Origin of the sequence: Gimesia algae, assembly GCF_007746795.1 — a bacterium.
GTDB classification, from domain to species: Bacteria; Planctomycetota; Planctomycetia; order Planctomycetales; family Planctomycetaceae; genus Gimesia; species Gimesia algae.
The window spans coordinates 5628815-5686485 of the sequence record NZ_CP036343.1; the positions used below are offsets into that span (position 1 = coordinate 5628815).

The 57671-nt window shown below is 50.6% G+C and carries 49 protein-coding genes and 1 tRNA gene (2 of these 50 running past the window's edge); 20 read left to right on the forward strand and 30 right to left on the reverse strand.

What is annotated here, in order from left to right; genetic code table 11:
• Positions 1 to 1373, forward strand: partial view of a dipeptidase gene (locus tag Pan161_RS21040; protein WP_145230552.1) — the 3' portion only. 1 nt of this gene lie to the left of the window's left edge; 1373 of the gene's 1374 nt are visible here — the last part of the coding sequence; the start codon is cut by the window's left edge — 2 of its three bases fall inside, at positions 1 to 2; it ends in the stop codon at positions 1371 to 1373.
• A gap of 119 nt (positions 1374 to 1492) precedes the next feature.
• Here the strand turns inward: Pan161_RS21040 and Pan161_RS21045 are convergent, their stop codons facing one another.
• Positions 1493 to 2161 (reverse strand): nitroreductase family protein, encoded by a 669-nt coding sequence (locus Pan161_RS21045; RefSeq protein WP_145230553.1) that lies wholly within the window; start codon positions 2159 to 2161, stop codon positions 1493 to 1495.
• Between the two features lie 245 nt (positions 2162 to 2406).
• On the opposite strand from Pan161_RS21045, the gene Pan161_RS30665 reads away from it, so the two are divergent.
• A complete protein-coding gene (locus tag Pan161_RS30665) occupies positions 2407 to 2550 on the forward strand; it encodes a hypothetical protein (RefSeq protein ID WP_197995443.1) in 144 nt (47 codons plus the stop codon).
• Positions 2551 to 2983: 433 nt separating this feature from the next.
• On the opposite strand, the gene Pan161_RS21050 is transcribed toward Pan161_RS30665, so the two are convergent.
• The 3 genes from Pan161_RS21050 to Pan161_RS21060 all read right to left on the reverse strand — a co-directional run bounded on the left by Pan161_RS21050 (position 2984) and on the right by Pan161_RS21060 (position 5518).
• Positions 2984 to 4327, reverse strand: a complete 1344-nt coding sequence (locus tag Pan161_RS21050; protein ID WP_145230555.1) for a DUF1501 domain-containing protein — start codon at positions 4325 to 4327, stop codon at positions 2984 to 2986.
• 136 nt (positions 4328 to 4463) lie between these two features.
• The gene (gene folK / locus Pan161_RS21055; protein ID WP_145230557.1) at positions 4464 to 5207 is read right to left on the reverse strand and encodes a 2-amino-4-hydroxy-6-hydroxymethyldihydropteridine diphosphokinase; all 744 of its coding nucleotides are present in this window, start codon (positions 5205 to 5207) and stop codon (positions 4464 to 4466) included.
• 137 nt (positions 5208 to 5344) lie between these two features.
• Positions 5345 to 5518, reverse strand: coding sequence for a Flp family type IVb pilin (locus Pan161_RS21060; protein WP_145230559.1), 174 nt, complete (start codon positions 5516 to 5518; stop codon positions 5345 to 5347).
• A 381-nt stretch (positions 5519 to 5899) separates the two neighbouring features.
• Between Pan161_RS21060 and infA the strand changes: the two genes are divergently transcribed.
• From infA to recG, 3 genes are all read left to right on the forward strand, one after another.
• Positions 5900 to 6118, forward strand: coding sequence for a translation initiation factor IF-1 (gene infA, locus Pan161_RS21065; protein WP_002643979.1), 219 nt, complete (start codon positions 5900 to 5902; stop codon positions 6116 to 6118).
• A gap of 145 nt (positions 6119 to 6263) precedes the next feature.
• On the forward strand, positions 6264 to 6758 hold the full coding sequence (rnhA, locus tag Pan161_RS21070) for a ribonuclease HI (protein ID WP_145230561.1): 495 nt from the start codon (positions 6264 to 6266) through the stop codon (positions 6756 to 6758).
• 157 nt (positions 6759 to 6915) lie between these two features.
• On the forward strand, positions 6916 to 8991 hold the full coding sequence (gene recG, locus Pan161_RS21075) for an ATP-dependent DNA helicase RecG (protein ID WP_145230563.1): 2076 nt from the start codon (positions 6916 to 6918) through the stop codon (positions 8989 to 8991).
• Between the two features lie 32 nt (positions 8992 to 9023).
• Here the strand turns inward: recG and Pan161_RS21080 are convergent, their stop codons facing one another.
• A complete protein-coding gene (locus Pan161_RS21080; protein ID WP_145230564.1) occupies positions 9024 to 10172 on the reverse strand; it encodes an LptF/LptG family permease in 1149 nt (382 codons plus the stop codon).
• 443 nt (positions 10173 to 10615) lie between these two features.
• Here Pan161_RS21080 and Pan161_RS21085 point away from each other — a divergent pair, with 443 nt between their 5' ends.
• Positions 10616 to 11068: a TraR/DksA family transcriptional regulator gene (locus Pan161_RS21085; protein ID WP_145230566.1), complete on the forward strand. Its 453-nt coding sequence runs from the start codon at positions 10616 to 10618 to the stop codon at positions 11066 to 11068.
• A 279-nt stretch (positions 11069 to 11347) separates the two neighbouring features.
• A complete protein-coding gene (locus Pan161_RS21090) occupies positions 11348 to 12871 on the forward strand; it encodes a trypsin-like peptidase domain-containing protein (RefSeq protein ID WP_145230568.1) in 1524 nt (507 codons plus the stop codon).
• A 136-nt stretch (positions 12872 to 13007) separates the two neighbouring features.
• On the opposite strand, the gene Pan161_RS21095 is transcribed toward Pan161_RS21090, so the two are convergent.
• Positions 13008 to 15131 carry a COG1361 family protein gene (locus tag Pan161_RS21095; RefSeq protein ID WP_197995444.1) on the reverse strand — a complete coding sequence of 708 codons (2124 nt, stop codon included), beginning with the start codon at positions 15129 to 15131 and terminating at the stop codon, positions 13008 to 13010.
• A gap of 439 nt (positions 15132 to 15570) precedes the next feature.
• On the opposite strand from Pan161_RS21095, the gene Pan161_RS21100 reads away from it, so the two are divergent.
• The 9 genes from Pan161_RS21100 to argS all read left to right on the forward strand — a co-directional run bounded on the left by Pan161_RS21100 (position 15571) and on the right by argS (position 25983).
• Complete coding sequence (locus tag Pan161_RS21100; protein WP_145230571.1) at positions 15571 to 16380, forward strand: lipoyl(octanoyl) transferase LipB; 810 nt, start codon at positions 15571 to 15573, stop codon at positions 16378 to 16380.
• The gene (gene lipA, locus Pan161_RS21105; RefSeq protein WP_145230574.1) at positions 16367 to 17266 is read left to right on the forward strand and encodes a lipoyl synthase; all 900 of its coding nucleotides are present in this window, start codon (positions 16367 to 16369) and stop codon (positions 17264 to 17266) included. The genes Pan161_RS21100 and lipA overlap by 14 nt, the downstream gene beginning before the upstream one ends.
• Complete coding sequence (locus Pan161_RS21110; RefSeq protein ID WP_145230575.1) at positions 17267 to 17527, forward strand: lipoyl domain-containing protein; 261 nt, start codon at positions 17267 to 17269, stop codon at positions 17525 to 17527.
• Between the two features lie 33 nt (positions 17528 to 17560).
• Entirely contained in the window at positions 17561 to 18622 is a 1062-nt protein-coding gene (gene holB / locus Pan161_RS21115) for a DNA polymerase III subunit delta' (RefSeq protein ID WP_145230577.1), read from the forward strand.
• Positions 18623 to 18821: 199 nt separating this feature from the next.
• Positions 18822 to 19673, forward strand: a complete 852-nt coding sequence (locus Pan161_RS21120) for a PSP1 domain-containing protein (RefSeq protein WP_145230579.1) — start codon at positions 18822 to 18824, stop codon at positions 19671 to 19673.
• Between the two features lie 398 nt (positions 19674 to 20071).
• Entirely contained in the window at positions 20072 to 20488 is a 417-nt protein-coding gene (locus tag Pan161_RS21125) for a Minf_1886 family protein (RefSeq protein WP_232103363.1), read from the forward strand.
• Positions 20489 to 20962: 474 nt separating this feature from the next.
• A complete protein-coding gene (locus Pan161_RS21130) occupies positions 20963 to 23479 on the forward strand; it encodes a sodium-translocating pyrophosphatase (protein ID WP_145232799.1) in 2517 nt (838 codons plus the stop codon).
• An 86-nt stretch (positions 23480 to 23565) separates the two neighbouring features.
• Positions 23566 to 23901, forward strand: coding sequence for a ribosome silencing factor (gene rsfS, locus Pan161_RS21135; protein ID WP_261342989.1), 336 nt, complete (start codon positions 23566 to 23568; stop codon positions 23899 to 23901).
• A 117-nt stretch (positions 23902 to 24018) separates the two neighbouring features.
• Positions 24019 to 25983: an arginine--tRNA ligase gene (argS, locus tag Pan161_RS21140; RefSeq protein ID WP_145230585.1), complete on the forward strand. Its 1965-nt coding sequence runs from the start codon at positions 24019 to 24021 to the stop codon at positions 25981 to 25983.
• 70 nt (positions 25984 to 26053) lie between these two features.
• Here argS and Pan161_RS21145 read toward each other — a convergent pair.
• The 10 genes from Pan161_RS21145 to Pan161_RS21190 all read right to left on the reverse strand — a co-directional run bounded on the left by Pan161_RS21145 (position 26054) and on the right by Pan161_RS21190 (position 36286).
• Positions 26054 to 26124, reverse strand: a tRNA-Gln gene (locus Pan161_RS21145).
• Positions 26125 to 26342: 218 nt separating this feature from the next.
• A complete protein-coding gene (locus tag Pan161_RS21150) occupies positions 26343 to 27668 on the reverse strand; it encodes a DNA-directed RNA polymerase subunit alpha C-terminal domain-containing protein (protein WP_232103369.1) in 1326 nt (441 codons plus the stop codon).
• 213 nt (positions 27669 to 27881) lie between these two features.
• Positions 27882 to 29300 carry a 16S rRNA (cytosine(967)-C(5))-methyltransferase RsmB gene (gene rsmB / locus Pan161_RS21155; protein ID WP_197995445.1) on the reverse strand — a complete coding sequence of 473 codons (1419 nt, stop codon included), beginning with the start codon at positions 29298 to 29300 and terminating at the stop codon, positions 27882 to 27884.
• Positions 29297 to 30583 (reverse strand): 3-phosphoshikimate 1-carboxyvinyltransferase, encoded by a 1287-nt coding sequence (aroA, locus tag Pan161_RS21160; protein WP_145230589.1) that lies wholly within the window; start codon positions 30581 to 30583, stop codon positions 29297 to 29299. The genes rsmB and aroA overlap by 4 nt, the downstream gene beginning before the upstream one ends.
• Before the next feature lie 137 nt (positions 30584 to 30720).
• Positions 30721 to 31638, reverse strand: a complete 918-nt coding sequence (locus tag Pan161_RS21165) for an SDR family oxidoreductase (RefSeq protein WP_145230592.1) — start codon at positions 31636 to 31638, stop codon at positions 30721 to 30723.
• Between the two features lie 26 nt (positions 31639 to 31664).
• Positions 31665 to 32165, reverse strand: coding sequence for a hypothetical protein (locus Pan161_RS21170; RefSeq protein WP_145230594.1), 501 nt, complete (start codon positions 32163 to 32165; stop codon positions 31665 to 31667).
• Positions 32166 to 32222: 57 nt separating this feature from the next.
• Positions 32223 to 33170: a ribose-phosphate diphosphokinase gene (locus Pan161_RS21175; protein ID WP_145230596.1), complete on the reverse strand. Its 948-nt coding sequence runs from the start codon at positions 33168 to 33170 to the stop codon at positions 32223 to 32225.
• Between the two features lie 216 nt (positions 33171 to 33386).
• Positions 33387 to 34133 carry an NTP transferase domain-containing protein gene (locus Pan161_RS21180; protein WP_145230598.1) on the reverse strand — a complete coding sequence of 249 codons (747 nt, stop codon included), beginning with the start codon at positions 34131 to 34133 and terminating at the stop codon, positions 33387 to 33389.
• Between the two features lie 101 nt (positions 34134 to 34234).
• Positions 34235 to 35389, reverse strand: a complete 1155-nt coding sequence (locus Pan161_RS21185; protein WP_145230600.1) for a hypothetical protein — start codon at positions 35387 to 35389, stop codon at positions 34235 to 34237.
• A 657-nt stretch (positions 35390 to 36046) separates the two neighbouring features.
• The gene (locus Pan161_RS21190; RefSeq protein WP_145230602.1) at positions 36047 to 36286 is read right to left on the reverse strand and encodes a hypothetical protein; all 240 of its coding nucleotides are present in this window, start codon (positions 36284 to 36286) and stop codon (positions 36047 to 36049) included.
• A gap of 386 nt (positions 36287 to 36672) precedes the next feature.
• Between Pan161_RS21190 and Pan161_RS21195 the strand changes: the two genes are divergently transcribed.
• Entirely contained in the window at positions 36673 to 37668 is a 996-nt protein-coding gene (locus tag Pan161_RS21195; RefSeq protein WP_232103371.1) for an NAD(P)H-dependent glycerol-3-phosphate dehydrogenase, read from the forward strand.
• 78 nt (positions 37669 to 37746) lie between these two features.
• Positions 37747 to 39039, forward strand: a complete 1293-nt coding sequence (locus Pan161_RS21200) for an outer membrane protein assembly factor BamB family protein (protein ID WP_145230607.1) — start codon at positions 37747 to 37749, stop codon at positions 39037 to 39039.
• Between the two features lie 69 nt (positions 39040 to 39108).
• On the opposite strand, the gene Pan161_RS21205 is transcribed toward Pan161_RS21200, so the two are convergent.
• The 8 genes from Pan161_RS21205 to Pan161_RS21240 form a co-directional block, all read right to left on the reverse strand.
• Positions 39109 to 40560 (reverse strand): DUF1501 domain-containing protein, encoded by a 1452-nt coding sequence (locus Pan161_RS21205; protein WP_145230609.1) that lies wholly within the window; start codon positions 40558 to 40560, stop codon positions 39109 to 39111.
• Between the two features lie 163 nt (positions 40561 to 40723).
• Positions 40724 to 42727, reverse strand: coding sequence for a hypothetical protein (locus Pan161_RS21210; RefSeq protein WP_232103373.1), 2004 nt, complete (start codon positions 42725 to 42727; stop codon positions 40724 to 40726).
• 8 nt (positions 42728 to 42735) lie between these two features.
• Positions 42736 to 43485: an RNA polymerase sigma factor gene (locus Pan161_RS21215; RefSeq protein ID WP_145230613.1), complete on the reverse strand. Its 750-nt coding sequence runs from the start codon at positions 43483 to 43485 to the stop codon at positions 42736 to 42738.
• 152 nt (positions 43486 to 43637) lie between these two features.
• Positions 43638 to 44072 carry a hypothetical protein gene (locus Pan161_RS21220; protein ID WP_145230615.1) on the reverse strand — a complete coding sequence of 145 codons (435 nt, stop codon included), beginning with the start codon at positions 44070 to 44072 and terminating at the stop codon, positions 43638 to 43640.
• Between the two features lie 280 nt (positions 44073 to 44352).
• A complete protein-coding gene (locus Pan161_RS21225; RefSeq protein ID WP_145230617.1) occupies positions 44353 to 44910 on the reverse strand; it encodes a hypothetical protein in 558 nt (185 codons plus the stop codon).
• A gap of 77 nt (positions 44911 to 44987) precedes the next feature.
• Positions 44988 to 48221 carry an efflux RND transporter permease subunit gene (locus Pan161_RS21230; RefSeq protein ID WP_145230619.1) on the reverse strand — a complete coding sequence of 1078 codons (3234 nt, stop codon included), beginning with the start codon at positions 48219 to 48221 and terminating at the stop codon, positions 44988 to 44990.
• A 65-nt stretch (positions 48222 to 48286) separates the two neighbouring features.
• Entirely contained in the window at positions 48287 to 49741 is a 1455-nt protein-coding gene (locus Pan161_RS21235) for an efflux RND transporter periplasmic adaptor subunit (protein ID WP_145230621.1), read from the reverse strand.
• Positions 49742 to 49924: 183 nt separating this feature from the next.
• A complete protein-coding gene (locus tag Pan161_RS21240) occupies positions 49925 to 50341 on the reverse strand; it encodes a hypothetical protein (RefSeq protein WP_145230623.1) in 417 nt (138 codons plus the stop codon).
• Positions 50342 to 50737: 396 nt separating this feature from the next.
• Here Pan161_RS21240 and Pan161_RS21245 point away from each other — a divergent pair, with 396 nt between their 5' ends.
• Both Pan161_RS21245 and Pan161_RS21250 read left to right on the forward strand, forming a co-directional pair.
• Positions 50738 to 51706: a C-terminal binding protein gene (locus Pan161_RS21245; protein WP_145230625.1), complete on the forward strand. Its 969-nt coding sequence runs from the start codon at positions 50738 to 50740 to the stop codon at positions 51704 to 51706.
• 151 nt (positions 51707 to 51857) lie between these two features.
• Positions 51858 to 53513 carry a coiled-coil domain-containing protein gene (locus Pan161_RS21250; protein ID WP_145230627.1) on the forward strand — a complete coding sequence of 552 codons (1656 nt, stop codon included), beginning with the start codon at positions 51858 to 51860 and terminating at the stop codon, positions 53511 to 53513.
• A 251-nt stretch (positions 53514 to 53764) separates the two neighbouring features.
• On the opposite strand, the gene Pan161_RS21255 is transcribed toward Pan161_RS21250, so the two are convergent.
• The 6 genes from Pan161_RS21255 to Pan161_RS21275 form a co-directional block, all read right to left on the reverse strand.
• Complete coding sequence (locus Pan161_RS21255; protein WP_145230629.1) at positions 53765 to 55330, reverse strand: arylsulfatase; 1566 nt, start codon at positions 55328 to 55330, stop codon at positions 53765 to 53767.
• Between the two features lie 31 nt (positions 55331 to 55361).
• Positions 55362 to 55574, reverse strand: coding sequence for a hypothetical protein (locus tag Pan161_RS21260; RefSeq protein WP_145230631.1), 213 nt, complete (start codon positions 55572 to 55574; stop codon positions 55362 to 55364).
• 177 nt (positions 55575 to 55751) lie between these two features.
• Positions 55752 to 56393: a CDP-alcohol phosphatidyltransferase family protein gene (locus tag Pan161_RS21265; RefSeq protein WP_145230633.1), complete on the reverse strand. Its 642-nt coding sequence runs from the start codon at positions 56391 to 56393 to the stop codon at positions 55752 to 55754.
• Positions 56386 to 56796, reverse strand: coding sequence for a hypothetical protein (locus Pan161_RS21270; RefSeq protein WP_145230635.1), 411 nt, complete (start codon positions 56794 to 56796; stop codon positions 56386 to 56388). The genes Pan161_RS21265 and Pan161_RS21270 overlap by 8 nt, the downstream gene beginning before the upstream one ends.
• Before the next feature lie 474 nt (positions 56797 to 57270).
• Positions 57271 to 57411 carry a hypothetical protein gene (locus tag Pan161_RS30670; RefSeq protein ID WP_197995446.1) on the reverse strand — a complete coding sequence of 47 codons (141 nt, stop codon included), beginning with the start codon at positions 57409 to 57411 and terminating at the stop codon, positions 57271 to 57273.
• 54 nt (positions 57412 to 57465) lie between these two features.
• Positions 57466 to 57671: the final stretch of a hypothetical protein gene (locus tag Pan161_RS21275; RefSeq protein ID WP_145230637.1), read on the reverse strand. It continues 391 nt past the right edge of the window; 206 of the gene's 597 nt are visible here — the last part of the coding sequence; its start codon lies beyond the right edge, outside the window; the stop codon is at positions 57466 to 57468.

Below are 57671 nucleotides of genomic sequence, written 5' to 3' on the forward strand. Positions count from 1 at the left end.
TGGTTGAGCAAGTTCGCAGTTATTTAGAGCAACATCAGGATCAGGCTGTCAGTGAGCTGATCGAATTCTTAAAGATCCCCAGTGTCAGTGCCGACTCAACATTGAAATCGGAAACAAGACACGGTGCTGAGTTTGTACTGAAACAGCTGGAAGCCGCTGGCATCGAAAGCAGGCTGGTGGAAACCGCCGGACATCCGATTGTGTCCGGTTCCTGGAAAAAAGCAGCCGGAAAGCCGACGGTACTGGTATACGGCCATTACGATGTGCAGCCCCCCGATCCGCTGGATCAATGGACGACGCCCCCCTTTGAACCGGATATTCGCGACGGACACATTTACGCCCGGGGCGCGACTGACGACAAAGGGCAGATGTATACACACATCAAGTCGGTCGAAGCCTGGATGAAAACACACGGCGAACTGCCTGTGAATGTGGTCTTCGTGATTGAAGGCGAAGAAGAAGTCGGCAGCGACAACCTGGATCGTTTTCTGGCAGAGAACAAGGATCTGGTTGCCTGTGATATCGCGGTGATCAGTGATACCAGCCAGTATGCACCGGGCATCCCTGCGATTACTTATGGTCTGCGGGGTATTCTGGCCTGTGAAGTAATTGTGCGTGGTCCGCGTCAGGATCTGCACAGTGGCGTATTTGGTGGTGCAGTGACAAACCCGGGCAATGGTCTGGCGAAGATGGTTGCAGCGTTACACGATGATCAGGGACGCGTGCAGATTCCCGGCTTTTATAATGGCGTGCTGGAACTGACCCAGGAGGAGCGCGAGCAGTTTGCAGCCCTGCCTTTTGATGAAGCCACGTTCATGAGCAATCTGGGTGTATCTGAGGTCGCCGGTGAAGCAGGCTTCTCGACGCTGGAACGCCGCTGGGCACGACCCACGTGTGATGTGAACGGCATGATCTCAGGATACACGGGGGAAGGTCCCAAAACGATTGTACCAGCTCAGGCGCGCGTGAAGATCAGCTGCCGCCTGGTTCCCGATCAGGATCCCAAAGCCTTGACGCAAGCGCTGGAGCAGTTTCTGCGCGATCAACTGCCGCCGGGACTGACGATGGAATTCATCGACTTCCACGGCTGCCGCGGTCTGGTCTTTGATTTCAACAGCCCTTATATGTCAGCAGCACGGACGGCCATTGAACAGGCATTCGGAACGTCACCTGTGATGATTCGCGAAGGGGGATCGATTCCCGTCGTCGAAACATTCCAGTCACTGGTCGGCGTGGAGACGCTGCTGCTGGGCTGGGGTCAGAATACGGACAACCTGCATAGCCCGAACGAACGCTTCTCGCTGGAATCGTTTCGGCAGGGGACCCTGGCCAGTGCCCTGCTCTGGCAGGAACTGTCGGAAATTCAGGTGTGACTTTCACGACCATGAAAAAGACGAACGTGTATGATTCATGGATAAATAATATTTGTCTTGGGTGGGAATTGAGTGAGGAATATGTATCGAAAAAGTGAATGAGTCTTAGCTGATTGTTCTCAAAGGGTCACTTCGCGAATCCACTGATCACTCCGGTCGTTTCGCAGGCTGCCCGCTTTGCGTTCTTTGGAATCATCCATCATTTCCGGGTACTCAATGAAGACGGCTGCCAGTAAGCGTTCCTGTTCTGGAATGCCCAGATAATTGAACATCTCTGGTCCCCGGAGTTTTCCGCCACTCGACCAGTAGTTTCCCATACCATGGGCAGTCAGCATCAGTAACAGATTCTGGACCATGGCTGAAGCCGCTGCCAGATGCTCTTCGTCACGTGCCAGTTGCGTTTCACGGTCGATTTTTGAAGTTTGCTGTGATTCAAGGTCATAGAACTCTGGCAACCATGTTACAAGTACTAACGCACTACAAGCGGCTGCCAGCCTGGGGCCTTTTGAGGTGACGTGTAACTCATCACGCAGATAAATTGCAGCCTGTTTTGCTTCCTCATGCCATAAAACATGTGCACGCCACGGTTCCGCTAAACCATCGACTTTCCGCGGATAGTGAAAAGGAGCCCAGCCCGCGGTCTGAATTGCCTGGAGTACGATTTCTCGATTGCGTTCTGCTACGTCAGCGGGAACAGGCCGGATTGACTCAATATCACAGAGTACTTTTTCCGTTCTGCGAGCTCGGATGATGGTTTCTACTGTCTCGGGTGTCGATTTGTCGGGCATCGTCGATCCTAAAAGTCACTTCGCTTGGCAAAGCAGACGTATGTAATTTCAAAATGATGATCACTGTGGTTTGAAAGTGTATTTGGCAGAATTTTCAGAGACAAGTACAGCGTGATGTTTTTATAGATTGATGTCACTTTTCGTGCGTTTTCAATATACCTGCTCAATTCCCTTTTTGAAAACGCTACTGCAGGGTGGGGAAGACTGTCCCTGCCCCCTGCTCTGGCAGGAACTGACGGAAATTCATGTCTGAGCTTCTGTTGCTTTCTGGTAGAATTAATAATCAGTTCCCGATTTATTGCAACGTTAAACCGAAAGCCATGTCAGCTGCCTGTAGTGCAAACTTGAAAAAAATGATTTTATTTGAGTCAGGCGCAATGCTGGCGTGAATCGGGTCTGAAATCGCAGTTTTGGACTTCAAAATGGAAAGGAATGCGTATTAAACCGGTTGATAGATAGTGAACGTTTTGAAGGAAAACCAGGGAGTGACACAAAAACCCCGTAAAACAAGGATCTTATAAGGTACTGAAATCAACAGGGGGGGAAACTGTTCCCTATCTGAAAACGGTGCTACGCGCGCGACGCATAACTCGTAGTTTTGGAAAGAGCACGCAGGCGTCAAGTCGAAAAAATGCAGTGCGTAGAGGTATCCCTGTTGCGGGGAGCTTATTTCTACCATGCCTGCTTCGAAAAGTATGAAACAGGGGAGTATTGAGCATTCTGGGAAAAGCAGAAATAGAAAGCTTTATTTTTGACGGGCAGACACATGAGTCTTCCACGACACTGCCTGCAGAACTCGCTGAAAAGTTCTTACAGCCCCGCTCAGACGAGTTCGGGCATGACTTTGTACTGGTTGGTATCGACCAGATAACGGGGACGTCCCTGCAGGTCATCGACAGTCGCGGTTTCGACATTGATGCCCAGGTTGTGATAGAGGGTCGCGAAAACTTCCTGGAAATGAACCGGGCGGTCTTCTGCAGATTCTCCCAGTCGATTGGTGGAACCGATAATCTGGCCGGTCTTCATGCCGCCACCAGCAACGACAGCAGTAGAGACGCGCGGCCAGTGATCGCGGCCGGAGTTGGCGTTGATCTTGGGGGTCCTTCCGAATTCGCCCCAGACGACAACAGTGACATCGTCCAGCATATCACGATTTTCCAGATCTTCAATCAGTGCCGTCACCCCCTGATCGAGCATCGGCATGTCTTCGCGACCGCGTTTAAAGTTGCCGCCATGCCAGTCCCAGCGACTGAAGGCCAGCGTCACACAACGGGCACCCGCTTCAATCAGACGACGGGCGGTCAGAAAATCATCGAGCAGTTTGGGGCCACCATCGGCGCGAAGCTGTTTGGTCCCCCGACCGTATCGATCGCGAAGTTTCTGATCTTCCTTGGAAAGATCAAGAGCATCGGCGAGTTTGCTGGAAGTGAGAATGCCAAAAGCCTGTTGGTTGAATGAGTCGAGACCTTCCATCATGCCGGACGCATCGACCTTACTGCGGAACTGATCGAGCGAACTGAGTACTTTTTTACGGTTATCGAGCCGATCAAGGGTAACGCCATTCAGCGTCATATCAGCCATGCCTTCACCGTTCGGACGGAATGGTGCGTGAGCCAGACCGAGGAAACCAGGATCTCCGGCGCGGGCCCATTCCATGTGCCCCATCTTGGGAGAGAGGCCGAGGAACGGCGGTATCGACGGATCGACGGGACCGTATTTTTTCGAAAGGACCGAACCTAAGCTGGGCCAGCCACCCAGGGGCTGGTTCCTAAAGCGTTGACCGGTGAGACACTGAAAGGCATCGTGTCGACCATCGGAACCAACCATGGAACGGATGAAAGCGAACTTGTCAGCCATCTGCGCCATGCGCGGAAACTGATCCCCGATTTCGACGCCGGGAACGTTTGTTTGAATTGCGTTGAATTCGCCGCGAATTTCGCTGGGGGCATCGACTTTAATATCCCACATATCCTGATGAGGAGGACCTCCCGGCAGGAAGATCATGATGATCCCTTTGTGTTTCTTCCGCTGTGGGGAAGAATTCTCCGCCTGTAGAATTTGGGGAAGCGACATGCCGCCTAAAGCGAGGCCACCAATCTGGAGAAAGTTCCGCCGTGTAATCTGATCGCAAAACTTACTTTTTTGAGAACCCAGGATCTTGAGCATCGTGTCAGGTCTCCAAATTCGAAAAGGTGGGAGGGCAAAGGCAGGTAAGACTGACTCAATCAAATCGTCATTATCTGATTTCGAGCAGCCCTATTAAAAATATCGGCGAGCCCTTATCTATAAGTATAGACGATTTTTACTGGAAATCCAGCGCAGATTGCAAAACATGAACGATCCGTTCACTGTTTTGCTGGTATTCGGAGAGGTTTAGCCGGGGAATCAGGGGTAAATCTTCAAATTTTGTGGGTGAAGCCGGAGATCCGAGCCAGGCGATCAATGCGGGTTCCTGTGAGGTTGGAGCGACTGAACCCTGAGTTTCCCAACTGGAAAACTGCACCTCAGGATACTGTTGCCGCAGATTTTTAATCAAGATTGCGGCTTCTTCAGACGGGAGCCCCGCCAGTACAAATTGAAAGGGTTTTGCCAGCAGACGCTGGCGTAATTCCTGAATCGTAATCTGTTTCTCCGGATGAATGACATCGGCGGCGATTTCAGCCAGGGGATCCAATACGAACCGTCGATACCAGCAAGCCGGATGCGGGACCACCAGATCTTTCGTGTGAATGATTAACTGGTCAAAGAGCAGCAGATCCAGGTCGAGCGGACGAGCGCCCCAGCGGACTTCTCTGATGCGCCCCATGTCTGCTTCCAGTTGTTGTAACACGGAAAGCAGAGATTCGGGGGAAAGTGTTGCGGAAAGATGCGCAGCGCCATTCAGAAATGGATCGGCCGTCTGATCACCCACGGGTGCGGTTTCGATCCATTGGCTGGTTTTGATGACAGAAATTTCCGGATGCTGATCGAGGTGTTCCAGCGCCAGGGAGAAGGTTTCGCGGACAGGACCCTGATTTCCACCCATTGCAATATAGCAGTCAGGCATAGCGGTTCCGGGAGTGTTGAATCAAGAACGGAGGTTAAAACTCCCTGCAGTGTAATGGAATAGCGTAGAAGTGCAATTCTGCAGAACGCAGAAGAATCAGGTGGGCACAGGATGAATGCTGGATTCAGAACAGACGATTACATGCCGTGATTTTGCATCTCGGTCGTCGCATTTTCAAACAGGGCATTCGTACGGGTTCCAACCGCGGCAATGGCGGCGATACAGACCATCACAATGGCAGCCAGCATGACAGCATACTCGACAGCGGTAGGACCATCTTCTTCTACAAGAAATTTTTTGAGATACTGCATGACTACAATCCTGTCAGATGTGTGACAATCTGAAAGTCGTCTTCCAGATTAACGGACCGACAATTGATGTGACTCATTTTCTATAAGCAGAGTCCGATTTAATAAAGCGTACCTCACGTTTGACAACTGATACCGAAAAAACTCTTTCTCCTGCTCAAAAATTCGGTGAATTGTCCTTTCTGCACGGATTTCCCTGTCTGAATCAGAGGTTATATGACTTGCGGGTCTGTTCAGACTGGCATATTTGACGTCTCCCTGTCACAATAAGGGGCACAGAGAACTCCCGATTGTCTTTCATCAGACTGACACTGGAGTTAGGTTTATGCGAGATGTATCGCTTATTCCCGTTTTATGAATCTTATTGGACAGGATATAATTGTTATGGCCAAAGAAGAGGCCATTGAAGTCGAAGGTACAGTGACCGAGGCACTGGCAAATACTCAGTTTCGAGTCGAACTGGAAAACGGACACCAGGTTCTGGCGCATGTGGCCGGCAAGATGCGAAAACACTTTATTCGTATCGTCCCGGGCGACAAAGTCGTGGTCGAGGTATCCCCTTACGACCTGAACCGTGGACGTATTGTCTATCGAGAACGATAGTCGCAAAAGAGCGACCCGCTTCTTTCCCAGAATCCACCAGGGGTGATTTTACGCTCGTTTGTAGCATCGCCTTTGTTTGCCGTTGTACCGGGACTCAAATTCGAGTTATCGTTAATTCTTTGCCAGGTGTGCGTTTTTCATTATTATGACTGATGATGCAGCAAATCAGAACGCTCTTCCATTTGTGCAGATCTTTACCGATGGTGCCTGCAGGGGAAATCCAGGACCGGGAGGCTGGGGAGTGATCCTCAGACATCCTTCCACCGGAGCGGAAAAAGAGTTCTCCGGAGGCGAGGCAGTCACCACCAATAATCAGATGGAGTTGCAGGCGGTGATTTCCGGACTGGAACTGCTGAAACGACGTTCTCGTGTGGAAGTGATTACGGACAGTGTTTACGTTGCCAAGGGATCAAAGGAATGGATGCCGAACTGGAAAAAAAACAACTGGCGCCGACGGGAAGGTAAAAGCTGGAAACCTGTCAAGAATGAAGAATTCTGGCGGAAACTGGATACCCTGCTGGAACAACACGAAGTTCACTTTACTCAGATCAAAGGGCACAGTGGTCATCCGGAAAACGAACGCTGTGATGAACTGGCAGTCGAGTTTGCACTCAAGTTACAAAGTGAGTCTGAATATTAAACTGTGTCCCGTTTTACTGTAGCGTCTCCAGGGGCATTGGGACCCTGAATGATACTACGAGAGACGCGATGGTAAAATGTGATGCATCTGTTCTGTCATCAGACATCACATCACGATCCTGATTCATATAACTCGGCTCGAACGGTTGCAGAATACGATGACCGCATCTCCCCTGGAAACTCCTGTTCAATTTCTCAATGGGGTGGGCTCAGATCGCGGCGAACTGCTGGGAAAAATCGGGATTCAAACGGTAGAGGACCTGCTGTGGCATCTGCCCCGCAGTGTTCTGGACCTGACTGACGTCCGCCCCGTCAATGAACTGGAAGAAGATCAGCCCGCATCCGTCTGCGGCAAAGTCGTGGACCTGGATGCCCGCACGATCTCACGCGGTCGTACGATTACGGCGATTCTGCTGGATTGTGGCACCGGGTTTCTGAAGGGAACCTGGTTCAATCAACCCTGGGTCATCAAACGTTTTTTCCAGGGCCAGTTGCTGATGTTTTCGGGTAAACCTAAACGCCGCTCTGGAAAATGGGAAATTTCTCATCCGCAGTTCCAGGTCCTGGAAGAAGATCTGGATGATCCGCAGGGACTGATCTTACCCCGGTACAGCCTGACCGAAGGTATCAAGATGTATCAGATGCGGCGTTACATTCGCGCTGCGGTGGAAGAATACGCTCAGCTGATTCCCGACTATCTTCCGGAGAATTTTCGCGAAACGCAGTCGCTGATTCCGTTGAGTCAGGCCGTGATCCAGATGCATAAACCCCAGACGATGGAGGAATATCATGCCGGCGTGCATCGTGTGATCTACGATGATCTACTGGAATTTCAGCTGGCGCTGGCGATGCGCAGACGACTCTGGACTTGCGTCGATAATGCCCCCTTGCTGAAGGTCACTGCAAAAGTCGATGCCCGTATCAGGCGACTGTTCCCTTATGATTTTACCGAGGGACAAAACCAGGCAATCGAAGAGATTAAAGTCGACCTGGCTTCAGGTCGGGCTATGCATCGCATGCTGCAGGCAGATGTGGGTGCCGGCAAAACCGCCATTGCGATTTATGCAATGCTGGCCACCATTGCCGGCGGAGACCAGGCGGTGTTGATGGCCCCTACGGAACTGCTGGCAGTACAGCACTGGGAAACAATCAACCAGATTTTGAAACACAGTCGAGTAAAACGCTGTATCCTGACCGGCAGCCTGTCTCCCTCCGAACGCAAGACGACACTGGAAAAAATCGCTTCCGGAGAACAGCAACTGATCGTGGGCACGCAGGCGGTCGTCCAGAAAGATGTCCAATACCACAACCTGGGACTTGTGATTATCGACGAACAACACAAATTTGGTGTGATGCAGCGGGCACACTTCTCCAGCGATCAGAACACACCACACATGCTGGTGATGACGGCAACGCCGATTCCCCGTAGCTTGTGTTTGACACAGTTCGGTGAGCTGGATATCTCAATCAACACCGATCTGCCCCCGGGAAGGCAACCGGTCATGACAAGTCGCGTCTCAACAACGCCTCAAAGAAAAAAGGCCTGGGAATTTTTAAGAGCCCAGATCGATGCAGGCAGGCAGGCTTATATCGTCTGCCCACGCATCGATTCCGAAGACGAACAGAATATTCGTTCGAGTGCCGAGGAAGTGTATCGTAAACTGCAGAAGAGCGAGCTGTCGACGGCATCCATCGGACTGGTACACGGTCAGATGGATCGTGGAGAACGGGGAGAAATCATGAAACAGTTTCACCAGGGAGCTATTCAAGTGCTGGTCTCGACGACGGTCGTTGAAGTCGGTGTGGATGTGCCCAATGCGACGCTGATGGTCATTCTGCAGGCGGATCGATTTGGACTGTCACAGTTGCATCAGTTAAGAGGTCGCGTGAGTCGCGGTCTCCACCGGGGAAACTGTTTTCTATTTTCTTACACGGAAAGCGAAGACGCCTTGAATCGACTCGCGGTGATGGAACAGACCACCGATGGCTTTGAAATTGCCGAGGCGGATTTCCAGGCACGAGGACCGGGGGATATCTTTGGAACCCGTCAACATGGCGAATTGCCTCTGCGGGTTGCAGATCTCAAACGGGACGAGTCCATTTTACAGCAAACGCATGCGATCGCATTACGTCTCGTGGAAGGAGGCGAATTTGACCAGCCCCGGTTCGCTCCCTTAAAGATTCGCGTGCTGGAGCGATTCGGACAACTGATGGATCTGGGACAGAGCGGTTAATTCTGTGCGGTTAGTTCTATTTGACTCAAAACTCAGGTCTGAACCCGGTTCGTGAACCAGGCGGCAAGCGTTCCGTTCGTAATGACGGGAAACCAGGCGGCCTGATCGGGTGAAATCAATTTTGTTGCCCCCATATAATGGAAACACTGCGAAACTCCAAACAGGCCTCCCATCACACATGCGCAAATCGCGATATTCAAGATCAGACTGCGACTCTCTTTGCGTAGTACAAACGGGATCGAAATCAGTACTGCGATCAGATTCATGATCGGACGTGTGAGTCGGGAATGCAGATCCAGTTTCTGTTTACGAATCGATAAATCGCTAAAGGAAGGATTATTGATTCTGGCAATCAGATCCGGAGTTGAGATCAGCGAACTGAAATTGCGATTACAGAGCTGATCACAGCCCACATCCGTCACGATAAAGATTTCATTTGCCTCAGTACCGGGCAGGATAATATCACGTGCAAATTCAGCAATTTCAAGATCCTGATATTTCGGAGATGCCTGTTTGAGTAACCAGCCTCCCGGACTGGTTCTGGTCTGTGTCTGATAGATCGCGGTTTCAGATTTAACGGTGACGAAATCGTGAACCATTGGTTTAGATAAAACAAACTCTGCATTTTTCATTTTCTGCTCAGTCAGAAAAACTTCCTGACCGTTGATCATAATCCGGGTACTGAAATCATAAACCGGTTCAACAAACTGAGCTGAGTTTCCCATGTCTCCGCGCTCCGCCTGAAGCTTATCCGCAATGGATGGAATGATCACTTCCTGATTCACACACATCACACAGTTGACAATAATCGTTGCTATCGCCAGTGGTATGGCCAGTCGGTATGTGGGAATACCGGCGGAGAGTACGGGATTCAGTTCCCCGTGACGCACCATCAGGGAAAACACAACGACTCCAGCCAGTACGGAGAGAATCGGGCTGATCATGTCGAAAAAGATGGAAGATTGATAGAAATAGAACTCAAGCATGATCCAGAGCAGACTGGTCGATGAGCCCTCTTCTACCTCAAGACCGGTCGAAGAGACTTTTTCTGCCCCTGCCTGAAAGCCGTCGATGTTCGTAAATCCGTCAAAAACCACGTACAGGCCGTAGGTTGCGATGAAGCCGATCACGAACACATGGAAATATCGTTTGAGTAAATAGCGGTCGAAGGTGGTAAACACGTTTCCCAATCGTTGTCGGTAACTGATCTAAGGTTCTGCCCAAAGGCAGGTTTCAGGGAGCGCGTATTACACCGCAATCTGGTAAATGGGTCAATATCAGGAGGCAGCCCCTGAGCCCTTGTATACATGCGTTACATCCCTTATAGTTTGAACGTCCAGTTCGCGAAACGGGCTTAATCTCCAGAAAATCGGAAAATAGCAAGAAAAGGCGCCAGCTTAAGTTATTGTAAAAATTTGACTTATGTATTAATTTCTTATTTTGAAAGTTTCCAACTCTCGACATTTAATTCGCGTAGTGAATAATACCCATGAGTAGCTTTGATATAAAAACAAAAATATCTGGTCATGTTTCCAAATTCTTTAGCCAAATTAAAAGCTATGTTTTGGGAGATCGACTTTATAAAGTTGCGCACCGAATATGATCTTTATGAGGGGACGAGAGAGTGGTACGAAAAGACGCAATAATCAGGTTGCACAAGCAACTACTAGATAGACGTGATGAGCTGAAAAAACTGGTAAGCGACAGTTCAGAAGGTTCGTCTGGCAGCCAGTCGTCCGTTGAGGACAGTGGCGATGCTGCGATTCGTGCACGCCGCCAGGATCTGGAATCTCATCTGGCCGAGATCGAATATAATGAGCTGATGCAAATCCGCCGCGCGATCGCGCTGATTCAGGAAGGCCGTTACGGTCACTGCGAAAGCTGCAATAAAAATATACCGATTGCACGGCTTAAAGCAGTTCCCTATGCGATGTTTTGTGTCAGTTGTGCACAACAGCGCGAATCGATGGGATTATCCACTAATGCTGTTCATGGCGATTGGGAGAACGCATACGAATTCGAAGGACGGCTTAACGATCAGGAAGTCAGAATTCATGATTTGGATCTCGAAAAATAAGATCCCCTACCGATAATGAATGCCAGAGGGTTCCACCAGACTGATTACGGTTTTTCTTCTCTCCTGAAAAATATACAGATCCCTCATCACTGACATTGATTGTGGAGAGATGCATCGCATTCAGTCTCGTGGTCCCTGGTATTACCGGTGTCCGCTGCCAGTCAGTCTGCCACTTGTAATCAAATCGTCCGGCACTGGCGAAGGATTGCCTTATTTTGCCGTAGCTAGGAATAGCTAAAACGCAAAAAAGATCCTGGGTCACGCTGAGAGATTTGCAACATGAAGAATCGATACCCCCTGGCATTCGTATTAGGTCTGGTTGTTTCTGTTTCACTATGGAATGCCTGCTTTGAATCCCCGCTGTCATTCAAACAGCTGGAAGCTAAAGTTCCTTCACAGTCGAACCCCCGGCAGGAACATGCCACACTGCTCCCTTCTACGTCTCCATTGCATGAAGGCAGCAGACATCTGGCGAAAATAGCCAAACTGGCAACACCCAGCGTCGTTCATATTCAGTGCGAGCGCCAGACGCCCCGTGGCGCGGTAGAAGAGACCGGTTCGGGAGTGATTGTCAGAGGTGATGGCGCTTCCGGTTTGTATATTGTCACCAACCGGCATGTGGTACGAGATTCGGAAGGCACCTCGATTTCCATCTCTCTGCATGATGGTCGGGTGATACATCCCCAGCAGAAATGGGAAGACAAAGATACCGACCTGGCAATTTTAAAGATCAATGTCTCCGATGTGTCTCCCGCTGACTGGGGTGACAGCGACAAGCTGGACATTGGACATATGGTACTGGCGATGGGAAGCCCTTTCGGTTTGAGTGAATCGGTCACTCTGGGAATCATCAGCGCCAAAGGACGACGTTCCCTGCAGCTGGGCAGTGGATCAGAAGTTCTTAATCAGAACTTTCTGCAGACCGATGCCGCCATCAACCCTGGTAACAGTGGCGGACCGCTGATCGATCTCGAAGGAAAAATTATCGGCATCAATACAGCCATCGCTTCGAATAGTGGCGGTAATGACGGGATCGGTTTCAGTATCCCCAGCAAGCTGGTCCGCCACGTGTTCAATCAGCTGGTGAAGTATGGTCAGGTTTACCGGGCTTATCTGGGTGTGCAGCTCGATCCGGAATTCAGCATCGCGACTGCCGGCCGATTGAAAATGGACCGCGTGCGGGGTGCCCGGGTTGTGAAAGTCATCTCCAATACGCCAGCGTCGCGTGCTAACCTGAAGTACGATGACATCATTCTCAGTTTTGGTGGCATCGATGTCCTCGATCAGAACCATCTGATCAACCTGGTCAGTCTGACTCCCATCGATAACAGAGTCAGTGTGGTCCTGTTACGGAGCGGCCGGAAGGTTAATGTAATGGTAGAACTGGCAAACCGTCGCATTCTGGACGAACTCGAACGGAAACAGAAAGAGACACAACAGTCTCGACGGCCGGGAACCTCGGCTGCCCCCATGAGCTTTCAGAAAATGAAAAACACAACCGCGAACGATGTATTATCTGGTCTGCAGGTGCATGCCATGAACGCAGACCTGGCCATTCAACTGGGGTTTGAGGCCGTTCAGACCGGGTTACTCGTGATGGATGTGGATCAGCAGAATTCACTGTCAAACGTAGTCAAACTGTACGATGTGATTGAAGAAGTCGCCGGCACCCCTGTTAACAGCCTGAACGACCTTCGAACGGTTCTTGAGCAGACTGAATCACTGGAGAACCTGGTTCTGAAAGTCTCGAACGGCAAACCGGGACAACCACATCATCAACTCGTCATCTGGAAGAGAAAGTAAATCTCTGACAGCAGACTTCCCTGGAACCATCTTTGATGGAAGCGGTCTCTCTCAACCTGATTCGCTTCAATAAAAAAACCCGGTCAGCAGATCACTGACCGGGTTTTTATTTTTTAACAGCCTGAAGTAGATTCGCTTAGTCTTTGTAGAAGCGAGTCAGTTCTTCGAACAGCAGAGGATCGCGGATCGAATCGCTGGCGAGCCGTGCCCGGAACCGCTGATTTCCTTCCACAGAACCCCGTACGAGTACCTGATACTGTACCGAATCACCAGGTGCCAGGTCTCCCAGAGATTTGAAGACGACCACACCATTTTCAGCAATATGCTGAGTCGGGCCGGTTGCAGAAATCAGATCCACACCAGGAGGCAGTTCACAGGAGACAGAGACATTCTGTGCTGACTTACTTCCATCATTCTTAACAACCACTTTGTAACCGGTTTCTTTGCCGATTTCGACAGGATCGTCCAGATCAGCGATTTCCAGAACCAGCTGAGCAGTCCCTTCAATTCGTGTTTGAATCTGAGCGTCTGATTTTACATTGTGTTCAGAGATCGCTCGTACGTGATGTACGTAGTTACCAATGGTTTTGGTTTTCAACTCCAGATTCACACTGGCGGTTTGACCTGGTTCCATCCGACCGAGAAACCAGCTGATGGTGGAATCTTCCGGATTGAACTGTCCGCCATGATCGGCATTGACGAATTCAAAACCTTCTGGAATTTTGTGTAGGACGCGTACATTGTTCGTAGCGGCAGCACCATCGTTGAGTGTCGTGATGGCGTACTGAGCACTGCGTCCTTTATAACGCAGTCCCGGACCATCAATGGCGACTTGAACTTTAGGAGCAATCACATTCACACGAGCCTGTGTCGCTTGAACCAGACCACCTTCGGCTTTTGCCTGAACCTTCACAACCTGCTCACCACCCATAACAGCGGCTAAAGCCAGACGAATTGTTCGGGTTTCACCCGGATTGAGTGAGCCAACCTGCATCTGCAGAAATTCGGCAGTCACGTGCTCCAGTCCTTTGGGGATTTCTGCTTCCAGCACAACATTGTGCAGTGTACCAGTACCCGGGTTGGAGATGGTGACCGACTGAGAAGCTGGCTCACCAATCATAACATTGGTGGGACCTTTAACGGCCACCTGCAACATGGGTTCTGCGACCATGAACGACTCAGTCAGAGCACTGGTTGAGCGAACATGAGCAGCAGCCGTAATGGCTCCCCGCTGACTGGGAATCATGGAAATCCGGATTACTTTTGTTTCGCCGGCTTGCAGCGATTCAAATTTCCATTCCAGATGATCACGGCTGGAACTGGGACGAGGTTCCGCATTGGTCAGTCGCACTGAAATCGGAAAGAATGCTTCAACCAGCAGGTCCTGAGCTGTCTGTTTTCCTTCGTTTTTGATTTCCAGTTCGAATTCACATTCCTGACCTACGTTAATTTCTGTTTTCTTGATCCATTTGTGGGTCAGTTTTGCAGCAGCTTCTCTTGAAGCGGTACCCACTGGTTTCACAACAGTTTCGTTCACACGACGCCTGTTGGGAGTCGCACTGACTGTAATTCCGGAAGGTTGCTCTGTTTTTGGTGCGGTAGCAGGAGTTCCGAAAGTCAGATGATGTTTGTTTTCCACTGTCTTTCGATCCGGAATTCGAGGAACGGAAAGACTGGGAGTCTGTGGAGCCGACTGACTGAACTCAGTTGGCAGACGGAACTGATTTTCGCGTGTGTCCCCTGCGCTGATCTGCTGAATATTTCCCTGGGCAGACTTCTGGTTGCCCTGCTGAAATTCGGCATGAACAATGTTCTGCCTGTCAGACTGGTCTGAATTGAATGTTTCGACATGGTACTGTTTTTTACCACTTTGTGGTTCCGAATGACCAATCTGCTGGAACTGAGACTGGCTTGGCGCGGGAGTCTCTGTTTTTGTTTTGTTATCCAGACGGCGATAAGGACGTTCCTGCCCGAACAGTTCCTTGTAATAATTAGGAACCTGCGAGAGACGGGCCTTATCAGTAGGCTTATATTCTGATGACTGTTTTTTCACAGCCGCGTTTTGACTCGGCTGAGAAATCGTGATCCGACCAGTATTCGTATCAGGAGTCTGACCGGAAAAGTACTGGCTGGATGAACGGGAAGTGGAAGTCGAATCAAAGGGTGACTTCGATTCTAAAATGCGATCATCGGCGGTGGCGATACTCGCACTCATTACCATAGTTGAAAATATCGCGAGCATCTTTTTTCCGCGTCGCATTGGGTTTCTCCTTACCGATTGGAATTTACTGCTGGATCGGAACTGATTTGAGGTTTGATTTGACATGAAGAGCTCTGAGAGCGAGAGTGTTCTGATAAATTGCAAAACGGTGTATTAGTTTTATCCATTTCTCTCTATCGGATCTGCGGATCCAAGGAATTGAATCAGATATGCTGATTTTTTAAAATAAACCGGAATTGCAAGAGATTCCGGTTATGACGATTATCTTCCAGAACGGCATACACCTCGAAACAACACCACCTAAACACATTCATAACAGATACTTACCACATGACACAGTTCCTGTTCTCCAGACACTGCTTGCTTTAAACAGTAATACTGGGGATCAGGGAGCTTTCAATGTGATCTGCTCTCTGGATCCTGGACAAATCAGGATTTCCACGTTCTGAAGATTGACTCTCTGAGAGAACCGCTGAAAATGACGGTGTCGCTGACCGTTATCGAACAGCAGTTTTATCTCCAGGTACCTGTAGACAGGATCATGAATTCACCTGCCCCTGACATGAACCAGACAAGCCCTCGCAATTCCTCAATCAAGGTCTATATGCTGGGCTGCGTCGATTTTGACTCGTTTCTCACACTGCAGGAGCGGGCACTGCAGGAAATCAGGCGACAGGATACTGATCAGGCGACTCTTTTTGTGTGTGAGCATCCCCCCATCATCACCGTAGGTCGGGAAGGAAGTCATGCCCAGCTAGCCGAGTCCAGGCAGGAATTTAAGGCGAGCCAGCTGGAGGTCCGCTGGATTAACCGGGGGGGAGGTGCCTTGTTACATGCCCCCGGCCAGTTAGCCGTGTACCCCCTGCTCCCTTTAAATCGGATGGGTCTGGGAATAGATGACTTTCAGAACGGGCTGGTACAGTCCCTGTTGCGAATGTCAGCAGAACTGGGGATTGAAGCAGCCCAGCATCCTGATTCTGTAGATATTTTCGGCCGTTGTGGCCAGTTTGCCTTTCTGGGGGCTGCGATCAAATCCTGGATTTCTTACTATGGTTTGTATATTAATGTCTCACCCGATATGAAATTACAGCGACTGATTGATGCCAATCAGCATGACCATCGTCTGACATCACTTTCAGCGACACTCACGCGGGAAGCCAGTATGAGTTCGGTCCGCGAAAGCATCGTCAGGAATCTGGTTCAACAGTTTGGTTATCAACAGACCCATATATTCACACGACATCCCTTACTGCATAGAGTGAAGAAAAAAGTATATGTCCACCCTTAATATTCTGACAGACACCACCCCCGAACCCCGACAGCGACTTCCCAAATGGCTGAAGCGTCCTTTGCCTGAACCGGGGATGGCATTCACCAGTAACGTAATCGAAGATTTGAAACTGGTGACAGTCTGCGAAAGCGCCAAGTGCCCGAACCGTACCGAGTGTTGGTCCCACAAAACCGCGACTCTGATGATTCTGGGAAATGTCTGTACGCGGCCTTGCGGGTTCTGTTCGATCGCCAAAGGAAAAACAGAAACCGTACAACTGGATGAACCGGAACGCGTTGCTGAAGCAGCAGTGCGACTGGGGCTGGAACATGTCGTGATCACCTCTGTCACGCGTGATGATCTGCCCGATGGTGGCGCAGAACACTTTTATAATTGTATCCTGGCAATCCGCGAGCGGATGGATGCTGACATCGAAGTCCTCACTCCCGACTTCCGTGGCGACCGCAAAGCCATCCATCGCGTGATCGAAGCGCATCCCGATGTCTTCAACCACAATACGGAAACCGTGCCTCGCCTTTATCACCGCGTGCGACGTAATGCCGTTTATCAGCGTACACTGGACCTGTTGATTCAAGTCAAAGAAACAGATCCGACCATCATCACCAAAAGTGGAATCATGCTCGGCCTGGGTGAAACCCGGGAAGAAGTTCTGGAAGTCTGCGCAGATCTGCGGGCTGTCGGCTGCGACATGATTACCATCGGTCAGTATCTGCAACCCACTCCACAGAACCTGCCTGTGGAACGCTTCCTGCCTCCCGAAGAATTTGACGAAGTCGGAGATCAGGTCCGGGCGATGGGTTTCAAACTGGTCGCCAGCGGTCCCTTTGTACGTTCCAGTTACAATGCAGGTGAGATGGCGTCTGTCCTGGGAAAAGATTCCTGAATGTCGACACCGATCCTTGTTCCCCCGGTCAACCGTTCTCCTCAACCATTAAAAGTCAGTCTGTGGCTGACGCATGCAGGCGAAGCAATCGCCACCGGTGATCGAGTCGTCGAACTACTGTTCCCCGGTGTGACTTTTGATGTGGAAGCCCCCTGCGCCGGTACGATCGTATCTTGCGAATGCCCGGCGGGCGTCGAAGTTACCACAGGTATGGTTCTGGGCTGGATCGAACCGCTGGATTCTGAAGCTGAAGCGGACTGAAACTCTGAAGACTGATTTCTGAAAAGAGATGGGATGAGCACGACAACCGAATCCATTCGAGGGCACCACTCAATTCTGAAAATGCTGGAGCGTGCGCTGTCACGCAGCCGCCTGCCTCATGCGCTGCTGTTTGCAGGTGCAGCCGGTATCGGTAAGAAACGGGTCGCATTGCATCTGGCGCAATGCCTGTTTTGCCTGCGAACTCCCCCGGACGAGTTAAGCTGCTGTCAAACCTGTGACTCCTGCAAACAGATGGCCGCGGGAACACACCCCGACCTGATTTCAGTAGAATGCCCGCCTGACAAAAACATTCTGCCTCTCAGTCTGATTATTGGCGAGGACGAACATCGAGGTCGAGAAGGCGTCTGTTATGAAATGTCGCTGCGTCCGATGGTAGGCGACCGACGGATTGCCATCATTGATGATGCGGACAAAATGAACGCCGAAAGTGCCAACGCTTTGTTGAAGACGCTCGAAGAACCCTCCGCAAACTATTTAATGGTTCTGATTGCAAGTGAACTGGATGCCATTCTGCCCACGATTCGTTCCCGCTGCCAGCTGATTCGATTCAACCAGTTGCCGCTGGAAGATGTTGCCGCACTGTTACTGAATCAACAACTGGTTGAATCCGAAGACCAGGCATTGCAGATCGCCCGCCTGTCTGAAGGCTCCCTGAAAATTGCAAGTCAACTTCTGGATGAGAATCTACAGTCTCTACGGGGAAATATCACAGGGCTGCTCAGTCGACATCCTTTTCAACCGCACGCATTTTCTGAGGCCGTGATTCAGGCCATCGACGACGTTGGAGGCAATACGGCAGCACAGCGTAAAACAGCGCTCTGGGTCATTAAATTCTGCGCCGATTTCTACCATCAGTCATTACAGTTTGCCGCCGGCTACCAGACTGCTCCTGCTGCGGCTCATGTCGAACGATTTGTTTCCGGATTGCCTGGAGAAACGGAAGACCGGATTGAAACGATCGGAAATCTGCTGGGCCGGATGCTGCAGACAGAAGAACAGGTCAATCAGAACGTGTCGCTCCCCTTATGTATCGAAAGCTTAAGCCAGGACCTGCGGGGAATTCAGACGAAATAAGCTCCGTTCGCAAGCCTGAATCGGAAAACAGTGAACGGTTTTCAAATAAATGTGTTTTCCCGTGTTTAATTAGAGATTGCCAGATCGAGTCCGGCTATAATAAACTGATCTGAGCAGTCATTCTGATTCCGATGCTGTTTCTGACTTTTGCTGCACGATGGCTGCTGCATCCAATCTCAAATCGATGAAATTGTAATATATGACTAACGAAGCTTCCGGATATATCGTTCGCTACGGTTCCACCCGCCTCATCGGAGAATTCACCAGCAAAGGTCTGGCAGAGTTACCGCGTAACGCTGCGGTCATTATCAAAAGCGACCGGGGACATGAGTGGGGAGAAGTCCTGTCGCCTGCAACCGAACGTGTGAAATCCTTTATGAAGGACACATCGACAGCCGGGCGAATTATCCGCATGGTCACCGATGACGACTATCGCCAGCGCGATCAGAACCGGCATGAAGAACGAAACGAATTTCTGGGATGCCAGGAACTGGTGAACGAACACAAACTGCAGATGCAGCTGGTGGATGTCGAACACCTGTTCGGCGGAGAACGCGTCGTCTTCTATTATCTGGCGGAAAAACGCGTTGACTTTCGCGAGCTGGTCAAAGCGCTGGCAAGAAAATATCGATCGCGGATCGAAATGCGTCAGATCGGGGTACGCGATGAAGCGAAGCTGCTGGCGGATTATGGCGATTGCGGTAAAACCGTCTGCTGCGGAACACATCTGACTGAGATGCCTCCCGTCTCGATGAAGATGGCAAAACTGCAGAAAACTTCGCTTGACCCCAATAAACTTTCAGGACGATGTGGACGCCTGAAGTGTTGCCTGCGTTATGAATACGAAACCTACAAAAGCTACAAGAAGGAACTACCTCCTGTCGGCTCGACGATTATCACTAGCCAGGGAGAAGCGAAAGTCACTAACCAGGAAATACTTTCCGAATGTGTACAGGTCATCTATCCTGACATGAAAAGAACGATCGTACACAAAAAAGACATCCTGGAAGTCATCAAAAAGAAGCGCGGGGAAAACCCTGCCAGACAATAACGGCGACCAACCTCGTTGTCTGGAGGCAGTCTGAAATGAACGAAAACGAGGAACTCGGGATTGATTTTCCAGAATCAGTAATCGATAATTTTCCAATAACTGGCGGGTTATGCTATAATAAAGTCTTGACCCGCCTTGTCTGATTCGAAACACTAGACTGTGTCCACTTTAATTATCGGGTCTCCAGGGGCATTTGGACTGAGTATCATAGTACGAGAGACGCTATGGTAAAATATGATGCGAGCCAGCCTTTTGAAAGCGGAATGACAGTGTTTTCAGGGCCATTTGAATCGAATATAAAAGAGTAGTGGCGCAGGTGGTTCAATTCCTGCGACTTAGATCAGGAATTCTTCAGCGCCACTATTATTAAAAAGTTTTAGACAGGTATGGGTGAAAATATGACATCTACCACAAATCTTTCCCGCCCCAAATTGCAATTTCACCCCTATGCCTACGACTTTATCTTTGAAGCACTCCAGCAGGCCCAGGAAATCTACTCACGTCAGGTTGTGCAGGAAGGTGAGCAGGAAGAAGCACATGTCTCTGGTCAGGAACTGCTGGAAGGGGTGCGAGAGCTCGCTTTAAAACAGTTCGGGTTACTGACGCTGACAGTCTTCAAACAATGGGGTGTTCAATCCACCAGAGACTTCGGCAAGATGGTGTTTGAAATGATTGAACATGGGCGGATGCGAAAAACAGAGAACGACCGCCTGGAAGACTTTGTAGACATCTATGATTTCGAACAGGCTTTTGATGTTGAGTATGTCATCGACACAAGCCAGGTCTTTAATCAGACTCCCGCCAAAAACGTCTGATTCAATCTGTTAAACAGTGCTTAATGTTCCCTGAAAGTTTCTACTCTAGCCGCGTCAACTGCTGCGCACTCAGGTGAGCAAGTTTTGTGTTAAACGAAGTTTGTTAAGTTACTGTTATTGCAATCTGAACCCCAGATGATACACTCCCCCGATAGAGTTTTCTTGAGTTTAACTAGCGTATTTTCAGGATTAACATAGCGTCTCCAAGACAGTTTGGAACGAAGAAAATAGTGCAAACGACACTCTCGTTTAACGAGATACGTTTAGTATTTTTTGAGCATACAAGTTACGTGCTGACTGTTGCCCGGAATCAATTGAGGTTTTGAGGTTTTACATCAAGATTTACAACGGCTAATTTCAATGGAGTTAACTCTAAGGATGAGGTTTTATCCCCGCGCTCGACTCACTCCCGTACGATTTCTCACAACTCTCATCACCTCTAGTTTCGCCACTCTCTTATGCTCAGCCCCGCTGATGGCAGCAGAAGCTTCCACCGACCTGGTAGTCGAAGCCGATAATTCGACAGTGGTCATCAGCTGGTGCATCGCCATCGCGGGAGCCATCTTTGCCCTGTTCACTGCTTATCGTTTCTTCAGCTGGATGGTCAACCAGAGTGAAGGCGATCCCAAGATGCGAAAAATTGCCGAGCATGTCCGTGAAGGCGCTCGCGCGTATCTGGACCGTCAATTTAAAGTTGTGACCGTCTTTTTTGCCATTGTCTGCGCCCTGCTGGCGTTCATGGCCTTTGGTTTAAAGACACAGTCCCACTGGGTCCCATTTGCCTTCTTAACTGGAGGTTTCTTTTCTGCGCTGGCAGGCTGGTTCGGGATGCGTACCGCAACCCTCGCCAGTGCCCGTACCGCGCATGCCGCCAAGGATTCATTAAATAACGGCTTACAGGTCGCTTTCCGCAGTGGTGCCGTCATGGGCCTTGTGGTCGTTGGCCTGGGTCTATTGGATATCACACTCTGGTTTGGTGTATTGCACTGGGTCGTCAAGATGCCTCTGGCGGAAATCACCGTGACCATGCTCTGCTTTGGCATGGGAGCCAGCAGCCAGGCGCTGTTCGCCCGTGTGGGCGGCGGTATCTTTACCAAAGCGGCCGACGTTGGTGCGGACCTGGTCGGTAAAGTCGAAGCAGGCATCCCCGAAGACGATCCCCGCAACCCGGCAACCATCGCTGACAACGTTGGCGATAACGTTGGTGATGTCGCAGGCATGGGAGCCGACCTTTACGAGTCTTACTGCGGCTCGATCCTTGCCAGTGGTGCCCTGGGCGTGGCCGCTTATCATGGTTATCCTAAAATGCAGATGATGTGCCTGCTGCTGCCGATGTGCCTGGCAGGTGTGGGAATCTTCCTGTCCGTCACCGGAATCTTTATGGTGAAAACGGAAGAAGGAGCAACACAGAAGAACCTGCTGAAAGCGCTGGCTAAAGGAATTGACACCAGCGCCTTTGGCGTCATTGTCGCGGCGCTGGCGTTGGTCTGGATCATGCTGGTCATCCCTTCACAGTCTTCGGGTATTCCCGCAGATTCTCCACTACTGGTAGGTAACAAGCTGTTTGGTGTGTTTGGTGCAATTGTCTGTGGACTGGTCTCAGGCTGGTTGATCGGCAAGTGGACCGAATATTCAACCAGTGATGAATTTCGCCCGACCCGCTTTATTGCAGACCAGTCATCTACCGGACCGGCAACAGTCATAATCGCGGGTATTGCAGAAGGTTTTTACAGCGTCTGGGTTCCCATTGTCGTGATCGGTGTGGCCATCATCATGGCGTTTGGACTTTGTACCGGATTCGATTTTGCGAATTCCGCTATCTTTGCGATGGGCCTGTATGGTGTCGCCATTGCTGCAGTGGGAATGTTGAGCACTCTGGGAGTGACCCTGGCAACAGACGCTTATGGTCCGATTGCTGACAATGCCGGTGGTAACGCGGAAATGAGCGGACAGGAACCATATGTCCGCCAGCGAACCGATGCCCTGGACAGCCTGGGGAACACAACTGCTGCCACCGGAAAAGGATTTGCCATCGGTTCTGCCGCTTTGACCGCGCTGGCCTTGCTGGCCGCATATGTTGAAGAAGTTCGCGTCGGCTTTGAGCGCTGGGTCGAACACTCAGCAATTGTGGAAACCATTTCTGATGACATGACTAATGCCTCGGCTCTGAAACTGAGCCCGAACTGTATTGCCTTACGGACCCCAGGCAAGGATGGCCTGGAAGTGAAACATAATAACCAGGGATTCCTGCTGTTTCCTGCTTTGAATGTCGCTCAGATTACTCCAGGTCGGGAAAAAATCACCAGCGCAGACGTCGGTTCAATCATTCGAGGCTTGAACATCAAGGAACTACTGGAACGGGGAGAATGTGTGGATGTCAAGACGGCAACCGTACCAGACTTCTCCCGGTTTTATAACTTTTCTATATTGAACCCCAAAGTGCTGGTCGGGATCTTCTTCGGCGTAATGGTAGCCTTTGTCTTCTGTGCCATGACCATGAAAGCAGTCGGACGGGCGGCGGGGGCAATGGTGGACGAAGTCCGTCGCCAGTTCAGAGAAATTGCCGGCATTATGGAGAATGAGGCCGAACCAGATTACGCGGCCTGTGTCGAAATCAGTACGGCAGCTGCGCAACGGGAAATGATCCTGCCTGCGATGCTGGGCCTGCTTTCACCGGTCGTCATTGGAGTCATTCTGGGAGTCCCCGGGGTCGTCGGTCTGCTGGTGGGTGCCTTGACGAGCGGGTTTGCAGTTGCCATTATGATGGCTAATGCCGGTGGTGCCTGGGATAATGCGAAAAAGTACATTGAAGCAGGCGCACATGGCGGCAAGGGAACTGATGCACACAAAGCCACAGTAGTCGGTGACACCGTTGGTGACCCATTTAAAGATACCAGTGGTCCGAGTTTAAACATCCTGATCAAGCTGATGAGTATGGTTTCTGTTGTCATAGCCGGGTTTATCATTCAATACGCACTTGAGTTATTTTAAACAGGCTAAAGGTCACAAAAATCAACACCGAACCTTCTCAACAATCTGATCCCATTGAAAGTGCGTCCAGCCTGGAACGCGCCTGTCTGTGTGCAAAAACCTGTGAAGACTTCAAAGGTAAAGACATCGTTGTGCTCGATGTCGCTAAAATTACGCCTTTGTTTGACTATTTCATTATCGCCACCGCCAGCAACCAGAGGCAGAGCAATGCGATAGCAGAGGAAATTCGCGTTCTAATGAAACGCGAGAGCACACGCCGTCGTAACATTGAGGGTAAGGACAGCGAATGGATTCTGGGAGACTATGGAGACATTGTCCTGCATATCTTCACAGAAGAAGCCCGGGAACTGTACGACCTCGAACGCCTCTGGGCTGACGCTAAAAAAGTGGACTGGCAGTCGATCACCCCGGATTCCAACTGATAGAACCGCTGTTTCTACCAATCTCGACTCACAGTCGGTATTCTGGGCGTAGATCAATCTGTGTCCGTATCTTTCCCGCAATCAAGGAGCCTGGTGTCTCTGCCCCGGGCATGTGTAATGAATATTCTCGCAGAACTCAGAAGTCGATTTGAACCCGTATTAAGCGAATGGACGGATGACCCGTCTTCGGTCATTGAAATGCTGAAAGCATCGCAGGATGCGAAGTTTGGTGACTACCAGGCAAATTTCGCCATGCCCCTGGCAGCCAGAATACCCGATCTAAAACCACGAGATCTGGCAACGCAGATCGTGGAAAAAGTCGATCTGTCAGATTTCTGTGAACCCCTGGAAGTAGCGGGTCCCGGCTTTATCAACATCAGACTCAAACAGGACTGGCTGAATACCCAGACCCAAAACCTGGTGAGAGATGAACGGCTGGGAGTCATACCTGCGGAATCGCCTCAAAAGGTGGTCGTCGACTTTTCCGCCCCGAATGTCGCCAAGCCAATGCATGTGGGACATTTACGAAGTACCGTGATTGGGGACGCCAATTACCGGGTTCTGAAATTTCTGGGACACGATGTCGTGGGGGACAATCATATCGGCGACTGGGGCACCCAGTTCGGCATGATCATTTTCGGGTACAAACACTTTCTGAACGAAGCCGCTTTCGCGGAAGCCCCGGTCACTGAACTGGCGCGGCTGTATCGACTGGTCAATCAGCTCTCCGATTACCATGCCACCCAGACCAAAATACCTCGACAGCAGGCTGAGATTGAACAGCTCGCAGAGAAGCTGAAAACACGGGAGAGCTCTGCTGATCTCACCAATAAAAAAGTCCAGAAAGAAATCAAGAAGCTGAAATCCGATCTCGGAGAACGAAAGTCTGAACTACAGGAAATGCAGGAGAAACAGGCTTTACTGGAGCAAAATGAAGACCTGCACAGCAAAGCGGTCTCGTTTCCGGACATCGCCAGACAGGCTCGAGAAGAGACAGCACGACTGCATGCCGGAGACGCCGACAACCTGGCACTTTGGAAACAGTTTCTGCCCCAATGCCTGGATGCCATCCAGACTGTCTATGACCGGCTGGACATTCACTTTGACATGTCACTGGGCGAGAGCTACTACAACCCCATGCTGGCTGATGTGGTATCTGACCTCAAAGCGCGGGGCCTGGCTGAGGAAAGCCAGGGCGCGATCTGTGTTTTTATTGAGGGCTTTAAATCCCCGTTCATGATTCAGAAACAGGATGGTGCTTTTACTTACGCCACGACTGATCTGGCGACGATTAAATATCGGGTCGAAGAGCTGAAAGCAGACCGTGTGCTCTACGTTGTCGACTCGCGACAGAGCGAGCACTTCCAGTTGCTGTTTGCCACTGTCAAAGAATGGGGGTACTCTAACCTGGAATTGCAGCACGTCAGTTTCGGTTCTGTACTAGGCGAGAATAAACGCCCCCTGAAGACCCGCGCAGGAGATAATGTCGGTCTGGAAAGCCTGTTGGATGAATCCATCCAACGAGCATATGCCATCATTGCAGAAAATGACGACGTCAAACCCGAAGGCCCGGAACTGAGTGAAGACAAACGCCAGGAGATTGCGAAAATCATCGGACTGGGAGGCATCAAATACGCCGACCTGAAACATAACCGGGACAGCGACTACATGTTCGACTGGGATAAAATGCTGTCATATCACGGTGATACTGCAACCTATATGCAGTACGCCTATGCTCGTGTTTGTGGCATTTTCCGCAAAGGCCAGATCGACCGAATCGCATTGCGAGACCAGCAGGTTTCACTGAACCTGGTTGACGCGAGTGAGCGGGCACTGGCCTTACAGATCAACCGCTACTCAGAAATACTGGAGAGTGTCGCAATTGAAGCACGACCAAACTACCTGACCAACTATTTATTTGAACTTGCCAAGATATTCAGTACATTTTTCAATGACTGTCCTGTTCTCAAAGCAGAAACGGAACAAGTCAAAACCAGCCGACTTCTGCTCTGTGACTTAACAGCCCGTACTGTGGAACATGGCCTGTCCCTGCTGGGAATCAAAACCTGCGAACGGATGTAATTGATTCTGCAAAGACAACTGGAAACAAAAAAAACGCATCCCGAACTGGAATGCGTTTTTTTATTGAATATTACCCGGCAAGGGCTCGAACCTTGACTAACAGAATCAAAATCTGTTGTGCTACCATTACACTACCGGGTAATGTAAATGCTGTTTTTTTAGACACAGTAGCCCAACTCGGGTTCACTGTTTTACCAGTGCTGCCCGGCGAAGGAAGTGTATTGGATCTCTCAACTTCTGGCAAGAGTTTCTCAGAGAGAAAATCGGCATCTTTGAAATTCACAGGACGCGGACTGAGCCTTCACATGTCTTACACAATCCGCAGTTCCTGAAGTAGCTGTGAACCTCCTGCGTCCCGACTAATCGTTTCGCAGTTTGAGGTTCATTTCAGTCAGTTTTTCCCGAATTTCGTTAAGCGAGGTCACGCCGAAATTGCGGCTGGCCAGTAACTCATCCGGACTGCGACGCAGCAGTTCGCCAATGGTTCCGATACCCAGGCGGGACATACATTTCCTGGAACGCACAGAAAGTCCCAGATCGGAAATTGGTTTCTCGGTGGCAGGGTTGTCTGCCAGTTCGGGAGGCAGAGCAGCATAGCCGCCATCGGTTCCCAAAGATTCATGCAGGTTCTGACCGATATGCAGGCCAAATGACGAAAGCATTTCGCGGATTTCATCGAGAGATGTCTGACCAAAGTTCTTACCGGCCAGCAAATCATTTTCGCTGACCCGTGTCAGATCACCCAGCGTATGAATATCCATCGCGTGCAGGCAGTTGCGGCTGCGGACAGACAGCTCGAAGTCGGTTACGGGGCGATCCAGCAGTTGCTTCATACGGGCTTCGTTGCGTGCTGTCTCCTCATCGTAATACATGTTATCTGCAGCTTCGATGTCTTTGAGGTACATCGCTGCCATTTCGTTGCTTGGATCTGCTTCCAGAATACGGCGGAAACAGAATGCTGCTGCCGGATAGTTTTCCATATCCTCGTACAACAGTCCCAGATTCAGGATCGCCCCCAGATAGAAAGGAGGACTGGAAAGTGACTGCTCATACAGGCGAATTGCATCTTCATCGTTTCCTCGAGAAGCGTTTTCGCCGGCCAGACGGAAAATCGCCCGTGAATGGCGAGGATCCATATCAACGGCACGTTCGAAGTACTCGATGGCGCCGTATAGATCGCCTCGGTCTGAGCGAATACATCCCATCTGGAAAGAATATTCAGCACGCCCGGCTGCATCCTTGGAAATCGTTCCCAGAACGGATTCTGCATCATCCAGTTTTCCAACCAGACGTAGCGTTTCAGCGCGACGCAGAGAACATTCAATGGAGTCATAGCCCAGCTTGGATGCTGTTTCCAGTTTCTGATCTGCTTCGGTATATCGTTTCAGAGCAATCAGTGAAACAGCCTGATAAAAACAGGCGGTCGCGTTGTCTTGCACTTTTTCAAGCTGCGTGACAGCTTCTTTGTGTTTTCCCAGCAGATGCAGTGCAATACCAGCCCGGGCACTCAGTCCGGCGGATGCCTGGCCTTCTGAAATACTTCGGATCAGCGCCTGCACTTCGTTGTTCAACTCTGAAACCTGGTCAGAGCAGACAATATGTGACAATCGCTCGATGTCTGAGTAGCCTACACTTTCAGAGCTTTGCAACACATTTTTTACGTCAATTAATTCGTCGACACTCACACTATTTTCCTTTATTGCAGCAGGCGCGCAGATGGAAGCAGACAATAGAGTTTATTCACACAAGCTATTGCCAAATTTCATAAACCCGAATCTTACAATCTGTTTAGGGAAACGGCAACCATTAAGGCCTGTTTCACCTGTTTTCCGGCTGGCATTATGCACATGACAACCGTAAATCACTAAAAACATATACACATAAACACATATTAGGGATTACTGAATCAATGCCTGATATCCGCCATCACAAGGACTGCCGGGTATATGTCGATTTGCCTGGACCAGATTACGGCTGGAATAGTTCTGCAGCACTTCCTGAAGCAGTTCTTCGTTTTCCCGTGGATCGAATGAACAGGTTGAATAAACGAGCCTGCCTGATGGCTTCAAACGCTGTAACGCCTGCTCTAACAGATCGCGCTGAATCTGGTTCAGTTCCTTTATTGAAACTTCATCCAGGCGCCAGCGGGCTTCAGGTCGTTTTCCCAATACTCCGGAATTCGAACAGGGTGCATCGACCAGAATCGCATCAAAAGGTTTCTCTGACAATGCTGCATGGGGTTGATTCGCCAGGTGTGTCTCGATGCAGGTCAGCCCCAGTCGGGAGGCATTCTGTTCAATTTTCTCAAGCCGATGCGCGGAGACATCGGTGGCGATGAGCGTTCCCCGGTTATACATCAATTCGGCCAGATGAGTCGTTTTCGTCCCGGGAGCCGCACACATGTCCCAGACGGTTTCTTCCGGTTGTGGATTCAGCAGATTTCCCGCAGCCATGGCTGACTGGTCCTGAATCGTAAATTTTCCAGCAGCAAATCCCACGAGATTTTCTATCGCGACCGGTTCCTCCAGTCGGATTGACTGCGGCTCGTCTCCCGGACTGACTTGAATTCCCTCTGTCTGCAGTTCTTCCAGTAGTTCATCACGCGTGGTCTGTAAGGCATTGTTACGCAGATAAAGTTTATTGCGTTGATTGAACCACTGCGCCATCTGCATGGTCTGCTGCATACCAAAACGATCCAGCCAGTCTGTGATGACCGGTAACGGGAAACTGAAGGCTTTTGAAAGGTAACTGGCTGCATCGGCGATGGGACTCGGAAACAGGCCGATCGAAAAACAGCGGAAGCGGTCTGTACTAAGCGGGATCGCATTGGACTGCGGTTCAGTCGCGATGTCTGTTGTCATCAAACGTGTAATTGATCGCAGAATGGCATTCACCATTTTTTTCCAGCGCACGCGATGCAGTTTGCCCGCCAGCTCTACAGTTTCGGATACGGCAGCGTGATCAGGAATCTGGTCCAGCATCACCAGCTGGTACACGCCAATCTGCAGCAGAGTCCAGAGTGGCGCTTCGACTTTTTCACGTGGACGAGTTAGCTGACTTTCAATAATGGTATCCAGTGTCAGCTGCCGGCGAACCACGCCGATACTAATCTCCATGGCCAGACGCCAGTCCGCTGAAGACAGGTCGATGCGTCGTTCCCACTGCTGCATGGAATCAGAAATAAACTGATCACTGCGGCGATATTCTTCCACCAGAAAAAATGCCAGTTCCCGCGCTGAACGAAAATACTGCGGGATCGGTAATTCATCAGCTTCTGTGGCTGCTGCGTTCTGCTGCCAGACATTTTTCTTTTTCACGACGACTGACCACACAAGCGCTCAAGGTCAGTAAAGAACTCGGGATAGGTCTTGATCGTACAATCCGGATCAGCAATCACCATCCCGGGAACTTTCAAACCGACGAGAGCAAAGCTCATCGCCATCCGATGATCATCATAAGTTTCAATGGTCGCGGGTTGAATCGGACCGGGATGAATCGTGACCGAATCCTCAGTTTCTTCCACCTGAATCCCCATGCGTTTGATTTCAGTGGCGATGGCATACAGCCGATCGGTTTCTTTATGCCGGATATGTGCCACATTGCGAATCGTAGTGGTTCCCTCTGCAAATAAAGCCACTGCAGCCAGTGTCTGTGCAGTATCACTGATATCGTTCATGTCGACATCGATTCCGTGCAGCGGTTTTCCCTGTACGGTGATACTGTTGCGTTCCCGTTTGATTTCACAACCCATATCTTCGAGAACCCGAATGAAATTGATGTCCCCCTGCAAAGCATCCTGATTCAAACCGTCGACCGTAACGCGGCCACCGGTTATCGCGGCTGCTGCGAAAAAATAACTGGCGGCAGAAGCGTCGGGTTCAATGTCATAGGCCACTGGACGTTGATACGTTTGTGGTTGAATCTTCCAGACTGACTCTTGAACTCGATCAATGGTCACGCCAAATTGAGCCATGACACCCAGTGTGATATCCAGATAGGGTTTTGAAACCATCTCCCCCTGAATGGTGATTGTGATGGAGCTTTGTGCAGCAGGAGCGACCATCAGCAACGCGCTCAGATATTGACTGGAAACGTTGCCAGCGATGGAAGTTTCTCCGCCCGGCAGTCCATGCGCCTTCACGCAAACTGGTGGACACCCCGTTTCCTCTGCACAGTCAGCATCGACCCCCAGCTGTTTGAGAGAGTTCACCAGATCCTGAATCGGACGTTGCCGCATGCGTGTGTTTCCATCCAGTACAAACTCGCCTTCACCGACAGCACACAAAGCAGTTAAAAAACGAATACTGGTTCCACTGTTTTCCAGCCAGAGCGATGCTTCGTGCCTGGGAATCTTTCCTCCACAGCCTGCCACTTTGATGGAACAAGTCTCTCGATCGTGATCGACTCTAATTCCCAGGCGGTTCAGACTCTCGATCATCACTTGCGTATCCTGACTGTCCAGGACTCCTGTAAGATGAGTCGTGCCTTCTGCAAGTGCAGCAACAATCAATGCGCGATTGGTAATGCTTTTGGAGCCGGGTGGTTTGACAGTACCTTGAATAGGACCTGAAACAGGAGTGACTTCGTATTTTTTGGGCATAAGTAAAGAGTAATCAAGGGATTCCGAGAACTTCAGTAACGGCGAGAACAGAAAATAGTTTCATGCCTACAGTTATGCCACAGCATACACTGTTCACAATCAAACCAAAAGTGAGCAGCGAACGGGGAAAGGCTCACTCAGCCGTTTTCAATGGCATCCGGTAGACCTTCTGCGATGGTTGGAAAAGTCAATGAAATCCCAAGTTCCTCTCGTAACCTTCTATTATCACAGCGTTTATTTAGTCCTGATGCACGTTCGGTACTGTTGAAGCGAGTTGATTTACTGCTATTTTCCCCCGGTACAGCGGAGGCAAACCGTGGCTCAGGCGCCTTCAATAGTCGCGCCAGTGTTTCGTAATATTCCTGCCTGGTGATCGGGCGACAGTCGCACACCAGATAGCGGTCATCCAGGTGGACATTCTTATCGCACCTGAGGATTGTCTGGATTATATCCGTCAGATGAATCAAATTTAACCAGGCATCGGGACGCCCCGCCAAAGGTTCTCCTGCGTTGATCTGTTCCATCCGGGCCAGCAACCTGCCTGGTCCATAAATGCCTGCCAGCCTGAGTATGACGGCCGTCGCCGTTTTTGTTTGTGTCGCCGCAGTTGACAGGAAGCCGTGCTGATCGAATAACTGTTCGGCTTCCAGACAAATCTGACCATTTTCCCGTTCCGGCTCACAGATCGATGTTTCATCGACCCACTCCCCGGCGGTCTGTCCGTAAACGCTCGTGCTGGAAAGATAAATTACTTTTTGACTTCGTTGTTTAAGGACTTTCAAAACAGAATCCAGCCCCGTCACGTAAATCTCCCGCCGAGACTTGTCCGCGGTACGATCGAAGCCGACGGCGTAGAGCACGGTATCCGCTTCCGGCAGTCTCTCCAGTGATTCTGGTTGAGTGATATCGCCGAGTACCGGCTGGATGCCTGCTGCGATAAATTTTTCTGCATTGTTTTCCGAGCGAGTCAACGCAGAGACCTGGTGTCCCTGCTTCACCCATTCGCGGGCAACAGCCAACCCGACATACCCACAGCCAATAATCAGTTTCCGCATGTTTCAACCATTTTCCATTTTCTGTTTCAGCGTTTTCCGCGAATACGTGGTGCCAGCTGCTGGGAGTGCTGCAGGACCTGCCTGATCTGCTTGTGAATCAGATTGCGTAAATCCAAATCAGAACATTCTGCTAATGACTGCACCATTTGTACTTTCTGAGGATCGAGCCAGACCAGATCCAGTTGCTGAAAACGCTGCGTCATTGCCTGCAGACAGGCTTTCAGTTCCGTTTCTGTCAGATCATACCGCTGAAGAATCGACTCCGCAGAATTATGTACCCGCGTTAACCTGGCCAGTGTACTGCCCTGAGTACGGTAAATTTTTCCATCGATAAAAGCACGACGCAGCTCTGCATTCTGGTCAAACTGATAAACCGGATCACTACCGAAGTAAAAGGCAAAATGGCCGTTTTTCTTCTGTCCCCAGAACAGGGGGGCCTCTGGTAGTTCCACCTGAAATTCAGCACGAGGGAATAATGCCGTCGCTTCCCGCATCAGGTCTTCGCGGTCCTGTTCATGCAGAGCCATATCAGTCCCTTTTCTGAGTCGAATCCCTCGACACCGGATTTCTGCTCACGCTGGAAATCAATCGAACAGATGGCTGACCGATTCGTTTCGATGAATACGGCGAATGGCTTCACCCAGCAGTGGCGCGATGGAGATCGTTCTCAAATTGGAAAGTTTGTCCTGATCGGGGATTGGCAGGCTGTTAGTGACCACAATTTCTTTGATCGGGGCTTCGCTCAGCAGCTTGATAGCAGGTCCGCAAAAGACTGCATGCGAGGCACCTACATAGATTTCTTTGGCACCATGCTCTTTCACCACATTCACTGCGCCCACAATGGAGCCGCCTGTTGAGATCATGTCATCAAACAGGAGTGCTACTTTGCCTTCAATCGGCCCGCCAATTATATTCGCCTGCTGTGTTTCGATCGCATTTTTGCGGCGTTTATCAACAATCGCCAGGGTGCCGCCAATATTATTGTTATGCTGCAGAGTTCGTTTGATGCTCCCCTCATCCGGACTGACAACCACGAGATCTTTGTCAGGGATATTCAGTGATCGGAAGTAGCGATCCAGAATTGGTGCGGCATACAAATGGTCGACCGGAGTATCGAAAAACCCCTGAATCTGTGCTGCATGCAGATCCATGGCCAGGACACGATCAGCGCCTGCTTCATTGATCAGATTGGCAACCAGCTTGGATGTGATCGGCACACGACCTGAGTCTTTCCGATCCTGCCGGGCATATCCGAAGTAGGGAATGACCGCTGTAATTCGTTCTGCACTGGCACGCCGACAGGCGTCCATCAGAATCAGCAGTTCCATCAGATTGTCATTCACGGGAGGCGAGGTTGGCTGTACGATAAACACATCGCGGCCACGAACATTCTGGTTGAGCTTCAGACTGATTTCGCCATCTGGAAAATTTGATAATTCGACGGAAGCAAGACGAATTCCCAGATATTCTGCGATTTCTCCGGCCAGCTGAGGATGAGCTCGTCCACTGAGAAGAGTCAGATGATCATACATTGAAAACGATGCCTGCAGTAATGCAATACATAGAGTAGCGGGAACAATAGTGAGCGATGCCAGACAAGGGTGGTCCAGCCTACATCCCTATTCACGCTTATCACGTGCTAGAAGTCAAGCATGAGCTTTCGATTTCGTATGAAACAGCTCAAATGCCAACAGGCAGAGAATATTTACTGACAATGATGAAGGCAGAAACAGGGAAAACCCTGTCAATTATTCCACAGACTCACTTTGCAGAATCTCAGCCACTTCGGCGAGTTGCTCCTGTGTATTGACACCCATTGCTTCCTGAATATCAAAGACGGGAAATGCCTTGACCGTCTGGACTGCTTTCAGCAGGATCTCAGCACAATCGGTCAGATAGTATTCGGCCTGGCTGTTATCGGGCTTCAGCCGTTGTAACGCGCTAAATAGCTGACGTCCGTCAAACGCGAAGCAGCCTGTGTTAATCTCTTCAATTGCTGCTTCTTCGGGTGTGGCATCTTTTTGTTCCACAATTCGCAGGAACTGTCCTGCTGCGTCACGCACGATCCGTCCTAAACCATGGTTGGCTTCGGTAATCGCCGTCCCGACGACACAAGCCGCCTGATTTTCTTTCTGCAGTCCGAGCAGTCTCGAGAGTGAACTGCCTTTCAACAGAGGAGTATCACCGGCTAAAACCAGCACGGGACCATCATGGTCCGCCAGGTTTTCGGCACTCATCATGACTGCATGGCCGGTCCCCTTTTGTTCCGACTGCAGGGCAAATTGGATATCACTGTGATGGGCGAGGGCCGCTTTGACTTCATCAGCCTTGTGCCCGACGATCACGACCAGTTTTTCACAGTTCGCAGCACGAGCAGCATCCAGAACGTATTCGATCATGGGACGGCCCAGAACCGGATGCAGAACCTTGGGAAGCTCCGATTTCATCCGGGTACTTTTACCGGCGGCAAGAATCACAGCGGCAGGACGACTCAAGGTAGATTTCCTTTACTCAGCAGTACAATGGGTGTGCGACAGGCAGCATGGTATAACCACTGGCTGACGGCGTGTCGCTCAAGATGATTTGATCGTTTCGATTAAAACTGCACACCAAAGCGGGCGATGAAACCATCTTTGATGTCAAATCCGCCACCACGTCTGAAGTCAGCTTCACGTTTCAAAACACCCCCTGCTTCGAGGAACAGAGACATGCAGCCATTGTCCCCACGTATACCGAGCATCATGACATAATCTTTGAATTCGACCTGATCGCGGCCATTCACACCGGCCCGTTCGACTTCAAATGCTTCAATATCATATTCGAAGGTACCGTAAAGCCAGACGCTCTTATCACCGACATTACCCATGAAGCGGCTGACGCGCGATTTGGGGAACATGGCTCGAACTTCCCACAAATCGTTGGGAGTCCAGACGACACCTGCATAAGGAATGACATAATCGCCGACCCGGTCCCAGTATGCGGCACCAGCGGCAAACATCCAGGTATCAGAAGGTCGGAAGAACAGAACGACACGAGCATCAAACTGCCAGGCATGTGAACTCAAACTCTTGCCAAAATCGGAAGCCAAAGCAGGTGTGAAGCCTAACTGTACACTCCACAGACCATTGGCGGGTGTTGACATCTGCAAATCACTGCCGAAACGATACCCCGCTCCTGGTAACGAGACGAACTGGGGACCATCCCAGCCACGGTAATCAAACTCGGGAGTCGCTGTGAAAATCCAGCCATTCCGGGTGGGAGTCGTATATTGCAGATCAACGTCTGTTTCGAACACAGCAAAGTTTCCGCCCGGTGCTCCCCCCGGCTGGACGTAGGTTCGTGCCTTTGGCAAGAAGCCAAATTCAAACTTCGAAGACCAGCCAAAGCGATAAGGCTGCGGACCATTGATGCCTGCAGGATAGCTGCCTCCGGGCATGCCTTGCGCCGCATAAGGATCAACGCCGGCACCTGGCGACATAAATGGATCGTAGCCCTGTTGTGGTGCTCCATACAGATTGCCGCCCCCCATATTCGGGTCAAAAGGCTGCGCATTCGGATCGATAAACTGGCCACCATTGGGAGGCATGGTTGTGCCATACGGGGCCGTTTCTTCATAGGTTGGCGGCGGACTTTGAGCACGAATTACAGCCTCAAAGTCTTCTGCGGGCGTATAAATAGTAGTTATTTCAGCCGCATTCAGGTTCATGCTGGCGGAGAAAACAATGGCAAGACAAAGAAGGGAAGCTTTCAATGTTCAACCTGCGAATATAGGATTAATCAGTTTGCGAGCAGAAGTGCTCTGTCTGAATGGGGAGTCGGTAACACGCTGTTACTCAACTCTTATGTGTTGGGGTGGTGCAGTGAGGGGATTTTCCAAATGCAGGCGATTAGGTCAACATCAATCTGAAGGCATTCAGCAGTAAACTTGAGGAATAGTTTGATTTTTTCAGAGAAATTCAAGAGATATTTTCTGCCCGGCAGAGCAGGAGATCAGAGAATTCTGTTACGTAAGCAGAACACAAATTCTTCAGTGGGCAAGTCTTACGTAATGAAGATCAGCTCGGGAGAATAAACCGGATGACGTGATCCGTTCTGACAGGCAGACAGGAGTGCCCTAGATACCGTGTGTGTGTAATTACACAATTCAGTAATGCAGATCTGTCGTCGGCGACTACGACAGTCTGCCGGATGACTGAGAATCCAGGGATGAGAAATGAGTGCAGTCTGTCTGTCTGTACCTGTTCTCTGTCAGGCGAACTCTTCTGGAGTCTTGAGAGCCGTTTCAGTAAGTGCTGAAATCCATTCCAGACTGTATCCAGTGATACTGTCGCATCTCCAGGTCCATTTGGACCGAGTATAATATACCAAGAGACACTATGGTCAAATGTAATACGCTCTGGAGACTCGGTTATTTGTGATAACCCAGACCGGTAACCACTGAATGCAGTTCTTCGAAGGTGATAAAGCGCCGGCGATGACGTAATTTGTACTGGTCGATTGCTTGTGCCAGTTCGTTGACGTCTTGATTCTCGGAGTTGTAGGAATTACTGAACTGACGTCGTTCACCAATTCCGTCAGGACGACTGTCATCCCGACCTTGACGTCGATCCTGGAAAGTAGCGGACTGTTGCTCGGTGACCTGTTTCATGAGATTGCTCCTTGATGATTGACTTACCAGTAAAACCTTAAGTTACGTTTCCTGGTAAAGTGTAAAATTTTGATATCTGCAGGGGTTATTTCTGTCATCCGCTGCCAAAAATATCTACTGTTCTGGTTATGAGAATTATATGAGACTTTCGGCAAAACTCGTTTTTGCAGGGTAAATGGGGAGTCAATCTCGGCCCGGAATGTTCCTGTCAGAAATACAATCGACTGATATTCCTGTCTTCTTTGGCTTACCCGGCAATTCTCGTTATATTACAAGTATTAGGATCATAGGTATTCTGCCTGTCATGCAGCACATGTCAGGAGGGATTTCGATCAATAGTCACGAAGTCAGAATTTCATTCTCTGAATATGAAAGATCAAATTTTTATGAATACAAAAGTGGCAATCCTGGGTGGCGGTGGTATGGCAACCGCCTGCGCGACACTACTCAGCGAATCATCCGATATTGCAGTTTCCATGTGGGTCCGCAAACCTGAAGTAGCAGCGGATATGCAGAACAGCCGGGAAAATAAACGGCTACTGCCTGGAGTCTCTCTGGCAGAATCAATCCGGGTAACTTCTGACGTTGACGAAGCAGTCGCTGATGCAGATTATCTGGTTGTGGCGATCCCAACCGAATTCCTGAGGCAGGCCTTAACAAAACTCGCCCCTCATTTAAAAAACGTCTCACCGGTCATCAGTGTGATTAAAGGGATTGAACAGGATACTTTTTTTCGCCCCAGTGAAATCATCGCCGACGTGCTCGGCCCCCGCCCTGTCGTGGCGCTGGGGGGACCCAGCCATGCGGAAGAAATCGCCCGCCGTCTGCCGGCCAGTGTGGTCGCCGCCAGTGGTGATATCCAACTGGCCAAGCAGACACAGAAGCTGTTCAGCACAGACCGGTTTCGCGTCTATACGAACGTGGATATTGTCGGTGTCGAACTGGCAGGCGCTTTGAAAAATGTGATTGCGATTGCTGCAGGGATCTGTGACGGTGGCAAATACGGTGACAATGCCAAATCAGCGATCATGACACGAGGCCTGGTGGAGATGAACCGTTTCGGTTCTGCCTATGGTGCAGAGCCATCCACGTTTTCCGGGTTGGCCGGTGTGGGAGACCTGATCACAACCTGCATGAGCCCGTTCGGACGTAACCGCCGCCTGGGAGAGCGCCTGGGACAGGGAGAAACACGCGAAGAAATCATTTCCAGCATGGATGCCGTCGCGGAAGGTGTCAACACGACACGCAGCGTGTACGATCTCGCGGAAGCAAAAGGCCTGGATATGCCCATCACTACGGAGATTTTCCGCGTGCTGTTTGAAGGTAAGTCCCCGGAAGCGGCGACGCAGACACTGATGACTCGCCCCCAGCGAGAAGAGTAAATCATCACTGAGTTTTTTCTATTAACTTACCGGTTCAAGCGGCTCAACTTTTACTATCAATTCCCCTCGGAGTGTTCGATGCGATTATCAGGACTGACCCTCACCGTTTGCCTGTTTCTATTTTTGATGTCTGACTTTTCTCAGGCAGAAACCTGGCCTCAATTTCGTGGTGCCAGCGGAAATGGCGTTTCGCAGGAAAAGAATCTGCCGGAAAAATGGTCTGCCGCGCAGGGGATTCTCTGGTCGGTGGCCTTGCCTGGTCGTGCAAATTCTTCACCTGCCATCACGGATCATCGTGTTGATATCACCACAAAAACGGACGATGACGGGCTCTGGATCGTGTCCTTCGATCGCAAAAGTGGCCAGCAGATTCGTAAGGTCAAAGTGGGAACCGGTTCCCTGGCGGCCCCTGGTCCCCGGAATCTCTGGGCTCATCGACACAACGCAGCCACACCCTGCCCCATTTCTGATGCAGAGCATATCTGGGCTTACTTTGGGTCAGGTTTACTGGTCTGCCAGGATGTGGAATCAGGAGAAGTCGTCTGGAAACGGGATCTGGTGAAAGATTATGGAGCGTACGATATCACCTTTGGCATGGGTTCCACACCCCGCCTGTGGGGCGACTTACTGTTTGTGACCTGCATGACCAAAGGTCCCTCTTATGTTGTCGCCTTTGATAAACAGACCGGCAAAGAAGTCTGGAAACAGAATCGTAAACTTCCTGCTGAAAAAGATGGGGCCGACGCCTATTCGACCCCCACGATTTTTCAAAATGGCAATCAAACGGAACTGCTGGTATCGGGCTCTGACCATGTGAACGCCTATGATCCCCAGACAGGAAAACAGCTCTGGATCGCCGGTGGCCTGGATATTCCCAGTCCCTTTGGCCGTATCATTGCAGCCCCGGTAGCGGATGCCAGTACTGTGATCGCGACTTCCGGAAATCCGGGTGGTGGCGGCCTGGGATATATCAAAGCATTTCAGAATGGTAAGTCGGGTGATATCACTCAATCGGGCCTGCTCTGGAAATTTGATGTCGCGACTCCCGATTCTTCCACGCCGCTCGTGCTTGATAACAGACTGTATATGATTAGTCAGAACGGCGTTGCTACCTGCCTGGATTTGAAGACAGGCAAACCGGTCTGGAAAAAACGGATGAAGGGGCAGTATTTTTCGTCCCTGGTTGCCGGCGATGGAAAGGTTTACTTCCTGAGCATTGAAGGTCTCTGCACCGTCGTTAATGCGGCGAATGGAGATATCATCGCCGAAAATCAGCTGCCGGGCACCTTTTATTCAACGCCTGCCATCAGTCACGGCGTGATCTATCTGCGTTCCTTTGACCGCCTGTATGCGATCTCGGGTAAACCATAATCAAAAAAACGCCTCTCAGTATGATTGCTGAGAGGCGTTTTTCGATCTGAATTGAGTCTGTCAGCAGAATCAGCCGCGGCCTGTCAGTTCGGGAATGGCATTCCCATGCATGACAATCGGTGTGGGACGACCTGAGAAATCGGGTAAAAACGTATTGGCGTAATCGATGCCCAGATGTGAATAGATGGTCGCCAGGAAATCATGGGGGCCTACGGCACGTTCGATGGGTCCTTCCCCTTTTCCATCTGTCGCACCGATGATTTGCCCGGTCTGAATATTTCCACCAGCAAACAGCATCGAATTCGCGTTCGGCCAGTGATCGCGGCCCGGCTGAGTCGTTCCCGCGCTGCCGCTGCCAATTCCGCCTCCCGTACTTTTCGAGTAGGAAATGCGAGGCGTCCGACCAAATTCACCTGCCACAACAACCAGTACACGTTTATTCAAACCCCGCTGGTAGATGTCTTCAATCAACGCCGTCACTGCCTGGTCATAGAACGGCATCCGATATTTGATGGCGTCAAACACATGGTGATTGACGGCGTGATCATCCCAGTTTCGTACCCGACCACATAGTTTGCCGGAAAGTTCGGTTGTGATGATTTCCACGCCCGCTTCCACCAGTCGCCGCGCCATCAGACATTGCTGCCCCCATTGATGCATGCCGTATCGCTCACGAATATGTTCGGGCTCGCGGCTTAAATCGAAGGCATCGGCAGCCTGTTTGCTGGTCAACAGATTCGTCGCCTGGGCTTCGAACTGATTCATCGCTTCCATTGAACCATCCAGATCCAGGTCGCGCCGGTATTGATCAAACTGCTGACGCAGAGAAATCCGCTGCGCCAGCCGCTCTGTCTGTTTGGTATCGGTCAGGCCAATATTGGGAACCTTGAAATCAGGTGCACTGGGGTCTCCACCAATCTGGAAAGGACCGGCCCCCGGTCCCAGGTAGGTGGGACCGGCAATCTGAAAGCTGTCGTAATTCGTGATGGCATTGATACCCACATAATTGGGTAAAGCATTGTTTGAATCGCGACGGAGAAAATTGGCAACCGACATGAAGTCGGGCAGTTTGGGTTTGCGCTTATCAATGCGATCCGGATCGCCTCCCAGTACCTGCAGCGAACCCGCCGGATGGCCGCCGCCAGTATGAGTGATCGAACGCAGAATGGTAAATTTATCCGAGATCTGTGCATGCCGGGGAAGCAGCTCGCTAAGCAACAACCCTTCTGTGTTCGTAGCGATCGGCGAAAAAGGCCCTCGATAATCGGAGGCAGCATCTGGTTTGGGATCGTAGGTATCCAAATGACTGACGCCGCCGCGACACCAGACCAGAATGACCGCAGTCCGCTCTTTTTTCGGCTTCTCAGGTGTCTTTCCCTGCGATTCTGCGGCGGCCTGCAGTTGATATAATCCGGGCAGAGACAGGCTGCTGAAGCCCCCCAGGCCGATTCTCATGAATTCGCGCCGGGATGCTCCTGTTGGCCGTTGACTGGCCTGACGTCTCTTCAACTGCTGTTTCATCTTATGACCTTAAAATCAACCAAAATCACTTCTGGAAGTGAGGCGCGAACCTGTTCCCTGATTGTTTATATCGGCAGTATAGCATGCGATCCCCTGCTCTGTCTAATATAATGAACAAAACTTAGTATCAAGATTTCTTATACTGAGAATCCCGATCTGCAGCTTACTGTTGACGACGAGTGTTGTTTCCGCCGGGGCGAGTCTTTGTCCCCGTAAGCCGCCTGAGCTTTTGTCTGATACTGTTGATGGCAACCAAAGAGGGGGAATCCGGGTCGTATTCCGCCAACGGTTGCCTGGTAAGCTGTCGCAGGAAATGAATCGAACTTTGACGGACAAACAGATGCTGCCTCGCATCCAGACCAGCGGAAAGCTCGGCCACTAAACTTGGGCCGGCTGGAATTTCGCCCCGTGCGACCTGAAACCAGGTCTGTATGGCAGGTGAGACAGTGTTGGCCCCCATATTCTGAGCAATCTGCTTCCAGACAACTGTTAAGCGCGCAGTGTCTTTTGTCGTCAACAGCCAGTCGATGGCGGCAGTTCGCTGTAACTCAGATCGGGAAGACATCGCTAATGGAACCGCTGACAGAGGATTGAGGGCCATTCCCAGATTGATACCAGACTGTTGCTCCCTCCTTGAACGATCAGGCGAGACCTGCATCAGAGCAGCCAGTAGATCTTCGCTCTGATTTAACTCCGCGACAAAAGTGCCATTCAACGGAAACGATTTTGCAGGACCTGTGCGCCAGCGTTGATTTCCAGAAAGCTTCAAAGGCACGCTGATTCGCTCTGCTTTCAGTTTCAGCATCTGCTCAGACTTGAGAGCCAGCTCTTCGCGCGATGTCGTATCACTGAGCAGCAGTGTTCCCGAGAATACCTGGAGTTCACTCTGATCGGGCTCCTGTTGCACAAAAGCGATTGCCGTATCATCCTGTTGAATTTCCAGCAACCAGTCTCTCGAATGTGTGTGGTACTGAATGACAGTACCGGCGTGAAGTTGAGAAAAGGCAATCTGACCGGACTGCAAATTCAGGTCCACTACCACCTGCAGGCCGTGAGCAGTACGCTGGCTTGCTCTGTTCATCATCAGATCGACTTCGGTATCGGCATCCAGTACAACCTCTGACAGAGTCCCATTCTCTCCCAAAGAAATCTTCGTCTGCAACCAGCTTAAGGGGAGTGTGCGAATCCGAATGTTTGAACCTGCTTTCAGATTAGTTTCCTGTCCTGCTGCCAGGATTCCCTGCCAGTCCGAACGGGTCTCATTCCGAATACCGGCGATTCCCACCAGCTGAGTCCAGTTGAGAGTCATTGAGTCTGCGAGCTGCTGTGGTCTTGCCATTTCAGGTTTCTGCGCTGCCACAGGCGACGCCTGTAGCTGATCGTCGACACCAGGAGATACAAGGGGGCGTCGTTCGCGATGCTGATGTGAGGGAATCACGACCAGTTCAGGAGGGGAATTCAGCTGATGTGTTTGTAAAGGAGTGGGAGTGACAAGTGTCTGTTTTTTCTCGGGACTGACCGCGATCGATTTTTCTGCGACTTCAGTAGATTCCCGATTCCATAAGAAATAAGCAGGCAGAACCAGGATGAGCAGCACCACGGCCAACCCGTAAATGATTTTCTGATGATTGATATCAGTGGGCAAAGTCGCCTCGGACGATCTCTCCAAACGGACTTGCTCTGCAGGCAACTGTATTTCTACTGATTTTGCATGATCTTCGATGGAACCAAGATAGTTTCCAGCCGAATATAGTTCCGTATTCTGTTGCAACTCCTGCTGGACGAACTCTGACATTTTTTGTGTTGCCTGCGTTACCTGTCGCGAATATTTTTCCGGTATGACTGCTGCAGACTGTTCAAACCGGTCAGCCTGGTAAGCGGCGATCACCTCGCGGATCAGCGTCCCCTCTTGCCAGCAGGTTGATTCAAACGCCTTTTGTTCCGCGGGAGTCATGCGTTCTTCTACATAGGCGGCAATCAATTCCACATTGAGTCCGGAATGATCAAGTGTGTCATCCAGTATCAGTTTCTGATCGGTAATTTGAGAAAGTCGTTTCCAGCGTCTGAGTAACTTGGAATCCGCCGCCAGTCGTTCGCGCACTGCCACTCCTGCTGCCGGGGAAAATTGTCCTTCCCGCAGTTTGATCAAAGTCAGAAGTGAAGGCATACCTGTTTTCATGATTCCCGTTTTCCAGCCTGCATGATTTTCTTCAACCGTTGTTGTGCGCGATGTAATTTAGGGCCTACGGCATTCTCCGAAATGCACAGTTGCCTGCCGATTTCTGCATAGCTCAATTTCTGATCAAAATACAAAACCAACGCCCGTCGATCCCCGTCTTTCAGTTGATCCATGCAATGCGCCAGGTGCTTGTATTCGCTTGACGGGTCTTCCCGAGCGTTTTCCGGCAGCGTATCCGGAACGGTGGCGATATCGAACTGGCTGTCATTGGGACAAATCTTCTCGCTGGCCTTCCGCTGACGACGTAACACATCCAGTGTAGTCCGGCGTACAATGACGGCCAGCCAGGTAGAGAGTTTACTGCGACCTTTAAACTGTCGCAGACTACTGAGATCACCCTGAAAGAGTACCGCCATCACTTCTGCACCGCATTCTTCAACCAGATCGGGTCCAGGTGAATACCCACATTCGCGACATGACGCGAGAATCCGACTGACGATCAGTTTGTTGTAGCGGCCGAGAAATTCATCCCAGGATCGCTGATCCCGTTGCAGAAGCTTCTCGATAAATTCGCGCTCGTTATGATCCACGGCCTCTCGGTTACTGCCGGATTTTGAATGGTCGTTGCCTGACTTTCGAGCCTGCTGTTTACCTCGTTCTCTATCGGCTTGATGTACCTGTGGCGCACGTCTTGTCGGCGCATCACTGGGTGGATCATCAAGTATAGAGAAATCGGGGACGTTCATGCAGCTTGTTTCATCAAGTTATTTTCAGAAAAGAAAGAGAGGCTTTGTTTCAAAAGCGAGATTGAAAAGCCCTGATGTGAATAAGAATCTGTCAGCCGCATGTTTTATCTTATGCAGCTGACAGACCGGACACAAGAATTTGTTTTCAGTCCTTAACTGTCAAACGCATTCTGAATCGCATTTTTCTCACGTTGCAGGATTAAACGAATGTCTGAGATCGCATCTTCACAGACCTGATTCACCCGCCGCGCCAACTGCGTTGCGCCCAGGCTGACGAGCTGTTCAATACATTCATGACACAGCCGTTTAATATATTTTGCACATTTCTCTGCGCGTTCTGTCGCCGATTCAATACAATTCGACGCCACACGTCGCGCCGCCTGTTCCTGTCCATCAGCCAGCAGTCGACGAATCTGATGCAGGCACTCTGCGGTTTCATCTGCGGCCGCATTTTCACAGCGATCGACGACCTGATCAAGCTTCGCCACACTTCGGGCTGCCAGATCTTCCGGCGTGGTGTGTGCCGAAACGGTTCCCGTGACGAGCATCAGCCCCAGAACAGTCGCTAAAGATAATATCAATTTCATCAGTGTTCTCTCCCTCAAGTTAAGCCAGACTGAGCCGGGCCCACAAACGGTCAGCATGCGATAAAACAGGATCAGTGTTGATCTTGTCGATTTACGGTTACATTTCGGTAATCAAACAGGCCTGATCGTGTTTACCGTCTATTAGATTAGTGGGGGAACTGATTCTATCCGTGCAGGAAAAAAAGAAAGATAATCGAAAATTCTAGAGAGACCATAAAAAAACGCCGTCCTCGTCAAAGAGAACGACGTTTCAGTTTAATCAATTTTAGAAGTCTCTACATTAGTGAGCGTGTTTTTCGTCATGTCCATGATCGTGGTCGTGATCATGGGCATCGATCTCGCCGGTAAACGATTTACCGTCGATCTCCAGAACCAGTCGGGCAGTCGTATCTTTTTCATCTAACAGTTCACCCAGTGTTTTATCCTGAGTGGTGAATTTGGAAGACTTGCCTTCGGGGTCACCCTGCTCAGGAGCAGCGGCCAGCGTAAACTGTTGCCCTTTTCCATCGTGCTTGACATTGACCTGCACGCTTTCTGCAGTACTGGGCACACTGGCTTTGGCAGCGCCATCGAGAATATAAATGGTAATTGCACCACTTTTTTCATCGTGTACAAGCTCTGCATGATAAGCTTCTTTGCCCAGTTCAATTAATGAACCATGATGAGGGCCTTCGCTGGGATGATCATGGCCATGATCCTGATCTTCCATGGTCACATCTTCCGGGGCTGCTTCGTCAAACGATTTCGTACCCTGCTCTATACCGGAATCACAACCCACTAAGGTCAATCCTACGACACAGAGTGTTACCGTAAAATAATTTGCAAATCTGTTTTTCATCGTTTTAATCCTTTTTCATTAATCAATTCATGTTGTCACATGCAACTCGTTTCAATTACGTTTTCATTTTCTCCCGTTCACGCGACGGGAGTTGTCTCTTCTTCCCGCTCTTCGATCAGCGGAATCTCTTCATTCGTATCTGCAACAATCCGCGCCCCGGCTTTACGACCGTAGCTCCAGAATAAAGCAGGGCGAATGAAGAATTCCAGGATCGTACTACTCAACAGACCGCCGATAATCACAGTCGCAACGGGGTACAGAATCTCTTTCCCGGCTTCTCCCTGCGACATCGCCAGTGGAACCAGTCCGATCCCAGAGGTCAACGCCGTCATCAATACCGGTGCCAGCCGTTCCTGACCGGCCCGGACGATCATTTCCCGCGTCCAGCCTTCTCCCTCATACTTCACCAGATGCAGATAGTGGTTTAACAACAGGATTCCATTCCGCGAAGCGATGCCTCCCAGTGAGATGAAACCAACCATCGCGGCAATCGTCAGTGTCTGCCCGGTCACGACCAGTGCGATCACTGAACCTATAAAAGCCATCGGCAATGCGGCCATCACCTGCAATGAAAAGTTCGCGGAACGGAACATGGTGAACAGTACCAGGAAAACACCCAGCATTGAGACCAGAAACAATGCGGAAATCATCCGCGATGCTGACTGCTGACTCTCAAACTGACCACTATACTCTACAAAATAGCCCGCGGGCAGCGCTTCAATAATCGGCTTCTGTTTCGCCTGGATTTCATTCACCACATCGACCAGTCCACGCCCCGTGACATTACACTGCACAATGATCCGCTTCTGTACTTTTTCCCGATTGATTGTGTTCGGCCCCGATGCATTTGTGATGATATCTGCAACCGAAGAAAGCGGGGTGGTTCCTCCACCTGGAAGATCTATCGACAAGCGTTTCAGCTCCTGTAGATCCTCACGGTACTTTTCATCCATGCGAATCAACAAGTCGAAGGTACGCTGCCCCTGCAATACCTGTGAAACCACCACTCCGTTCATGGCCGTTTCCACATATTCATTCACATAAGCCGGCGTTAAGCTGTACAATTTTAATTTGTCCCGGTTCAACTTGATCTGCAGTTGCTTGATTTCGACCTGTGGTTCGACCAGCACGTCTGTGACGCCGGGCACACTCTGCATCGCCGCTTCCATCTTTTTAGCAGTATTACGTAAAACGGTAAGGCTTTCGCCATAGATTTTAATCCCGACCTGGGCTTTCACGCCGGAGATCATATGCGAAATCAGATGTGCCAGAGGCTGTTCCACCGAAATCACAATCCCAGGAATCGCCTCCATCGATGTGCGGATGTCGTCGAGCACCTGTTCGCGGCTGCGTTCCGATTCGGGATCAAACGAAATGATATATTCTGAAACATTCACCCCTTCGGCGTGTTCATCCAGTTCCGCCCGTCCGGTTCTGCGGGAAAAAGCTTCGACCCCCTTGATGTTCTTCAGCCGGTCCATCACGGTTTCTGATATTTCATTGGACTTTCTCAGTGAAGTTCCCGGTGGCAGCACTACATTCAACTGGGCAACGCCTTCATTGAACGGCGGTAAAAAGTCTCTATCGAGTTGTAGCAAAATGACACCTGCGAAAAACACACCGGTGGTTCCCGCGATCAACATTGGTCCTGAAAAGCGAATACTGAAGCTGATCACATACCCGGCAATCCATTTTAGTAACCGCAGGAGCGGGCCATCCAGGTGAACGTGCTGTTCTGAATTCAACCTTTCTTCTGGACTGACCGGCGATCCGAATTTTTTCCCCAGCAGCCAGTAGGAGAGGACCGGGGTCAGCGTCAATGAAACCAGCAGGGACGACAGAATCGAAACGATGTAGGCGACACCCAGCGGCGCAAACAGACGACCTTCCATGCCTGATAATGCAAACAGAGGCAGAAAGACCAGTACCACAATCGCAGTTCCAAAGACAATCGAATTCCGAATTTCACAACTCGCCTGGAACACGACCAGCAGTGTGTGTTTGGGTTTTTCTGCATAGCGGTTTTCCTGCAGGCGACGGAATATATTTTCGACATCCACAATCGCATCGTCTACGAGTTCACCGATCGCAACGGCGAGCCCTCCTAAGGTCATCGTATTGATTGATAATCCGAAAACCGCAAAAACAATGGCAGTAATTGCAATCGAGAGGGGAATCGCGGTTAGCGTGATAAACGTTGTGCGGAAATTCATCAGGAACAGAAACAGAATGATGACCACCAGGATACCGCCATCCACTAGCGCATCGATCACATTCTCAATTGAACGGTCAATGAATGATTTCTGTGAATAGAGTTCCGGTTGAATGCGGATATCTTTAGGGAGGGACGGCTCAAGATCTTTTAAAGCCTGGATCACATCATTGGCCACGCGTCGGGTATCGGCGTTGGGTTGCTTATTGACGGTAAGAACCACCGCAGACCCGCCTGCAAACGTGCCATCATCCTGTTTTACGAAAGCGGAGCTGTCCCCCCGTTTGACCTGAGCACCTTCGATGACTTTGGCGATCTGCGAGAGAATCACCGGGCGTCCTTTGCGGGTTGCTACGACTACCTTTTCGAGATCTTCCAGAGTCTGAATCCGTCCCAACGCGCGCACCAGTAATTCATTCGGCCCCTGCTGGTCCAGATAACCGCCTGTCGCATTTTCATTACTCTGTTCACACGCCAGTCTCACTTCATGCAATGTGAGACCATACTTCAACAGAGATTGCGGGTCCACCAGTACCTGAAACTGTTTGCGACCGCCGCCCATGGTAAAGACCTGGGATACGCCGGGGATGGTCAGCAGGCGTTGACGAACGACCCAGTCCGCCAGTGTGCGGACTTCGAGTGGGGAGGTTTTATCACCCTCACTCCACATGCCGAGCATCATGATCTGCCCCATGATCGAGGAAATCGGTGCGAGCTGCGGCTTGACGCCATCGGGCAGTTGTTCGGTGACCAGTTGCAGTCGTTCGTTGACGACCTGTCGGTCATTATAGATGTTGGTGCCCCACTCAAACTCCACATAGATAATCGAAATGCCAACCCCTGAGGAGCTGCGAACCGCCTGCACGCCCGTCGCGCCATTTAAGGTCGTCTCCAGCGGAAAGGTGATCAGTGATTCGACTTCTTCCGGCGCCATGCCCGGCGCTTCGGTCATCACTACAACCCGGGGACGGTTGAGATTCGGAAATACATCAATGCCCATATTCAGAGCCTGCCAGCTGCCGAAGCCGATCAGAAACAGTGAGAACGCCAGTGTGAGATGGCGTTGTTTAAGAGCAAATCGAATAATCGCATTTAACATGGTAGTTGTTCCGGGTAGTGACAGAGAGCGTAAGAAACCTCAACAGTCGAGGACTGGAAAACAAATCAGTGACTGTGTCCCGCATGGGGATCGACGGCGCCCCCAGCCTTGTTTTTCAAAGCCATCTGCAACTGATGCGCTCCCGCTAATGCAATTTTGTCGCCAGGAAAGATTGATCCATCATTTTCGATCACCGCCCAGAGTTGATCCTGATACAGAACATGTACGGGCCGTCGGTCGAAATGATCTCCATTTTCCTGAAAGACAAAATGCTCTGCCCCTTCACTGGCCACCGCTTCCACGGGCAGTACGATCTGCTTCTGCCAGGTCTCCACCGGAATAAGTAACTGCATTCGCTGTCCGATCTTAAACCGCCAGGTAATATAGCGGTCTCCGTCTTTGCGAAACGTATCGTGTTCAATTTGATTTGGCAGATTCACAAATACAGAAAATGTTCTGGATTCGGTCTCAATCTGATTATTGAGATAATCGATTTTCAGATCTTTGATCAGCTTTTTCGTTTTGTTATTTTCTTCCTGGATCGCTTCGACGGCCCACTGGTTTTCCAGGCAGCGTGTAATTTCGTCAGTTTCCTGCTCAAAGGCCTGACCTTTAATATACAGGTTACTGTAATCTGCCAGCACGCAGAGCGTGTCTCCGGCCTGCACGAAATCTCCCTTATTGACATCTAACGACTGAACGACCAGCAGAGATCGTTGAGAATTGACCCGCTGATCAAGGGTCGCGGGAGCAGGGGCAGAGATACGTTGAATTTTCATATTCGGAGCCGAAACTTCACCGGATTGATCATGCACGAGCGGCGCATAAACCAGATGCTCTTTGATCAAACGTCGAGTTTTTTTGATCTGATCCACTTGAGTATCAGTGAAGCCATGCAACAGGAGCGCCTCCCGCTGGGCTTTCAGAATGGCTTCCAGCTTTTCTTTGGCGTATTCGCGTTCCAGCAGTACTTTGCCGGCAATGACCCCTTTATCGGTAATTACCTGAATCCGGGCAATTTCCTTGAGTTCCACATCAAGTTCCCCCAGCGTTTTCAGATAAGCAGTCTGAGCCTGCACCAGATCCTCATGAGTAAGCCGAATTTTGAACAGGGCGCGTCCAGGCTGAACCGCTTCCCCTCCGGTGACATTCACATTCGTGACAATGCCCGTCATCGGTGCCACCACCCTGATTCGAGTTTTGCCGGGACGCTCGACCACCAGGGCGGGGATCGTAATCGTACGGGTAAACGATTTCAGCTTCACGGGAACTACTTTATCAGCTGTCAAGCCGACGTTCTTTCGTGCCTGGGGTGAGAGCTCCAGCGAACTGGTCTCATCATGCCCCGCATGGTCGTGATCGTGATGATCCTCTTCGGAATCCGCACCAGCGGCCGCTGTCTGATCCGACTGCGTCTGCCCGCTGTTATTCACATAACTTTTCAGTGCAGGCATCCACTGCTGCCGGGTTCCCCAGAGCAGAAATCCCACAATGCTCAGGACCACAATTGACAGTAACATTTTCCAGTTTTGATTCAGTTTTGAATGATTCATCACAGGCCTCGAATCGGGTTGCGCATAATTTTCCCGAAGTGTGCATAAGGTTAATCGTGAGGTATCCGATCTGCAGAAGGAAGACATTACGGAACTTAAGAATCCGGAACTCAGCGCAGAATCGGAGAGACAATCAGAGAAGAGGGGTCTCTAGATCAACCAGACTGTGGTCAGTGACTGCGCGCGCACGCCCGGCGACAGAAAGACCGCAGCGGTACTGAAAAACGGCATACGATCGACGTACTGTTTTTCGCGGGCAGAGAATAAATCATCCCAGAGCGGCATCAAACTGATGAGTTGGGGAGATTCTTCATGCACTTTGACAGAAGTCACCACCAGATAGGAACATCGACCTTCCTGGCAGGGATCCGAATCCTGGTGAACCGGATCCTGCTGATCGGGCTCTTGAGAACATTGATCTGACTGGGCATGCGAATGCTTGTGCCCATGCTCCGCGTGGCCGGACTCATGCTGACAGAGATTCATGGTCTGACAGGTGTCCTGTTCGCTTACACGACAGTCGTGCGCATGATGCCAGCCACATCCCAGTACTGTGTGGGACAGCATCGATATCAGCATCAAAATTACTGTCAGATGTAAATACATGAAAAACCTTTGAATCCAATGAACTTCTCTTGAATCATGTCACTTAACCCCAAATGTGTCAAGCTCTCTCTCCATAAGAAGCAAATGCAAGGCCATTCAACATACTAAACAGGGAATTTGAGTTAAGTGGTTTCATTTTATCACTTTAGAGTGACGATTTCATACACGGAATGATAAGATTTCTACCTCTTGCTGTCGCAGGACTGATCCTGCTGTGATCAATCTGACTCTTGAGTTCTGGTAATCATGAGTTCCGTATAGAATTGCAGAAAGTCAGACTTGTAAACAGAACTTAAAAATAAGATGCTGAATAAACAGAATCCTCGAAACGTTCTCACAAAATAAAGGGAGTGATTTGTGTCTGCGAAATATCGTGTGTTAATTACGGATCGTGCGTGGCCTGACTGTGAAGTTGAAAAGCGGGAACTGGCGCGCGTTGATGCGGAAGTCATAGAAGCCCCTCCGGGAGCCGATGAAGCAACGTTAGTGGAATGTGCCTCGGGCGTCGATGCGATCGCCACCTGCTGGGCCCAGGTCACTCAGGCAGTCATCGATTCCGCCCCGGACTGCAAAACGATCGCGCGGCTGGGAATCGGTCTGGACAACATTGATGTCGCTCATGCCACTTCACTGAAGATCCCGGTTACGAATGTGCCCGATTATTGCATTCCGGAAGTAGCCGACCATGCGATTGGCCTGATGCTGGCCAGTTTGAGGAACATCGCCTTTCTAAACCAGCAGACAAAACAGGGGATTTATGATCTCTCCGCAGCCCCGCTGCCTCGTCGGGTGGGAACGCTGACTCTGGGCCTGTTCGGATTCGGTCTGACAGGACAGGCAGTCGCTGAGCGGGCACGGGCGTTCGGCATGCAGGTAATCGCTACGAACTCGTCGGGTAACGATTACGGGACGGGCACTCGCATGGTTGCGTTCGAGGAGCTGCTGGAAGAAAGCGACGTCATCTCGATCCATGCACCATTGACAGACGCGACAGAGCATCAGTTTGACGCGGCAGCTTTTCAGAAAATGAAGTCGAATGCGATCATCGTCAATACGGCTCGTGGTGCATTGATTGATTTCGATGCTTTGAAAACAGCGGTGAAAAATGAGGACATTTCGGGAGCGGCGCTGGATGTCTTTGACCCGGAACCCCCTGACCTGTCTGACCCGTTTTTTCAGCATGACCGGATCATTGCCACACCCCATGCTGCCTTTATTTCCAAAGAGTCACTGGACGAACTTCGACAACAGGCGGCTTGTCAGGTGGCAGATGTTCTGGTGGGCAAACAGCCCAGTAATGTAGTAAATCCTGCAGTATATGAATAATCGCTACCACCCGCAGAAGGATGTCGGAAAACTGCATCACCGAGGCCGTGTATCCCGCTGAGACTGCTTTCACATAAGCTAGGCTAACCGTAGCTGTCCTTTATTTTTAGCTTAAAACATGTGAAAGGTTAACAGACTCAGGTACGAATGGATGGAAGCCGGTCAAGACGCTCCTCAACCTGATCCGCAGACACCGCAGATCGATTCACTGTCTGAACAAGGCTCTGAATCTGATCGTCAGGAGGAACGTACGCGCATCGCAGCAGAGGTCGAAAGACAGGAAGCTCAATTGATCGCCCAATGGGATGCTGAAAAGATTCAGCACATGGCGGAGTTGGAAACCGAACTCCTGGAAAAAGAGGAGCTGGTAGAGAGACTCACCGAACAGCTGACTCAAGTCGCAGAACGCCTGGAACGCAGTCAGCATACCAGCCACGAGTTGAAAGCCGCGGACAACCACCGGATTCAGGAACTGGAATCGATTCGACGGGAAGAAGAGGCGTTGATTGCGGCGCTCAAGGACCGCTTATCGCAGGTGGCAGAACAACTAGAACGCAGCCAGCAGAACCAGCATGAACTGACGGAATCGGATCTGCAACGTCTGCAGGAACTCGAAACGGAACTGCGGGAAAAAGAAACGCTGGTCAGCACTCTTACCGCACGGTTGTCGGAACTTGCGGAACAACTCAAAGTCACCCAGCGTGAAAAAGAAGAGCTGAGTGCGGCAGATCAGCAGCGAATTTTAGAACTGCAGACGGAACTCGAAGAAAAAGAGCAGTTGGTCGTTATCCTGACGGAACGCCTGGAACAGGTCGCCGAACAACTGGACCGCAGACACCGCACGGGTGCTGATCGTGGCATGACCATTTCCAATGGAATTCCCCCTGAGGTCATCGAAGAACAACAGAAACTGACACAGGATCTGCATTCACTGCTTGAACAATGGCAGGGCATGGAGACGGAATCAGCCCTGACTCAAATTCAACTGCAGATTGCCGAGCTCAAACAGGTAGTACAAGCTGGTTTCGAAAAGAGCCCTGCTGCCCCCCAACCTGCCAGCCTGGTTGATTACCTCTCTTCACCAACCGTTCCCGGCACCGAAGAATCAGAGGTCCATGAAGCAGAAACCGTCGAAGAAGAATCTCAGGCTTCCGAACCCGAGGAAACGAATCCCGGTGAAGTCGATGCAGATTCGACAGTCAGCGGCTGGGAGGCCATGAAGCAGAAACTGATGTCAGGGCAGGGAGTGGATGTCTCCATGGATCTGGCACGCAAGGATGCCCCCAAACCGAAACCACAAGTGAAACCGGAAACTCCCGCCAGCTTGCTATTGAAATCAGAGCCAGCTGATTCTGTTGGTCGTACGCTGGCAAGCTATAAACCTCCGATTCCAGAAGCCCCTTCAGAAATTGATGAAGAGTCGGCCTCACCAGATCAACTGGTCGCAGCGATTCGTGAACGAGATCAGTATATCAGCGCATTAATCAAACGCTTGCGCGAAGCAGAAACAGCCGTCATCCCCGTCAACTGGGATCAACTGAATAATGCCCCCGCTGAGCTATTGGAACAGTTACAGACCTTGCATCACGATCTGGAACACAGTCTGGGGCTGGCCGAGGTAGAGATTTCCATTGAGCGCGCCCGTCTGTCACGCACTCAGTCGATGTTGCAGAGCCGTGAAGAACAGATTCGTAAAAAAGAAAAACAATTGGGTCTGAACCTGGAACGCAGCGAGCAAGAAGAAGTCCCGGCGGAAAAGCCTTTGAATGACGACCAGAAAAAACGCTGGCTCGGCTTTCTAAACTAGTGGAGTGTCATTTTTAAATTTTGGGTTGATCGATATCAAGAGAGTGCGACAACGGAGCACGTGAACAACACACCCCAACCCTCCATTTGTAGCTTGACAAAGCACTAGAGAGCATCACATTTAACCATAGCGTCTCTCGATCTATCATACTCGATCCAAATGCCCCTGAGACGCTACAGTAAAACTGGACACAGGCAAAAAGTGAACTCGCTTGGTTCAAACGCGCAAACCATTGCCCCTGAAGTTCTGCTTCAGGGAACCTGTTTTCCCCGTTGATGTTTTTGCTGCGCAACACCGGTTTTTTCGGCCCACTGCAGCCAGTCTGCTTTCATCTGCGCGACACGGTCGGGGTATTCCGATGCGAGATTCTTGGTCTCGGTACGGTCCTGTTCCAGATCGTACAGTTCCCAGCGATTGATGGTACGGTCTGCTACCAGTTTCCATTTCCCCTGACGTACAGCCTGATTATTTCTCAGTTCCCAGAACAGGGAAGCATGGGGCTTGCGTGTTTCTCCCCGAAGGATGGGCACAATACTTTTTCCATCGACGGGGAGGATTTTGTGAGCTTGAAACGTCGTCGGGTATTCGGTTTCTGCCAGTTCGACACAGGTGGGCATGACATCGATGATATGAGCCGGCTGACGAGTGAGGGAATCTGCCTGGATCTTGCCGGGCCAGCGCACGATTAACGGCGTCGAAATGCCCCCTTCGTGCATCCACGTCTTAAAGCGGCGAAACGGTGTATTCTGCGGAAAGGCCCAGCTCGGACCACAGGTGGTATAATATTCTTTGAGACCGGGAATCTGCTCTGGATTCGCTCCGCCGGGCTCGCTGGCATCGGGTCCATTATCGGAGAGAAACATGACAACCGTATTGTCGTCCACACCGGTCTCTTTCAATGTCGCCATCAGGCGGCCGATATTCTGATCCATACAATCAATCATCGCTGCGTAGACTTCCATGCGTCGTTCCTGCCAGTCGCGCGGATACTTGTCCTGTTCCCAGTCGGCTGATTCCGGGTCGCGGGCCGGCAGTTTCCAGCTGGGATCGACGAGCCCCATTTTTGACTGTCGCTGATAACGTTCATTGCGTAATGTTTCCCAGCCGGCTGCATAACGTCCCTTATATTTTGCAATATCTTTCGGCTTCGCATGCAGGGGATAATGCGGGGCGGTGTAGCAGAGATGCAGGAAGAAAGGTTTGTCAGTCTCGGAATAGGTTTTGATTTCCTGAATCGCGTGATCAGTAAAGGCATCGGTTGTGTAAAAGTTTTCGGGGAACTCGGTGATGCGCGTGGTGTTTTCAGCGAAGAAGCGGGAACCGTCTCCTGTGATCCCCCGTTTGAATTTCGGGTCGCGATAGTAGGGATCAAAAAAATTACAGCAGCCATCCAGCAGGCCATAAAAATCCTGGAACCCACGATAAACAGGGTGAGTCGATTCGGTTCGCCCCAGATGCCATTTTCCGCTGAGTGCCGTCTGGTAGCCCGCCTGCTGCAGAACTTCGCCGATCGTCACCATGTTGCGGTTCAGATGCGGTCGGGGATAGCGGGGATACAGGCCGGTCACCAGTGAAGCACGCGTCGTCCAGCAGACAGCATTGTTATAGAACTGGGTAAATCGCAGCCCCTCTTTCGCCATGCGATCCAGGTTGGGTGTCTGCACTTCACCGCCGTAACAGCCGATGTCCGACCAGCCCATGTCATCGCACATAATCAAAATGATATTGGGGCGTTTATCTTTTTCTGCTGCCTGAACTGTCGATTGAAAGTCAGACAATAACAGTAAGGCCAACAGCAGAGCAGTACACAACTTCATCAGTCAGAACTCCATGGGTTAAATCATATGCTTATGGTTCCGGTTTGGGATCCTGTATCCATGATCGTGGCTGACTGCAGGTAATGCAATACTTCTGCAGTTCCAGAAAGGCTTCTTTAATCGCATTCACCAGCTGTTCCCCGTTTTCGGCATCCGGCAATGCTTCCCCGACAATCACATCACAGTTGAAGGGAACCAGTAAGGCTTCTCCCCGTGGTAAAGCTCGCCCCAGACCATGCATCATGACCGGTGTCACTCTGGTATCAGAGCGATCGTGTACGATATGATAGATGCCGCGTTTGATTTCACTGAGTTCTTCCGGATTCCCGCGGCTCCCTTCGGGAAACAGAATCAGAATGTGTCCCTAGCCCCAGAACCACCAGCATGACGTTAAAGGAGTGAGGCGGGATATTGAACATTTTCAGGCTTCCAGGAACCGGTAGGCGGAAACAGTGCGGCGAATGCAGGTGATGACGCAGCCAGCGATGATGACAATCAAAGCGATCAACAACGTATAGTCTGTCTGTTGGAAAACCACTTCCAGCGCGGTGATCACACAGGCAATCGTGAGGACTGCCATGCGATGCTGCTTGGCCATTGGTCCTTTGAAATCAACGGGAGCCCCGATACTGGCATTCAAGGTGCGAATGTAAGCCGTCATCACGGCGAGCAGACCCGCACACCAGCCGAGTTCGCCCCCATAGCTGACAATGTGAATGGCATAGCCGGCGGAAACCAGAATCAGCGGGTCGGCAATGCGATCGGGGATATCATTAAATAATTCGCCGGACTTTGTACTTTTGCCCCCTTCGACGGCGACCATGCCATCAAACAGGTTGCACAGCAGACGACACTGAATCATCAGCCCCGCCAGGATCAACAGCCACCAGTAAGCATAGTGCGCAAACAGCAGAAAACAGGCTGCTGCCAGCAGAGCAAAAAAAACACTGGTCACCGAAATCTGATTCGGCGTGATATTTTTGCCGCTCAGATAACGGGCGAATGTATTGACCAGTTTGACATCGCGGACTTTAAGCGGACGCCGTGCGCTGGGTTCATTCATATTGACTGCTTCTCTGCTGATGAATTCGGAGTAATTTAAACGACGTAAACAGGCAGAAAGAAAAGGCAACCGTTAAGGCAGGTAAAATTGTCGCCAGGATGCGGGGCGTGCCCATCACTAAGTGAACGGTATAAAGAAACAGACTGGTACAACAGACGACGACCACGGCAGGCAACAGCACCTTCGTAAATGGATGATGAAACCGGTGAAACAGTAATGTGACGGCGTGTACCATGAACAGGGTGATCATGAAACTGGCGGTCCCCTGTGTCAGCCCTGAAACGAGCCCTGACTCTGCCAAAGCCTGTGAATTGATGTGATAGGCCCAACCTCCCCACAGCATAAATGCCAGAACAGCAGACAGCAGATTGAAAAAACGTGACGTTCGAGCATATTGATCCATAAAATAACGTAATCCACACGATGTAAATGATAATTGTGATCTTTCATGACCCGATGGGAATCAGATCGGACCGGAATGAAGTCCTTCTTCCTTGAAAGATATACTGGCAAGACACAATCAGTTAAGCAAGTAGGAAATCATGAGATGGCAGACAGATTTACCACCCTGTTTTCAAACAGGCGCTTTGATTCGGTTGTCAAGCTGTTATGATCGTGCCCGGTAACAACTTTTTCACTTCTAAAAACCACTGAAAGCGCAAGAATTCGCATTCATGTCAACCACCACATTGCCTCCGGAATCGCGCAGAATTACGCCGAAATTTAATCTCGTCCTCTTTACTTTAATTCCCTGGCAGGGATCATCAAATTCAGCCTTGTTGCTAAAGTGGGCTTCGGCGGATTGATGCTGGGGCTGAGTTGAGTATTCAGTTCTGCATTAATCAAACTCTCACTTAGACTTCCCCTAAGATTCCTTTTAAGATTCTGTATTTTCTTCCAGCACTGCAATCCGTGTTTCCAGGGCTTTCACCAGAGTGGAGAGTCGATTAGCTTCCGCCAGAGCGCCCACCCCCAGTGAAAACCCCATTAACCCAAATATCCAGGTAAAGCCTTCCATTACATCTCCTGTCCTGCTTGAGCAAGCACTTCATTTTGAATCGCGAAGAATGTGTTACACAATAAAATAAGCGAACAACATCAGAAGGATGGCAATTACGAATGCACAGACGATAGAAATACCAATGGGAGTGCGAAAAAAGGATTCCACACCCAGCTGAGTAGAATGCACGGTTTGAAACTCGAACCGATAATTACCGGCGGTGACCGGGTCCCGACTGAAGGGAACTTCTACCAGTGCATCGGAAATCAGTTTATCCT

What these genes read in the sequence shown, in the direction of transcription:
- Pan161_RS21175 (WP_145230596.1), bottom strand. Translation starts at nt 33,170, where the DNA reads ATGTATGATCATCTGACTCTTCTCAGTGGACGAGCTCATCCTCAGCTG.
- Pan161_RS21095 (WP_197995444.1), bottom strand. Translation starts at nt 15,131, where the DNA reads ATGCGACGCGGAAAAAAGATGCTCGCGATATTTTCAACTATGGTAATG.
- Pan161_RS21265 (WP_145230633.1), bottom strand. Translation starts at nt 56,393, where the DNA reads ATGAATGAACCCAGCGCACGGCGTCCGCTTAAAGTCCGCGATGTCAAA.
- argS (WP_145230585.1), top strand. Translation starts at nt 24,019, where the DNA reads ATGAATATTCTCGCAGAACTCAGAAGTCGATTTGAACCCGTATTAAGC.
- Pan161_RS21130 (WP_145232799.1), top strand. Translation starts at nt 20,963, where the DNA reads ATGGCAGCAGAAGCTTCCACCGACCTGGTAGTCGAAGCCGATAATTCG.
- infA (WP_002643979.1), top strand. Translation starts at nt 5,900, where the DNA reads ATGGCCAAAGAAGAGGCCATTGAAGTCGAAGGTACAGTGACCGAGGCA.
- Pan161_RS21170 (WP_145230594.1), bottom strand. Translation starts at nt 32,165, where the DNA reads ATGGCTCTGCATGAACAGGACCGCGAAGACCTGATGCGGGAAGCGACG.
- holB (WP_145230577.1), top strand. Translation starts at nt 17,561, where the DNA reads ATGAGCACGACAACCGAATCCATTCGAGGGCACCACTCAATTCTGAAA.
- Pan161_RS21120 (WP_145230579.1), top strand. Translation starts at nt 18,822, where the DNA reads ATGACTAACGAAGCTTCCGGATATATCGTTCGCTACGGTTCCACCCGC.
- Pan161_RS21100 (WP_145230571.1), top strand. Translation starts at nt 15,571, where the DNA reads ATGACGGTGTCGCTGACCGTTATCGAACAGCAGTTTTATCTCCAGGTA.
- Pan161_RS21215 (WP_145230613.1), bottom strand. Translation starts at nt 43,485, where the DNA reads ATGAACGTCCCCGATTTCTCTATACTTGATGATCCACCCAGTGATGCG.
- Pan161_RS21045 (WP_145230553.1), bottom strand. Translation starts at nt 2,161, where the DNA reads ATGCCCGACAAATCGACACCCGAGACAGTAGAAACCATCATCCGAGCT.
- Pan161_RS30670 (WP_197995446.1), bottom strand. Translation starts at nt 57,411, where the DNA reads ATGGAAGGCTTTACCTGGATATTTGGGTTAATGGGGTTTTCACTGGGG.
- aroA (WP_145230589.1), bottom strand. Translation starts at nt 30,583, where the DNA reads ATGCCCAAAAAATACGAAGTCACTCCTGTTTCAGGTCCTATTCAAGGT.
- Pan161_RS21110 (WP_145230575.1), top strand. Translation starts at nt 17,267, where the DNA reads ATGTCGACACCGATCCTTGTTCCCCCGGTCAACCGTTCTCCTCAACCA.
- Pan161_RS21255 (WP_145230629.1), bottom strand. Translation starts at nt 55,330, where the DNA reads ATGAAGTTGTGTACTGCTCTGCTGTTGGCCTTACTGTTATTGTCTGAC.
- Pan161_RS21195 (WP_232103371.1), top strand. Translation starts at nt 36,673, where the DNA reads ATGAATACAAAAGTGGCAATCCTGGGTGGCGGTGGTATGGCAACCGCC.
- Pan161_RS21190 (WP_145230602.1), bottom strand. Translation starts at nt 36,286, where the DNA reads ATGAAACAGGTCACCGAGCAACAGTCCGCTACTTTCCAGGATCGACGT.
- Pan161_RS21125 (WP_232103363.1), top strand. Translation starts at nt 20,072, where the DNA reads ATGACATCTACCACAAATCTTTCCCGCCCCAAATTGCAATTTCACCCC.
- Pan161_RS21165 (WP_145230592.1), bottom strand. Translation starts at nt 31,638, where the DNA reads ATGCGGAAACTGATTATTGGCTGTGGGTATGTCGGGTTGGCTGTTGCC.
- Pan161_RS21260 (WP_145230631.1), bottom strand. Translation starts at nt 55,574, where the DNA reads ATGATGCATGGTCTGGGGCGAGCTTTACCACGGGGAGAAGCCTTACTG.
- lipA (WP_145230574.1), top strand. Translation starts at nt 16,367, where the DNA reads ATGTCCACCCTTAATATTCTGACAGACACCACCCCCGAACCCCGACAG.
- Pan161_RS21090 (WP_145230568.1), top strand. Translation starts at nt 11,348, where the DNA reads ATGAAGAATCGATACCCCCTGGCATTCGTATTAGGTCTGGTTGTTTCT.
- Pan161_RS21200 (WP_145230607.1), top strand. Translation starts at nt 37,747, where the DNA reads ATGCGATTATCAGGACTGACCCTCACCGTTTGCCTGTTTCTATTTTTG.
- Pan161_RS21235 (WP_145230621.1), bottom strand. Translation starts at nt 49,741, where the DNA reads ATGTTACTGTCAATTGTGGTCCTGAGCATTGTGGGATTTCTGCTCTGG.
- rnhA (WP_145230561.1), top strand. Translation starts at nt 6,264, where the DNA reads ATGACTGATGATGCAGCAAATCAGAACGCTCTTCCATTTGTGCAGATC.
- Pan161_RS21220 (WP_145230615.1), bottom strand. Translation starts at nt 44,072, where the DNA reads ATGAAATTGATATTATCTTTAGCGACTGTTCTGGGGCTGATGCTCGTC.
- Pan161_RS21050 (WP_145230555.1), bottom strand. Translation starts at nt 4,327, where the DNA reads ATGCTCAAGATCCTGGGTTCTCAAAAAAGTAAGTTTTGCGATCAGATT.
- Pan161_RS21250 (WP_145230627.1), top strand. Translation starts at nt 51,858, where the DNA reads ATGGAAGCCGGTCAAGACGCTCCTCAACCTGATCCGCAGACACCGCAG.
- Pan161_RS21225 (WP_145230617.1), bottom strand. Translation starts at nt 44,910, where the DNA reads ATGAAAAACAGATTTGCAAATTATTTTACGGTAACACTCTGTGTCGTA.
- Pan161_RS21240 (WP_145230623.1), bottom strand. Translation starts at nt 50,341, where the DNA reads ATGCTGTCCCACACAGTACTGGGATGTGGCTGGCATCATGCGCACGAC.
- folK (WP_145230557.1), bottom strand. Translation starts at nt 5,207, where the DNA reads ATGCCTGACTGCTATATTGCAATGGGTGGAAATCAGGGTCCTGTCCGC.
- Pan161_RS21210 (WP_232103373.1), bottom strand. Translation starts at nt 42,727, where the DNA reads ATGCCTTCACTTCTGACTTTGATCAAACTGCGGGAAGGACAATTTTCC.
- Pan161_RS21230 (WP_145230619.1), bottom strand. Translation starts at nt 48,221, where the DNA reads ATGTTAAATGCGATTATTCGATTTGCTCTTAAACAACGCCATCTCACA.
- Pan161_RS21060 (WP_145230559.1), bottom strand. Translation starts at nt 5,518, where the DNA reads ATGCAGTATCTCAAAAAATTTCTTGTAGAAGAAGATGGTCCTACCGCT.
- Pan161_RS30665 (WP_197995443.1), top strand. Translation starts at nt 2,407, where the DNA reads ATGTCTGAGCTTCTGTTGCTTTCTGGTAGAATTAATAATCAGTTCCCG.
- recG (WP_145230563.1), top strand. Translation starts at nt 6,916, where the DNA reads ATGACCGCATCTCCCCTGGAAACTCCTGTTCAATTTCTCAATGGGGTG.
- Pan161_RS21270 (WP_145230635.1), bottom strand. Translation starts at nt 56,796, where the DNA reads ATGGATCAATATGCTCGAACGTCACGTTTTTTCAATCTGCTGTCTGCT.
- Pan161_RS21205 (WP_145230609.1), bottom strand. Translation starts at nt 40,560, where the DNA reads ATGAAACAGCAGTTGAAGAGACGTCAGGCCAGTCAACGGCCAACAGGA.